Here is a 57,671-nt window from a genome sequence, read left to right on the forward strand (position 1 = left end):
CTCCGAGGAGGTGCGGGCCGTCGTCTTGGTGTTACGAGACGTCACTTGTCGGTGTCGTCCTTCGCCTCGTCGCTCTCTTCACCCTCGACGACGGGGATGAGGGAGAGCTTGCCGCGGGAGTCGATCTCGGCGATCTCGACCTGGACCTTCTGGCCCACGCCGACAACGTCCTCGACGTTCTCCACGCGCTTGCCGCCGGCGAGCTTGCGGATCTGCGAGATGTGCAGCAGACCGTCCTTGCCCGGCATGAGCGACACGAACGCGCCGAAGGTCGTCGTCTTCACGACGGTGCCCAGGTAGCGCTCGCCGACCTCCGGCATGGTCGGGTTGGCGATGCCGTTGATCGTGGCGCGGGCGGCCTCGGCCTGCGAGCCCTGGGCGGCACCGATGTAGATGGTGCCGTCGTCCTCGATCGTGATGTCGGCGCCGGTGTCCTCCTGGATCTGGTTGATCATCTTGCCCTTCGGGCCGATGACCTCACCGATCTTGTCCACCGGGATCTTGACGGTGATGATCCGCGGGGCGTTCGGGGACATCTCGTCCGGGACGTCGATCGCTTCCATCATCACGTCGAGGATGTGGAGGCGGGCGTCACGGGCCTGCTTGAGGGCGGCGGCCAGGACCGAGGCCGGGATGCCGTCGAGCTTCGTGTCGAGCTGGAGAGCCGTCACGAACTCCTTGGTGCCGGCGACCTTGAAGTCCATGTCGCCGAAGGCGTCCTCGGCACCGAGGATGTCGGTCAGGGCGACGTAGTGCGTCTCGCCCTTGATCTCCTGGGAGATCAGACCCATGGCGATACCGGCGACGGGGGCCTTCAGCGGCACACCGGCGTTCAGCAGCGACATGGTGCAGGCGCAGACCGAGCCCATGGACGTCGAGCCGTTGGACCCGAGGGCCTCGGAGACCTGGCGGATCGCGTAGGGGAACTCCTCGCGCGTCGGCAGGACCGGCACGATCGCGCGCTCGGCGAGCGCGCCGTGGCCGATCTCGCGGCGCTTCGGGGAGCCGACGCGGCCCGTCTCACCGACGGAGTACGGCGGGAAGTTGTAGTTGTGCATGTAGCGCTTGCGGGTCACCGGGGAGAGGGTGTCCAGCTGCTGCTCCATGCGCAGCATGTTCAGCGTGGTGACGCCCAGGATCTGGGTCTCGCCACGCTCGAACAGGGCGGAGCCGTGCACGCGCGGGATGGCCTCGACCTCGGCGGCCAGGGTGCGGATGTCGGTGACACCGCGGCCGTCGATGCGCTTCTTCTCCTTGATGACGCGCTCACGGACCAGGGACTTGGTCAGCGAGCGGTACGCGGCGGAGATTTCCTTCTCGCGGCCCTCGAACTGCGGGAGCAGCTTCTCGGCGGCCAGACCCTTGACGCGGTCCAGCTCGGCCTCGCGGTCCTGCTTGCCCGGGATGGTGAGGGCGGCGGAGAGCTCGGACTTGACCGCGGCGGTCAGGGCCTCGAGCACGTCGTCCTGGTAGTCCAGGAAGATCGGGAACTCGGCGGTCGGCTTGGCGGCCTTCGCGGCGAGGTCGGCCTGGGCCTTGCACAGCACCTTGATGAAGGGCTTCGAGGCGTCGAGACCGGCGGCCACGACCTCCTCGGTCGGCGCCTCGGCGCCGCCCGCGACCAGCTGGATGGTCTTCTCGGTGGCCTCGGCCTCGACCATCATGATCGCGACGTCGCCGTCCTCGAGGACGCGACCGGCGACGACCATGTCGAAGACGGCGTCCTCGAGCTCGGTGTGCGTCGGGAACGCGACCCACTGGCCGTTGATCAGCGCGACGCGGACGCCGCCGACCGGGCCGGAGAAGGGCAGACCGGCCAGCTGGGTGGACGCGGACGCGGCGTTGATCGCGACGACGTCGTACAGGTGGTCGGGGTTGAGCGCCATGATCGTGGCGACGACCTGGATCTCGTTGCGAAGGCCCTTCTTGAAGGACGGACGCAGCGGGCGGTCGATCAGGCGGCAGGTGAGGACGGCGTCCTCGGAGGGGCGGCCCTCGCGGCGGAAGAAGCTGCCGGGGATCTTGCCCGCGGCGTACTGCCGCTCCTCGACGTCCACCGTGAGGGGGAAGAAGTCGAGGTTGTCCTTGGGGTTCTTCGAGGCCGAGGTGGCCGAGAGCACCATGGTGTCGTCGTCGAGGTAGGCGACGGCGGAGCCGGCGGCCTGGCGGGCGAGGCGGCCCGTCTCGAAGCGGATGGTGCGGGTGCCGAAGGAGCCGTTGTCGATGACGGCCTCGGCGTAGTGGGTCTCGTTCTCCACTAAAAATTCTCCGTTACTTTCGTCTGTTTCGTCTTTTGTCCACTGCTACCCGTGTGGCAGCGGGACGGGCGGAGAAGCGCGCCGTGAATGCGGGCCGGTCTTCGATCGAAGCTCCCGGGGATCCTCTTGCGTCTCCGGGGGCCACTACCGAGGACCGGCGGCGGCGAGGGTGCGCTTCTCCTCTTCGTACGTCACCAGACTACAAAGCGTCGGTGACAGTGCGCACGTACAGCAAAGGGAGCGGCCCCCTCAAGAGTGGGAACCGCTCCCCTTCATGGCGTCTTATCGGGCGCCGGCCGCACCGCGGCGGATGCCGAGGCGCTCGACCAGCACACGGAAGCGCTGGATGTCCTTCTTGGCCAGGTACTGCAGAAGGCGGCGACGCTGGCCGACCAGGATCAGCAGACCACGACGCGAGTGGTGGTCGTGCTTGTGCGTCTTGAGGTGCTCGGTGAGGTCCGAGATACGGCGGGAGAGCATGGCGACCTGGACCTCGGGGGAGCCGGTGTCGCCCTCCTTCTGGCCGAACTCGGAGATGAGCTGCTTCTTCGTAGCGGCGTCGAGCGACACGCGTACTCCTCGTAGTGTTCTTCGTGGCCACCGAGCGCCCCTGGTCTACATCTCAGGAGAGCTTCCGTAACTCGGAGCCGGGGATCCGCCGGGCGCTGCCCCCGGGATTCAGCTGGGGGCGCGTACACAAGCGGCCGTCACACAGCGTACCAGCCGCCGGGAGCGCCCCCGACCGGGTTTCCGTTCCCGCTGTTTCAGCTGGTCATCGCGCGCGCCGACGCGTAGACGTCGAAGACGGCGAGGGCCAGCGGGATCAGGGTGAGCAGCACGAACGTCTCGGCGATCTCCAGGAAACGCCCCCAGAAGGGGGTGACGCCGCGCCGCGGGGTGATCAGGCCGATCGCGGTGACCAGGGCTGTGGTCGCCCCGATGGCCGCGGCGATCCACACCGTGCGGATGTCGAGCGCCGTGGTGTCGTTCTTGAGGAGGACGTCGCGCACGTACGACATCGGGGGGTGTAGGGCGAGACCGAGGCCCAGGAATACGAGGGCCGCGAGGCCCGCCGCGAGGGTGGAGCCGACCTGCGCGGTGTAGCGGAACAGGTGGGCGCGCATCAGCATCGCGATGCCGGTGGCCAGGGCCAGCAGCTGTCCCCATACGTTGCTGGAGAAGCCGAGGACGATGGACGCGCCTACGGAGACGAGGGCGCAGCCCCCGACGAGACCGACGAGCAGCTCGTGGCCGCGGCGGGCCTGGGCGGCGACGCGCTCGGCGTCGACGGCCTCGTGCGGGTCGGCCGTCTCGCCCGTGGAGTCGTAGCCCGCGCGCGCGGGGTTGGGCGCCGCGAAGCCGATGGGCAGTCGCGCGAAGCGCATCGACAGGCCGGGCAGGAAGGCGAGGGCGCTCACGGCGAGCGGCGCGCCGATGGCGGCCGTCTCGATGGGCTTCAGGTCCGTGAGGTTGGCGATGAAGGTGGTCAGCAGCCCGATCAGGGAGGCGAAGACGAAGGCCACGAAGGGGCCGTCGCCGCCGGGCGAGACCAGGGTGAGGACGACGGAGGCGACCAGGACCGCCGCGCAGGCGAGCAGGAACTGGAGGCGGCCGATGCCCTGGCCCTCGGAGAGCGGCAGCAGGCCGGAGCCCGCCACGGCGATGTTCGGCAGGGCGCCGAGGCCGAGGGCGACGGCCGAGCCGCGGTCGCCGTAGACCCGTGCGCGGACGCACGCCAAGGTGACCAGGAGGAGGCCCGCGACGGCGGCCAGGATGCCCTGGAGGCTGTGCATGTCGTGGCGGAGCTGGGAGTTCCAGGCCACGAAGGCGATCAGGGCGGGCAGGATGCCGCCGGCCACGAGGCCCGCCGCGCGCGTGAGGTCGCCGCTCCACAGGGTGCGGTCCTTGGTGACGGCGGAGGCCACGGCCTCGGAGACGTCGTCGAAGACCGCGGGCGGCAGCGACTCGGAGAACGGGCGCAGCGTGAGCAGCTCGCCGTCCAGGATGCGCTGCGCGGCGAACGAGCGGGCGCTGTCGAGCACCGTGCCGTCGCGGCGTACGAGGTGGTAGCCGACGGGGGCGCCCTCGGCCGGGCTCTGCTGGGAGAGCCGCAGGATCTCGGGGTACAGGTCGGCGACCGGTACGTCGTCGGGCAGCGCCACGTCGATGCGGCTGTCGGGCGCCACGATGGTGACGCGGCAGAAGCCGAGGCCCGTGCCCGCTGTGGCAGGGGCTCCGGTGCCCGATGCGCCGGCTCGGCCGGTCGGCGCGGAGGCCGTCATGCTCACCTGCTGTTCCCCCTTGTTTTTCCGAAGGCTCTTCCGAGACCCTCTGTAAAGATCCTGTGTACGTTGCGCCGCGCGTCCCGCGGGGCCGGTCACAAGCGCTCTCGCGCCCGGAAATCGGGCCCGGCGCACGTTCCGAACCGTGCGGATTGCCCGGTTTTCCCGGGCGGATTCGCAACTGCTCACGCGTACCACCGGCACCCTACCGCCCGCCTGTGTCAGTGGTTGTCAGTAGGATCGCGAACCGCGATCGACGTCCGCCTGACACGGGGCGGCGGACGGAACAACTCGGTCCGGCAAGGGAATTGGTGCAGAGTGAGCCACATCGTCGTCAAGCGCCCACCTCGGGCACTGCCGTCCGAGGTGCCCACCGAGGAGGTGGTGCTGCAGCCTCCGCCGGAGCTGCCGCGTGGGCAGCAAGAGGGCGCGCTGATGCAGATCCTGCCCATGCTCGGCATGGGCGGCTCGGTCGTGTTCTTCTTCAATCCGCAGGCCCAGCCCTTCATGAAGATCATGGGCATGGTGATGGTGGCGTCCACGATCGCGATGGGCATCGCGATGCTGGCCCGCTACCGCAAGGGCAACCAGGGGCAGATGGCGGACATGCGCCGCGACTACCTGCGCTATCTGTCGCAGACGCGGCGGGAGGCCCTGGGCACGGCCCGCAAGCAGCGCGACGCGCAGTACTACCTGCACCCTTCCCCCGAGCAACTGTGGGCACTGGTCGCCGAGGGCAGCCGCGTATGGGAGCGGCGCAGCGGTGACGAGGACTTCGGGCAGGTCCGGGTGGGCCTCGGCCCGCAGGGTCTGGCCACTCCCCTGGTGCCGCCGCAGACCGCCCCGGTCGATGAGCTGGAGCCGCTGACCGCGGGGGCGATGCAGCGCTTCCTCGCCACGCACAGCACGCTCGAAGAGCTGCCGATGGCGGTGTCGCTGCGCGCCTTCTACCACGTGTCCGTGAGCGGTGAGCCGACGACCGTACGCGGCTCCGCGCGCGCCCTGGTCGCCTCCCTCGCCTCCATGCACTCCCCCGAGGACCTCGTCATCGCGGTCGCCGCAGGGCGCCAGACCGTACCGGAGTGGGAGTGGGCGAAGTGGCTCCCCCACAACCAGGTGCCGGGGCTCACCGACGGCGCGGGCAGCCGCCGCCTCATCACCACTGACGCGGGCGAGCTGGAGGAGCTGCTCGGCACCCGCCTGGAGGGCCGCCCGCGCTTCCACCCCGGCGGCGCCCCCGTGCCCGAGCAGCCGCACCTGGTCGTCGTCCTGGACGGCCTCTCCCTGCCTCCCACGTCGTTGCTGGCCAGCCCCGAGGGCCTGCAGGGCGTGACGGTCCTGGAGGTCGTGCCCGGCGACCTCGCGGCGGGCCGCGGCGACCTCTCCGTCGTCGTACAGCCCAAGGTGCTGCGCCTGGAGTCGGCGCACGGCATGGTCTACGAGGGCACCCCGGACGTGCTCTCGTACGCTGCCGCCGAGGCGCTCGCCCGGCAGCTCGCCCCGCTGCGCATGGCGTCGGGCGGTGACAGCGACGACGAGCCGCTGCTCGCCAACCTCGAGTTCACCGATCTGATGAACCTGGGCGACGCGGCGACCGTCGACACCAAGCGCACCTGGCGCCCCCGCTCGCAGGCCGAGCGGCTGCGCGTGCCCATCGGTGTCGGTGACGACGGCCGGCCCGTCATGCTCGACCTGAAGGAAGCCGCCCAGGAAGGCATGGGCCCGCACGGTCTGTGTGTCGGCGCCACCGGTTCCGGTAAGTCGGAGCTGCTGCGCACCCTGGTGCTCGGTCTCGCGGTGACGCACTCCTCCGAGACGCTGAACTTCGTCCTCGCGGACTTCAAGGGTGGCGCCACGTTCGCCGGCATGGCCCAGATGCCGCACGTCGCGGCCGTGATCACGAACCTCGCGGACGACCTCACCCTCGTCGACCGTATGGGTGACTCGATCCGCGGTGAGCTCAACCGCCGCCAGGAGATGCTCCGCGACGCGGGCAACTACGCGAACATCCACGACTACGAGAAGGCACGCGCGGCCGGTGCCCCGCTCCAGCCGATCCCCTCGCTCGTCCTGGTGATCGACGAGTTCAGTGAGCTGCTGACGGCGAAGCCGGACTTCATCGAGATGTTCGTGCAGATCGGCCGCATCGGCCGTTCGCTGGGCGTGCACCTGCTGCTCGCCTCGCAGCGCCTGGAGGAGGGCCGCCTGCGCGGCTTGGAGACGTACCTGTCCTACCGCATCGGTCTGCGGACCTTCTCCGCCGCCGAGTCCCGTGCCGCGCTCGGTGTGCCGGACGCGTACGAGCTGCCGAACGTGCCGGGTTCCGGCTTCCTGAAGTTCGGCACCGACGAAATGGTGCGCTTCAAGGCGGCCTACGTGTCCGGGGTGTACCGCACCGGTTCGGTGCGGGTCTCGACGCCCGGCGGTGCTCTTCCGGTGGACCGGCGCCCGGCGCTGTTCACTGCGGCCGAGGTCCCCGTGCAGTACGCCCCGGTGCCGCAGCAGCGCGAGGAGGAGGCGCCGCGCGACGACAAGGACGACGCGCTCGCCGACACCGTGCTCGACGTGATCGTGCGGCGCCTGGAGGCGCAGGGTCCCGCGGCGCACCAGGTGTGGCTGCCGCCGCTGGACAGCCCGCCCTCGCTCGACTCGCTGCTGCCCGGCCTCACGCCCGTACAGGGCCGCGGGCTCACACAGCCCGGTTACGAGGGCGCCGGACGCCTCGTCGTCCCGGTCGGACTCGTCGACAAGCCGTACGAGCAGCGGCGTGACCCGCTGTGGATCGACTTCGGTGGCGCGGCCGGTCACATGCAGATTCTGGGCGGTCCGCAGTCCGGCAAGTCGACGCTGCTGCGCTCGATCATCGCGTCGTTCGCGCTGACGCACACCCCGCAGGAAGTGCAGTTCTACGGCCTCGACTTCGGTGGTGGCGGTATGGCTGCGGTGCAGGGCCTGCCGCACGTGGGTGGCGTGGCCTCGCGCCTCGACCCGGAGAAGGTGCGCCGTACGGCGGCCGAGGTCTACGGCGTGCTGACGCGCCGCGAGGAGTACTTCCGTACGGCGGGCATCGCCTCGATCGCAGATTTCCGCAACCGCCGCGCGCGGGGCGACATCTCGATGACCGACCAGCCGTGGGGTGACGTGTTCCTGGTCATCGACGGCTGGGGCAACTTCCGTACGGACTACGAGGCGTTGGAGCCGCTCGTCCTGGACATCGCCGCGCGCGGTCTCGGCTACGGCATCCACGTGATCCTCACGGCGTCGCGGTCCATGGAGGTCCGGGCGAACATGAAGGACCACCTCATGAACCGCCTGGAGCTGCGGCTCGGCGACACGATGGACTCGGAGTTCGACCGCAAGATCGCGGCCAATGTGCCGACGGGTGTGCCCGGTCGTGGCCAGACCCCGCAGAAGCAGCACTTCATGGCGGCGGTCCCGCGTATCGACGGCCTGTCGTCGGACACGGACCTGGCCGAGGCCACGTCCGCGCTCGCCGCGGAGGTCACCCGGCACTGGACGCAGCCGGGTGCCCCCGAGGTCCGGCTGCTGCCGCGGGAGTTCTCCGCGCGCCAGCTGCCGCCGGGTGACCGGTTCCCGGAGCGCGGTATCTCCTTCGCGCTCGACGAGGACAACCTCGAGCCGGTGTTCGTGGACTTCGACCAGGACCCGTTCTTCCTGATCTTCGGCGAGAGCGAGTCCGGCAAGTCGAACCTGCTGAAGCTGCTCATCAGGCAGCTCACGCAGCGCTACAGCGGCGACACCTGCAAGCTGTTCGTGGTCGACAACCGGCGCTCGCTGCTCGATGTCACCCCGGCCTCGCACCTGGCCGAGTACATCCCGATGTCGAACCAGATGTCGCACCACATGGACGCGCTGGTCGATCTGATGCAGCGCCGTACGCCGACCGCGGACGTGACGGCTCAGCAGCTGCGCGACCGCAGTTGGTGGCGCGGCCCGACGGTCTACGTCGTCATCGACGACTACGACCTGGTGTCGACGTCGAGCGGCAACCCGCTCTCGGGCCTGACCGAGCTGCTGCCGTTCGCGCGCGACGTCGGCGTGCGCTTCATCATCGCCCGTTCCACAGCCGGCTCCGGCCGCGCCGGATACGAGGCCTTCATGCAGCGCATCAAGGAACTGGGCGCGCAGGGTGTGGTGCTGGCCGGTGACCCGAACGAGGGCGACCTGCTCGGCGGGGTGCGGCCGCGGCCGATGCCCGCGGGCCGGGGCACGTTCGTGTCGCGCAAGCGCGGCAAGCCGTTGATCCAGATCGGCCTGGAGCAGTAGGCACGGCGGATCGGGGAAGGGGTCGCATCTTGGCGGGTGCGGCCCCTTTTGGCTGCGTACGGTCGTGCGCCGTCTCGCGTACTTGCCGCGCATCGTGCCCGTACTTCCTGCGCAACGTCCTGCGCGTCGTCCTGCGCGTCGTCCCGCTCGTCGTCCCGCATACGGAGGGTTTGTGGTGGGAGTCGGGGGTCGGCGGAGCCGCGCCAAGTAGGGTGACCGCACAGGCAGTTCGTACGTCCGGAAGGGGCCGCTCACCATGGCGGATGCACAGGAGCCCACCGCGCGGGAGTCTCGGCAGCCCGAGACCCCCGAGGAGATGAAGGCCCGCAAGGAGCGCGAGAAGGACGAGCTGTACGCGCTCGACATCTCCGGCGTGGAGTGGCACAGCGCCCCGGGCACGGAGGACCAGGAGGAGCGCGTCGAGATCGCGTACCTGCCGGACGGCGCGGTCGCGATGCGGTCGTCGCTGGAGCCGGAGACGGTGCTGCGGTACACGGAGGCGGAGTGGACGGCGTTCGTCCTCGGCGCGCGGGACGGCGAGTTCGACCTGGAGCCGACGGCGGCGAATGGGGGGCTGGCGGCCGGGCAGGGCTCTGAGCAGGCTCAGTAGCAGTACCGGCAACCCGATTGCGCGCCGCGGCCCCATCCCATGGATCCGAGCACCCCGTCCGCCGGTCCGTCCACGCGCTCCGCCGGCACCGGGTGAGCGCGGGCGGGGCGGCCGCGGTGCTCCTCCTCTGGCGGCGGTCATCGTGTTGGCGACGCTCGCGGGCCGGGCCGACGTGCGGGTGTCGACGGCCAGAACCTTCCGTATCCGGTGGCCGTCGGGAAGTGGTGCCGGCGACGACGGCCTCCATCCGCAGGCCCCTGGTCCCGGAACTCGGCGGAAGCCCCGGCCGTCCAGCGCACCTTCGCGTCGGCCCGTTCAACGCCACCCACCCGGCCGTCCTGGATGAGGAAGTACACGGCCTCCTCGTCGGCGGCGAGCAGCGTCTGCGCCTCGGCGACGGGGTACTCCTGCCTCGTCCCAGGTCGCCATGGCGGGCGGAGACGTAGGCGCCCCGGTGTCGTGCCCGGGGCTCAACCGGCACTCCGTGCTGTTCACCACCTGCGTCTGCCGGGGTGTGCTGTCGGCGCAAACACCTTCCCTTTTCGCGCCGTTGACCGCGTTCTCCGAACGCCGCCACCACGCACCGCCACTCCTCCGGTCAGGAGCGCGCGCCGGGAGGATGCGGTCCTCGTGGTGGGACCGCGGGCGCCGTCTCCGCTGAACCTTGTGGGGCCGGCAGCCGCTGCGGACGCAACCGCCACACCTCCGCCGCCCGCCGCCCGAGCACCGCGAGCAGCTCGGGCGGCAGGTGGTCGACGAACTCCCCCCGCCCGTCGTGCAGTTGTGCAGCAAGCTGATCGGTGGTGGGCCGTTGCGCCGGGTCCTTGTGCAGACACCGCGCCAGTACGGGGACGAGGGCAGCGGGTACGCCGGTGAGGTCCGGCTCGCTGTACCGCACCCGGTACAGCAGATCGGCCGCCTGCCCCCGCCCGAACGGCCCGCTGCCGCGCGCCGCGTACACCAGCACACCGGCCATGGCGAAGACATCACCGGCCGCTCCGTGCTCGAGACCGGTGGCCTGCTCCGGCGACATGAAGGCGGGGGTTCCCACGGCGGAGCCGGTCCGCGTCAGCCGGTCGTCACCGATGGCCCGCGCGATCCCGAAGTCGATGACCTTCGGCCCGTACGCGGTGACGAGGAGGTTGGACGGTTTCAGGTCGCGGTGCACGACCTCGCTGCGGTGCAGTTGGCCGAGCGCCGCGCACAGAGCGGCTCCCAGCGCGCGCACGGCCGGCTCGGGCAGCGGCCCGACCGCCTCGACGGCCTCGTCGAGGGGCGGCCCGAGCACGTACTCGGTGGCGAACCACGGAGTCGGCACCGCCAGCGGATCGGCGTCGAAGACCTCGGCCCCGAACTGCCCACCGATCACCCGTGCCGCGTCGACCTCAAGCCGGAACCGCGCCCGCGCCGCCGGGTCCTCGGCGATGCCCGGGTGCATGGTCTTGAGCGCTACGGTGCGGCCGCCCGCGCTGCGAGCGACGTACACGGTCCCCATACCGCCGCTGCCGAGGCGTGCGATGAGGCGGAACGGGCCGAGGGCCGCGGGGTCGTCGTGGGAGAGGGGTGTCGGCATAGGGGCGTCGAGTCCGTGTGGTCTGTCGGTGTCAATGGATGTGGGGGGTGGGTGTCAGTACATGTGAGGCGTGTGGGGGGTGCGAGGGCCGGAGTGCACCGCGTGCGCGGACGCCTGAGGGGTGGGCGGCGTCGGCTGCGGCTCGACGGCCGTCTCCGCCGCGAGAACGGAGGCGGCCTGGTGCGCGAGAGCGGCGGCGATACGGGCGGGCAGCCAGCCGGGGCCGAGCAGGGCTGCGGCACGGTCGGGGGCGCCGAAGCCCTGCGCCTGCACGGCCGGACCACCCGGCCCGCCGGGACCGCTGTCCGGTCCGACATCGGACCCCAACTGCGCGAGCATCTGGGCCAATTGAGGTCGATGCGCGGGGTCCCGCGACAAACAGGCCCCGACCACCGACCGCAACCACGGCGGCAGCTCGTCCCGCTCGGGCATCGTGCTGCCGGTGGCCGCGTACGCGAGGGTCGCGCCCAGCCCGTACACATCGCCGAGCGGCCGCGGCATACCACCCGCCGCCTGCTCCGGTGCCAGCGCGCTCGCATCGACGCCTGGCAGCCCACAGCCTCGTACGATCCCGTCGGGCGCGGCGGCGCGTACGGCACCGAAGCTGCCGAGCCGGGGCCCGTCATGGGCGATGAGCACGGCGGCCGGCGAGACTCCGGCGTGGACGAGGTGCTGCCCATGGATCACGGACAACGTCTCGGCGAGGGCGACCCCGAGGGCCCGCACCGTCCGCTCGGGCAACGGCCCTCCATGCACGGCCAGAGCCGTCGGCAGCGGCAGGACGGGAAGGTACGGGGCGGCGTGCCACGCCCTTTCGCCCGGCCCGGCGAACTCGACGGCGGGCAGCACCCAGTTCCCCACCAGGTACCGGGAGGCGTCGGCCTCGGCCATGAAACGGGCGGGGTCCACGCCGGGCAGCGGGGCGCTGAGGAGGACCGTGCGGTCGCCTTCGGGGGTGCGGGCGATGTGCCGGACGGCGGGGGCGGTCGTGCCGCCTCCGGCGCCCGAACGGTCGAGAGGAGTCAGGAGCACATACGGCCCCACGCGCTGCGCACGACGCCCCGCCCCACCAGCGCTTGCGACCCTCTGCACGTGCGACCTCTCCACCAAATCAGCCCTGACTGCGTGAGTCACTATGGACTGCGTCTCCTACCGTGCGCTTCCCACGCCGAACGCACGCCACGTATAGGCGGGTTCTTCCTTCTTCCCGCCACCCTGCACGGCGCGGCTTCCGAAGAAGATCCTGCCGTGTTCGACGACGATGTCGCTCGAGGTCGGGCTGATCAGGATCGACGCTTCCTGGAAGGCGCTGAACGAGAAGTAACTGCTTTCCTTGCCGGTTTTCGGATCGAGACTGACCAGTTGTGTCGGGGCAAAATTGTCCGTCCCTGCTTTGAGGGCCAACAGCCGCTCACCGCTCATTCGCAGCGGGAACAGTTCCTGGTCCTTTCCGGCGTCGAACTTCACTCCGGTGTGCCCGGTCCGCAGATCAAAGGAGACGATCGAGTTCGTCTCGTGGGAGACCCCCTCTGTCACCTCGCCGGTGGTGATGAAGGCCTGGTCCTGGGAAACGACCACGCGCGAACACTGGTCCACCGCCGAAAACATCGAGGAGTCCTCCGCGGTCGCGGGAACACCTTCCTCGCACTTCACCTGATAATGGTTGTTCTCGAAACGGATCGTCGTCTGGTACTTACCGTTCCGGTCAAGAGTGATGAGGTCCGTCAAATCCACCTGACCTGCCGAAACCGCGAGGACCACCGGGTCCGCGGAGATCAGGTAGACGAAGTTCAGGTGCTCGTTCGCCTTGTAGACCCATTCGGATTTCCCTGTGTCCGGGGAAATGCGCTGGACGCTGAAATACGAATTACCATCCTTCGTGTGGCAATCCTGCCGGAGCAGCAGTGCTCGCCCACCCGTGAATCCGCCTTCACGGCAGATCGACGTGCGGTTCCGCGTCCACAGCTTCTTTCCGGTCTGCATGTCAAACCCTGCGGACCCGCTGCCGTAGGCGACCGCTACGACGCCCTTGGCCAGGGTGACGTTCGGATACCGGCTCAGAGCATCCTCTTTCCACGGGACGGAGGCTTCCCATACTTTTTCGCCCGTGTCCACTTCGAAGAAGATGAGCTTGGTGCAGCCACCATCCGTGTCCTTGAAAAGGACTGACGTGCTGCCGCCGACCGTCACGTCCTGAGTCCATCCGCAAATGGCTCCGGACAGCTGGCGGTGCCAGGCGAGTTCGTCATCGGCATCGATTTTGAATCCCTGCAGGGTGTTCCCCAGGCCCTTCGCCAAGATCTTGTCCGTTGCCCATGTGCCGGGGGTGTTCTGTGACTCGAGCGGCTTGAGCTTGGCGTCCCCGATCGCGGACACCAGACGCCCTGCACCCCCCTTGGGAAGGCTCTCGACGGTCTCTCGCACCTCGTCGTCAGCGGGCTGCCGAAAGGACTTGGCGTCGAGCGACGACTCGCCGCCGTCCTTGCCGCCATCTCGCAGAAGGACCCATCCGACGCCGGCCATGACCACCACCAACGCCACGACGAGAGAGAACCACGTCCTGGTACGCCGGCGCTTCGCGCGTTCATCTGCCGCACGCGTCGACTGCGTGAACGGAGACGGCGGGGGACCGAAACTCATGACGAAGACCTCTGTTGATCGTGGCGAGTTACGTTACGGAGTTCGGGCAACAAGAAGGGTGGGCACCTCCCGCGCGTGCCCACCCAGCGACGAAAGCTAATCCCTCTTACTGGAAGTAGCTGGACGCCTTCTTGTCGCCATCCATGTACGTACCACCGGACTGTCCGACCACGTGGCCGATGCCCGTCAGCGCCGTGTGAATGTCGGCCGCTTCCTTGTCCCACTTCTGCAGCTTCTCGCCGAAGGTGCCCTGCGCCTCACCGGCCCAGTACTCCTGGCTCTTCACCACCAGCTGCTTCAGTTCCTGCAGGTCGGCCTCGAGGGCCTTCGCCTCGTTACCGATCTGGGTCGCCGCCTGGTCGAGCCCGTCGTATGTAACGAGCAGCCCGTCGCTGTTACCACCAGCCATGTTTCTCTACCTCGTCTCGCTCGTGTATCTGCTTCTGACGCACTTCGGCTGCCGTCATCCGGCTTCGCTCAGTAGCTGCTGAGGGACGAGCCGCCGGTGACGGTGATCTTGTCCGCCGCCGCACGCACGTCGTCTTCCGAGCTGTCCTTGATGTTGCGCGTCTTGTTCATCGCGTCGATGACGTCGGCGAGGATGTTGCCGATCTTCTGCAGAGACTCGTTGATCTCGTTCTGCTTCTTGTCGAACGCGTGCTTACCGATGCCCTTCCACTGTCCCTCAAGGCCATCGATAACACCCTGCAGGTTGGCGACGCGCTTGCGGATGCCGTCGTACTTCTCCGACATCTGCTTCTCAAGCTGGATTACTTGCTGGTCTTCGAGCTTCTGCTGCCCGCTGGCCATGGCGCTCCTGCCTTTCCTTAGGTTTGCCTCTAGTTCCAACTGCGTTGGTTCATGCCCCAGCCGGGGCACGAACCGCTCCCCCGTGGCCCGCCCAAGAGTGCAGGAAACTCCACGGTTGAAAGTCTTACTGCCCGCGCCGCGCCCTCATCACAGCGAACCCCCCGCCCCCGATCACGATCACCGCGGCAACCGCACCGAGCGCAATCCACAGCGTGTTGCTGTCATCTGACGACTTCGCTTCCGATCCTGCCGCTTCGGCGGGGACATCTGAAGCCTTCTGCGAGGGCTGTGACGAGCCTGATGCAGAAGCGGAAGGGGGCGTGTCCGAACCCGAACTGGCCTCTGAAGTCTGCTCGTTGGTGATCGGGTCGACGTTGGCGGCTCCCGGCGTTCCCTTGCCGTCGAGCAGGTTCTGCGACGCGCGAACCACGCCATAGCCCAAGTAGTTGCTGGGCTTGTTCTTCGGCCAGTCACGAGCAGCCGTTTCGATCAGGACGCGCAGAACCTGGTTCGCGGTCCAGTCGGGGTGGGCGGACCAGATCAGGGCGGCGGAGGCCGAGGCGTAGGCCGAGGAGAAACTCGTCCCCGCTCCGCTGGTGCAGTAGGACTTGAAGCCCTCGTCACACCAGTACGGCAGGTCGAGGCCCGGAGCCGAGAGGTCGATGTAGTCCCCGTGCTGCGAGAACTCACCGACCTCCCCGGATTCGCCCAAAGAGGCGACACCCACCACACCGGGGTAGGCCGCCGGGTACTCAACCGGGTTGTTCTTCTTGGCCTCGTTGCCCACGGCGGCGAACAACAGCTTGCCCTTGGAGGACGCGTACTTGATCGCCGCCCTCAGCTCGGGGTCCGAGTACTCGCTTCCGAAGGACATGTTGATGATCTTTGCGTCACTGTCGGCCGCGGCACGGACGGCCTTGTAGTCCGCAGGAGTGTGCGCCCGCTCGGCCTTGTCCTTCAGACTGTCCAGCAGGATCCGGTAGGGCAGAATCTTCGCGCCCGGCGCGATGCCCTGGATGCCGCCACCCGAACCGGTCCCGGCGATCATCTCAGCGATCGTGGTGCCATGGCCCTTGTAGTCCCGCGTCGCGTGATAGGCGACGTCACCCGTCACCTCGTCCGCGAGCACCTGGCCTTTGAGGGACGACGTGTTGGCGTTGACGCCGGTGTCGATCACCGCGACCTTGACGTCCTTGCCCGTGCTGACCTTCCACATCTGCTCGGCCCGCATGTCGTCCAGGTACCACTGACGGGAGTGGACGTCGTCTGCCGCCGCCGCGGGAGCGAAGCCGACACCCGCGCCGAGCACGGTTCCGAACGCCGCGCCAACGACGCAGAGGTGTCTGGCCGTGCGCGAGAGCGCCCGCGCGGTCCTCGGTCCTCGACGGCCGGTGCCTGACTTCATGCTGATGTACGTCCTCGCTCGCGCTTAGTTGATCACCGGGGGCTGGTTGCGCCGCGGATCGTCTGGCAGGTGGGTCTGCTCGTCCTCGACCAGGTAGTCCGGTCTCTGCGTACCTTCAGTCTCTTCGGGCTCGCCGGGCTTCTGGTTCCGTCCGGGGCCACGCACCAGCCCTGAACCGCCTGAGGTGAATCCCCCGCGTCCGGTGCGCCCCGCCCCGTTACGACCGGTGGGCTTGCCCGTGACGGCTTCGGACGCACCCTGGACGCGCCTGCCTCCGCTCGCGGACTTCGCGATCGCGGCTTCTGAGCTGGGTGCGCCCAGCACACCGCGCTGCCCGACACGCCCCGTTCCTGTACGCGAGCCGGCCGGGGTCTCCCCACCGACAACCGTGCCACGAGGAACCCTCTGGCCGTTCTTGCCCGTGGAACCGGTGTTGGAAGTCGGCCGGCCGCCGACGACTCCGTTGCGGTTTGCGCCGGTCGTTCCCGTCTCGCCGGTACGCCCTGCCGCGGGCCCGCTCGCGCGCGGGGTACCGCCGGAGATTCCGCGCCCCGTGGCGGGGGACCGACCCCCCGAGGTGCCGCCACGGGAACCCGACTGATCGGTCGAAGTCCCACGTCCCATGGGGCCGTTACCTGTACCGCGGCCCGGCGACGAAGTGCCGCTCGTGCTTCCTGTACGCCCCTGGTTGACGGAGGGAGTCTTGGATCCGCCGGGGCCGAAGGCCGTCGATGCGGAGCGAGGAGACCCCGGGTTGGTGTAGCCGGGAGCGAAGGGCGTGGTCGTGTTGGTGTTGCCACCACCGGGACCCGTCGCCGATGGCACAGTCGTGGCCGGCATGTCGGTGGTCGGTGGCGGGAGAGTCCCGACACTGTCGATGTTCGTTCCCACCGCCGGCCCGGGGCGGGTGACCGAGCCGGGGACGTCTTTCACGTCCGAAGCCGCCACATGGCCAGGGGTGTGCTCGGTGATCGCGGTCTGCCTGGGCGAGGCAACCTCGGCTGCGTGCCCGGAGGAGGAGCCGCTGCCTCCGTCGTCGCCACCGGGAGTCACGCTCCGCTCGCCCTGAGGCTTCGGCACCCCCACATTGGGCATGGCCTCGAACGTGGGTTCCTGCTTCTGCAACTGGTTGAGGCCCTGCGCGGATACGGAGTAGAAGGAAGCCAACCGGTTGATCTGGTTGATGGCCTCTTGACGGTCCTTCTCGACCCTTTTGGCCTCGACGTAGTCCGGATTGGACTCCGTCTGCTCCGGCGTGATGAAAGCCTCGGGCCTCTTCTGCTCGAGAGGCGAACGCGCATCCCGCTGCTTGGGCATGGAGTTCTTGACCGAGGAGAGGCCGCCTGCCGCGGCGGAGACCTGGACACCCGCGAGTTCGGCGTACGAAGCCAGTTGCTCCGTCGTCCCCGCCAGCGCCTTGCCCCACGTCTCGAACGACGTGCCGGCCTGGCCCTTCCAGTCCTCGCTCGCGTGCGTGATGTTCTGGCGCAGCTCCTCGGCCGCGTCATTGATCGCCTTGCTGGCCCGCCACAGAGCGTGCCCGGCCTCCTCCAGGTGGCTCGGCTTCGTGCCCTCAAGGAGGTCGAGCATCGTGTTGAGGTCTTGCTCCTCGTAGTTCGAGGCCTTGTCGCCGTACTGATAGGCACGGCCGGGCTTCGCTCCGAACGCGCCGCGCATCACGTTGTTCACCGTCTGCACCACGTTGGTCATGGCGACCTGACCGCTGGTCAGGTCCTCGGGTGAACCGAGGTCTTCGACGGTGGGCAGACCCTGCGGCTCCTGCGACGCACCGGATGTCGACTGCTGCTTGTCCCCGCTCATCAGAGATTCCCCTTGACATCGACGTGCTTGTCGTCGCCGCGCGGCCGAGCGGGCTGACCGCTCTGCTCCCTGCGGTCGGCAGAGGCTTCGGCCTCAAGGTCGATCTTGGTCTGGATCGCCCAGAAGCGACGCCGCTGATCCTCTTCCAGGTTGTCGAAGCCGACTTCCGCCCCGTGGGACGCGATTCCCATGGCTTCGATCTGGAGGGCCAGCATCTTGGAGAGCTCAGTGATCCTGCCGTGGATCGTCTCGTACTCCTTGTGCAGGCTGACCGCTTCGTAGAACGACACCGCACTCGTCACCGCATCCTGCGTGAAAGTGTGGTGACCGACCTTGGACGAGCTGCCGTCCGATCCCTCGAAGTCCCGAAGGATCTTGTCCACCCGCTGCTTGAAGGTCTGCAGAACCCCCGCACCGACCTTCAGGTCGGCTGCCGCAGCCGTCGACACACCCCCACCGTCCGCCGGAATCACGACGCACCCTCCCCGTTTCCCCGTAGAGCCACCCGACCGAGATCATCGGACCGCCCGCCATACAATCGCAAAGCAAGTCGCGTCTTACAACGCACTTACCACTGTAGTCACCCAGTACATCTACTCCAACCGAGCTATGCATTAACTCCGTCACGACACCGCATCAGGCGTCGCGGTTTGCCCGGTTCGCCCCAGACGACGCCGGTCTCGCGTCGCGCGTCGTGCCGTCGCGGCTCAAATGCCGTGCGCAACAGGCAAGTTGCCCCGATCGGATGAGGCCGCGTGGACGTCAGCTCTGGGCCGGCGTAAACGTCTGGTCCGCCTCGTAGTCGAAGTTGATCTTATCTCCGTCGACCGAGGTGACCTTGACCGTCACGCCCAGGGTGCTGCCGTCGGACGCCGTCAGCTTGCAGCGCGTGGTCGTGCCGACCTTGCCCTTCAGGTTCTCGGGGCAGCTGATGTCCGGCTTGGGCTGGCCCGTCGTGGCGGCGAGCTTCTCGGCGACCAAGTCGGACAGCTTCTCCTTCGACAGTTCCGGATCGGACTTGCCCACGCTGACCGAAGCCGAGCAGCCGACGAGCATCGCGCCCGCCGCCACGGCCGAGAGGGCCCACGTTGCGGCGGAAAGGCGGGACTTGATCATGGTGAGTTCCATTCCGGGCGAACAGAGAAGCGGGATGCCGGAAGCGGAGAGCCCTCTCGGCGAGCCCAGCATATGGGGCTTTCAAGGGGCGACACTTGCCGCATTCCTCGGCGAACCGGGCATTTGACGGCACTCCATGGACTCTTCGCCTCATCGGCAAGAAATCTTCACTGCGGAATTACGCGTACGACAGACCACACGGCAGAGCCGTCGCCCGCTCATGAGTGCCTCGGCCCCGTTGGGCTATAGCTCTTGGTAGCTACCGGGCCGGCGACCAAGGCCGTGTCGTCGTCCGCCGAAAAAGTCTCGGTTCACAGGAGCACACGGCGTCCGCAATAATCCGCCCCATGGTCGACATCCTCGTCAAGGTCCTTTTGTTCGCTTTCATCGCCGGAATGTTCACTCTGGTCATCAGGGCGTTCGTCCGCAGCGGCCAGGAGGACAAGCAAGTCCGGAGAGGGTGGGAAGAGCTCGCACAGGTCGCCGCGGCGCGCGGCTGGACGCACGAACGGCGCGCGGCCGGGCGGGCCACCGAGTTCTGCGGTGTGGGCCCCATGCCGGGCAGCGGCGAGAACCTGACCGCCTGGCACTACATCACCGGGGAGTTCCGCGGCCGCTCGTTCACATGCTTCGAGTACCGGTACTCGAATCCTCTGTCGGGCAGCAGCCAGGTCGGGGAGAGCAAGAAGCTCACGTTCGAGTCGGTGTTCCTCGTCTCGGCGCCCGGCTCGGGGCCGTTCCTTCAGGTGGGAAGGCCCGGCAAGTTCGACACGGTGATGGGCCGGGGGCCCAGGACGCTGCTGGGCGTACCGGAATTCGATGAGAAGTTCCGCGTCGACACGGAGGACCAGACGTTCGCCCGCACGATTCTGAGTGACGACGTACGGGCTTTCCTCCTGTCGGATCAGCGCGCCGAGAAGAATCCGCTTCGGGTACGCCACGACGAGTTGTTCACGTGGTATACCGGCACGCTGTCCCCGCAGGCGCTCGAGGATCGACTGAACTACCTGTGCGATGTGCTCGACCGGATCCCCGCACAGGCCTGGGCGTCCGCCTGAGAAAGCCGAGTGCCCCTTGCCCCGGTCAGTTCGAGAACGCCGCGGGGAAGGGGCACTGTCGCGCGTGGTGGCGGCTACACAGCTTGGGTGTCGGGCTCGTCGCCCGGGCGTACCGTGCGCAGGAAATTCTTGTAGTCGTCGATCACTTCACGGATCTGGTTCTGCTTCGCAGTGAGGACGATTTCGAGCACCGCACGCTGAGCCGGGTTCCGTACGTCCTCCATGCCGAGGAACACCTGGCTCTGGCACAGCTCGATCGGCTCCCCCCGCAGCGTGGTGGAGAGTACGAGGTCCTGCACGATTCCGGGGGCGTCCGTGAGGCCCGGGAGGTCCGGCGTACCGATCTCGGTCTTCTTCAGGACGCGTACAGGACCGCCCTGCTGGAGGCGAGGCACCGCCTCGTCGGCGATCTGCGAGATGGTGGCGCTGTCGTTGCGCATCTCACCGGAGATGGTGATGTTCGCGGTGAAGCCCTCGTCGATGGAGTCGGGGTGCAGCGCGACGAAAGCTACGTTCGGCGCGCCCACCTCGTCCGGCGGGGCCGCCCGCCAGCCGTCCGGCAGCGAAAAGGAAATCTTGACCGGCAACGTGGCTGCCATGGTGGATCCAATCCTTCAGTGAACTTCGGCTCGGGCTGGAAACGGGCTAGAGCCAGCTGCCGACTGTGCTGTCCCAGGCATCGCCCACGGCGTCCGCACCGTCCCCGAGCGCGTCGCCGAGCTTGCTGGGATCGACGGTGACATTGAAGCCGACCTTGCCGCCGACGCCCAACCCCACGCCGACATCGCCGCCGATGGTGAACTTGCCGTCCTTCATACCGACGTCGGCATGGGCTTCGGCGCCCACGCCGGCCCAGGCCTCGCCGGTCACACCGGCGCCGACACCGGCGACATCGGCGGAGGCGGACCCGGTCGCCTTGGCTCCGGCGAACGCCTCCGCGCCCGCGTGCACGCCGTCCTTGCCCGCGGAGATCTTCGCCCCCGCGTCAGCGCCCACAAAAGCCTTGCCCTCGGCCTGCGCTCCGCCGACGCCGTACTCCAGGCTGCCGCTGGCGGACGCCTGGGCGAGGTATGCGGATCCCGAAGCACCGGCCTGGAACTGCCCGTTGGTGACGCTCGCGCCGACCGAGCCGTCGATTCCCAGCGTCTGGACGCCCGCCTCGTACTTGTACTTCGTATCGCCCCACTTGCCGTCGCCGTCGATACCGGCCGACCACACACTGGCCTTGCCCGACCACTCGGCGAGCTTGATGCTCCACTCGGCCTTCTTGGCGGGGGTGGCGTCGTCGTCGGCGCCGGGCTCAGCGGCCGTCTTGTCCCTGAGGTACCAGCTGCCGTCCTCGCCCTTGCCCCATTCCTTCTCGCGGTGGCGCGGGTTGTCCGCAGTACCGAACCACGACTTCTTCTCCCGGGCCCACGCCTCGGGCGCGATGGCGGCCTTGCCGACCCCGTGGTCCTCGGCCCACTTCTTGGCGTCGACCCCGCTGCGGATTCCCGCCAGCCAGCCGGGGGCGTCCTTGGCGTCGCCCGCGAGGTCGTGGAGCTTCTTGGTGAGCTTCTCGGCCTCTTCCTTGAGCTGCTTGCGCGCGGTGCTCAGCAACTGCTCGGCGCCGTCGTGGTCACCGGCCTTCCACTTGTCGATCGCCGTCCCGGCCTGCCCCTGTGCCCAGGTCAGCGTGGTGGAGTACGAGTGAGCGGCCTTGGCGGCACCGGACAACGCGTCGCTCGCGTAGTACCAGTTGGTCTTCTCCTTGCCCAGGGTGGGCCAGAAGGCGTCGCTGGCCTGACCGACCCAGCCCTTGATGCGCAGGTCGCGCAGGCCGTCGCCGATCTTCTCGAACTTGTCCGACCACGTGTTGAGATCGGTCTCGATGGAACCGATCTTGTCGGCTTCCCCCGGGATGAGGTCCTTCGGATCGTCGGTCGACCCGAGCGTGGCTGCCATGAGTGCGGAATCCCCGTTCTTCTTCTCTGACCTGAGCCTGGAGCGAGACCGTCAGGCCAGAGCCGTCTTGACGTTCTTCACGGCGTCCCGGATGGCCTCGTCGGTGTCCTCGTAGTCACCGTTGGCCTTGTCGAGTCCGCTTGCCAGGCCGGCCGCACAGTCGGCCAGGAATTCGGCCCCCGACTCCCAGGTGGCACAGAACGTCACCAGGGCCGCGGCCGCGTCGTCGTTCCCGAGCTTGGAAGCCAGCTCGGCCGGGTCGCCCATGTCGACCTTCTCGACCGGTTTGAGTACTTCCACCATGTCCTTCGCGCCCTGCTTGAGGACCCCTGGACCTACTCCGAGATCACCGGCCACGGTGACTCCCCCTTTACCGACCGCATCTGTGCACACCCGCTTCACACCCGCGCGTCAGCGCTGAGTCGATGAACGCTATCAGCGCGGATACACCCGAAAACCCGCCCTCACCAGCCCTTCACGACTCCAGCCCCACAGCCACTCAGCAACTCAGCCGCCGTAAGAACACCCGTCCGAAGGGGCGTCAGCAAGCCCCGCCCCGCGCCCGGACCGTCAGCCGGTACGCCAACTCCTTGTACGCGTCGCTGCCTTCGCCGCCCGTGAGGCCCGGTGGCGTGTAGTCCTGCTTCTTCCAGCGGGCGGTTTCCACGTGGAGGCAGAAGGACCGGTCCGTGCCGTCCGCCTGGACGGTGAAGTCCCCGTCGGCGTCCGGGTCTCCGGACACGGCGGACGCGCCCACGCCCGACTGCGGAGCGCCCCCGCCGCCGTACCGGATCACCGTGTCCTCGATGAGCGACCCATAGTCGTCGAAGTAGGGGGTGTCGTGGGTGAGCGAGCTCTCGCGGTACCAGTAGCCGTCGAGGTCGTCGGCGGTCTGGTGGACGGCGCTCGACAGTTCGTCGTCGCTCCACTCCGCGTCGTTCGCCAGCGTGAGGCCCTGCGCGCCCTGCCAGATGCCTACTGCCGCCATCGTCAGGAGTACCGTCCGCGCCACCACGAAGGCGGACGTGGGCAGTTCACCGCCGGAAGGGTAGGTGCGGCGGCGGACCGAGCGCACCCAGTTCGCCTTGATGAACACCAAGGCCAGCAGCGCGGCGGACAGGACGAAGAGGGTCAGCGACAGTCCCGTCATGCGCCGCGTCCCACCCGCGTACGCCTGCGTCGTGCGTCCCGTACCGCCACCGCCGCGCCCGCGAGGGCCACGACGATCACCACCGCGCCGACCGCCGCGTAGGTGGCCAGGCGGGAGTTGCGTTCGTCGGCGGTCTCGCCGAAGTGGACGGCGGCGAGGTCGGGGGGTTCGACGTTGGTGTCGGCGCGGTCGGGCCGGGGGGATTCGATCGGGTTCTTGGGGTCGGCGATCTCGGTGACCGCCTTGACCGGGTCGACGACGCCCCAGCCGACCCGGTTGTCGTGGCCCGGGATGGAACGCTCCGCCGTCTGCTCGATCTGGGCGACGATCTGCGCCGCGGTCCAGTCCTTGTGGTGCTGCTTGAGGAGCGCGGCCACGCCCGCCACGTACGGGGCCGAGAAGCTCGTACCGTTGTCGGAGCAGTGGCCGCCCTTGGGGACCGTGGAGATCATGTCGACACCGGGGGCCGCCACTCCGACGGTGTCGCCGGACTGGGAGAAGACGGCCCGCTCGTTGTTGCGGTCCGAGGCCGCGACGGCCAGGACTCCGTCGTAGGAGGCGGGGTAGGTGGCCTTCTGGTTGCCGCCCAGGCCGTCGTTGCCCGCGGAGGCGACGACGACGATCTTCTTGTCCAGGGCCTTCTTCACGGCCACCGCCAGCGCGGAGTCGTCGGCCAGCGCCTTCTCCGTGTCCTGGGAGATGTTGATGACGTCGGCCCTCTGCTGCACCGCGTGGTCGATCGCCTTGGCCAGATCGTTCGAGTCGCCGTGGCCCTCGGCGTCGTTCTGCTTGATGGGGATGATCTTGGCCTCGGGCGCCAGACCCACGAACCCCGTGTTCTCCTCGTCCTTGCGGGCCGCGATGATGCCGGCGACACGGGTGCCGTGGCCGACCGTGTCGGTGGTGCCGTGTGCGTTGCCGCGGTCCGCGATCTTCTCGCCCTTGTCGTCCTTCGGCGGCAGGAAGTTGGCCCCCGCCGACACCTCGACGGCGTCCTTCAACTGCGGGTTCTGCGTGTCCACGCCGGTATCGATGACCGCCACCCGGACGCCCTTGCCCGTCGCGCTCGCCCACAGTTCGTCGAGGTTGACGCGTTGCAGCGCCCAGGGACGCCCCTTGTACTCCTTGCCGCCGAACGTGCACTCGCCGCTGTCCGCCACGGCCGGCGCCGCCGGAAGAGCGAGCACCGACACGGAAGCGGTGAGCGCCGTCGCCGCGATCAGCGCGCTCGGGCGCCGCAGGGCCCGCTTCAGTTGCGTCGCGTGCTTCGAGCGCCTCACGTGCTTCACGTGCTCCACGTTCCAAGTTCCAAGCATCAGTTGGTGACCCCTCCCGTTCCCGTCCCGTCGCGCCCGATCGCCGCCTACGAACCCTGCGGCTGGCCCGCGTCCAGCTTGGACAAGCGCGGTCCGGTGGGCAGGAACGTGGACCAGGTCAGCGGGATCGGCTGAGCCGTCACCTTGTCGTAGCCGAGCAGCTTCTGCGTCTTCTGCGTCTCCCCCTTGGCCAGCTCCTCGCGCTCCTTGGCTGAGGTGCCGACGCTCGTGTCGGCGGAGATGCTGTCGCCGTTGGACTGGAGTGCGTAACGCAGGCCGGTGTCGGTGACCAGGAAGATCTGGCCCACCTTGGTCGCCGAGCCCTGAATCTGCCGGAAGACCTGGCCTGAGCCGGGCGTGACGTACGCACTGGAGGAGCCGGTCGGCAGGTCGGCCGGGAAGTCGGTGCCGACCCAGGTGGAGAGCGTCGTGCCGCCGGTGCCGACCTTGCGCAGCACGTTGCAGGCGGTGTTGCGGCCGCTGGTGGCGCTGGTGCCGTCGTTCACGGTCTCCGGCTGGAGGGTGGGCCAGGTGTCGCTCTCGCCCTCGAACGGGACGCTGTTCTGCATCGCGGCGATGTTCACCTGCTGCGCCTCGCCGCTCAGGTTGTAGTTGGCGAGGTCGGGGTTGCGGAGCAGGAGCTGCGAGGTGAACTCGGAGATGCGCGCCACCTTGCCCTGCAACACCACGTAGTACTGCGTCTTCGTGCCGTCGAGCGACTTGAGGACCGTACCGACCTTGTCGTACTTGGCGTTGCCGCTGCCCGCGATGGCGTTCGCCGTCTGGCCGGGGGTGCCGGGGACGGTGGGCATGGTGATGGGGGCACCCTCGTGGAGCGTCTTCAGCCACTCGGAAGAGACGCGCTGCGGTGCGCGCTGCTGGGTGTCGAGCGCCGTGAGCACGCCGTCCTGGGCCGGGTCGGCGATCTCGTAGGCGGTGCCCTTGGCGTCGACGACGTACTGCTTCTTCGTGACCGAGTCGGCCACGTACATGAGCTGGCCGCCCCTGAGCTGGTTACGGCCCTCGGTCTTCTTCACCCAGTCCTTCTGGGCGAAGACGAACGCCGCCTTCTGTATGGCACGGCCGCCGTCGCTGGGGCGCTCGCACACCATCCAGCGCTTGGCCTCCTCGGCCTCCTTTGCGCTCGGCAGCCGGTCGGGGGCGTAGGGGATGCCGAGGGTGGCGCCGTGCGGGATCTTGCCGTTGTCGAGGACGCCCTCGTCGACGGTGACGACCTTGTCCGTGTAGTCCTTGAGGAGCAGCTTGGCCGAGGCCATGTTCAGGACCGGGTGGAGCTGCTTCTGCTTGCCCGTCGTCAGGACCACGTAGCGGGTGGTCGAGTCGCTGGCGACGATGACGTTCGTCGCCGTCGCGTCCCAGCCCTTCGGCGCGGTGGGCTTGAACATGCCGATGCCGCCGAAGACCGCCAGGATCACCACGCCCATGATCGTGCCGGGCAGTACCGCCCGTAGCGGCCTGGGCGCCCCCTCCTCCGAACCCGACGGTGAAGGCTGTACGAAGGACGCCAGAGTGCGCCGCTTCGCGAAGGTGTAGGCGTTGAGTTCGTCCCGCCGTGATGCCATCTGTGTCCGCTCTCTCCCCGTGCGGAGCCGTGGGGGCGCGTCCCCCGACTTCGGTCGACCGGTGTCGACTGTGTGTGCCTCGGGCCGCCGAGCGACTGTCGTACGGCTGCCGTGGCTGTCAGACCCGGCCCCTACTATGCCTGTTACGACGTTGTGCGTGTGGCACGGGTAGGGTGCTGAGGCCTTCCAAGGGGCCCGCCGGTCCTTTACAAGGGGCCTTTGCGCATGGGATTTCGGGAGAGTTCGGGGGGTTTGGAGTGATGGCTTCCGCAACGCGGGCTCGATCGCGGTCGCAATCGAGGTCACGATCGGGTGAGCGTTCTGGACAGGGTTCGCCGCAGGGCTCCCCCTCTCCTTCACAGATGTCACACACCCCTGCACAGAACTCGCGCAATTCCCCTTCCGGCCCCGGCTCTCCGGCGCCGTACCGCGGGGCGGTGACTCCGCATCTGAAGTCGCGCTCCGGCCGCGGTGGTTCGTTCCGCGCGCAGCGGCTCGTGATGATCGAGCTGGCCGCCGCCCTCGTCGTGTGCGGCTGGGTGGCGGGGACGGTCGCGATGATGGCGACCGCAGTCGCCGCCGCGATCCTGTTGGTGCTCGCTCTCGTACGTCGTCGGGGGCGCTCCCTGCCCGAGTGGCTGGGCACCGTGCTCGCGATGCGGTCCAGGCGGCGCAGCGCGGCGAGCACTCCGGTGCCGCCGGGGACCGAGCCCGGCCTGGCGCCCGCCGTCGAGTGCGACCCGAGCCTGCGCACGTACAGCCACAACCGCGGGGACGACCGTGACCAGCGGCCGGTCGGCATGGTCGGGGACGGCGGCTTCCTGACCGCCGTACTTCAGGTCGAGTCCGACGCCACCGCGCTGCGCGCCGAGCGCAGCCGCAGACCGCTGCCGATCGGTCTGGTGCGGGACGCCCTCGAAGTGGACGGGATCCGGCTCGAGTCGGCACAGATCGTGCTGCACACGCAGCCAGCGCCCGCGCTGCACCTGCCGCAGCAGTCGGTGGCGGTGAGCAACTACGCGCCGTTGCAGGCGCAGACCGGTTCGCCCGCGGTGCGCATCACGTGGATCGCGCTGAAGCTCGACCCCGAGCTGTGCCCGGAGGCCGTGGCCGCTCGTGGCGACGGCGTGGTCGGGGCGCAGAAGTGCCTGGCGCGCGTCGCCGAGCACCTGTCGAGCCGGCTGAGCGGCGCCGGGTTCCGGGCGAGCGTGCTCACCGAGGAAGAGCTGATCTCGGCGGTCGCCACCTCGGCGTGCGCCAACCCGATGGTGACCGCGCAGGCCGGGCGGAGCGAGGCGCCGCAGCGGCGCACCGAGGAGTCCGGGCGCAGCTGGCGCTGCGACAACCGCCGGCACACCACGTACTGGGTGCGGCGCTGGCCCCAACTGGGCACCGGGGGCGCGACGTTGCCGCAGCTCGTCGCCCAGCTGACGACGGTCCCGGCGCTCGCCACGACGTTCAGTCTGACCCTGTCCAAGGGCGACCAGCAGGACGTCACCATGGCCGGGCACATGCGGATCACGGGGCGCAGCGACAGCGAGCTGACCACCGCCAGGCGTGACCTGGAGCGGGCCGCGCGCCAGGTGCGCACCGGTCTCGTCCGGCTCGACCGTGAGCAACTGCCCGGCGTTCTCGCCACTCTGCCGCTCGGAGGTGCCCGCTGATGGCCATGACCAGCCAGATTCCCGACCTCGGTGAGCGGCTGCGGACCGGCTTCGGTCTGCTCGGGCCCCGTCACCAGCGGCATTCACTCTCCCCCGAGCAGCTCGACACACTGGCGCTGCCCATCGGGGACGACGGTGTGGTCGTCGGTGTGGACGCCGAGGGCCAGCCGGCGGTCATGGGCATCAACCGCCCGACGCCGTACGACATCGTGCTGATCGGCGGTCTGTGGACGGCGCAGGTGCTCGCGCTGCGGGCGGCCGCGACGGGCGCGCGGGTCGCCGTGGAGACGGGCCGCGCGCAGCAGTGGGCGCAGCTCGTGCAGGCGGTCGGCGGCGGACAGTCAGGGATGACCGTGCACGATGTGGGGCGCGTGCCGCCGCAGGGTGCCTCGGCCGGTGGTCCCGTGCTCGTCATCCGTGACTGCGGCATGCGGCCGCCGCGCGGCCGGGTCGCCTCCGCGCCCTGGCAGTCGGTGCTGACGCTGCTGCCGTACCTGAGCCCGGTCGCGCCGCGTCTGATGCGGCAGGCCCGACTCGTGGGCGTACAGCGGGTGTCGCCGGACGAGGCGACCGAGATCGGGCGCGTGATAGGGCTGCCGCGCGGTGAGTACGAGTCGCTGCCGACGCTCGCCGACGGCGTGACCCTGTGGTGCACCGACCGCGACCGGCAGTACGTGATGACGCAGGCGACGGACGCCGAGACCGGATTGTTGGGAACCGCACGCCGCATGGACTGAGCCGTGCGCGCGCGTCGCCGCCCGGGCGGGGATGTGGGCGCACACACCGCGAACTACGGCCATTTTCCGCACGATCCGGACATTTGTCGGCGCCGGGCGGTGCTCGTTCGTCACGTTTTGGTGTACGTCCGGTGCGGGCGTGGGTGCTCTCGGGCCTTACGTGACGCAGCGGACATCCGCGACGGGGTGGACGGGCCTGCCGTGCACGTGGTTTTCGTGATTAGGCTGGGGCAGGACGTGTTGTGAGTACTCGTGTGCGGGTGCCGCGGACGTCAAGGGGCCAGGGGGTCAGCCCGGCGGATCGACAGGAACGGTCGGCCCCCCGCACGACACGAGGGTGCTCGACCACACCAGGAGGCATTGTGAACAGCGATCGGGACGGTATCCGCGGGGGCTGGGATTCACCCGTCGATGATCAGTCCGACGCGGAGTCCAGTGTCGAGATGACGGGCGAGTTCACCATCGACTACGCCCCTCCGGCCTGGTACACGCAGAACGCGCCGGCCGCTCCCGAGCCGCCCGCGCCCCCGGTGCCGCCGGCCCCTGCCCCAGCGCCCGTCCCGCCGGTCCCGGCTCCGGCACCGCCCGTCGCCCCACCCGTCGCCCCCGAGCCGGACTTCGGTTCCGGGAGCGGGGACCTGGAGAGCGGCGCGACCATGAAGTTCTCCGCGTCCGCGCTGAAGCGCGAGTTCGCGGAGCTGGCCGCGCTCGGTGAGCAGAACAACGCCCCCGAGGCACAGGCGCAGGGCCCGGCGCAGGGGCAGGCGCAAGGACAGGCTCCGGGCCAGGACGCCGCGGCGGACCCGTCCGGCCTCGATGCCGCTGCCGGTGCCGGTGCCGACCCCGCCGCCGCCGATCCCACTGCCGCTCAGGGCGGCGACGCCGAGCAGTCGCCGCGGTCCTGGGTGGACACGCACGGCGCTTCCGGCGCCCCCGCCGCTTCCGGTGAGCTGGAAGCGGATGCCGCGTCCGCCGATCCCGCCGCGTCTGTTGAGCCGGGAGCGGACACCCCGGCCGGTGAGGGCACCGCGCCGGAGACGGCCCCGGACTCCCCGGAAAACGCCACCGCCGCCGCCCCGGCCACCCCGACCGCCGCTGCTGGGAACGACGAGCCCGAGTCCGCCGCCACCCCGGCCGCACCCGACGCTGCCGCCGCCCCGGCCCCGGCCCCCGAAGCCGCCCCCACGGCCCCCGCCGACGTACCGGGTACACCGAGCGCTCCAGGCACACCGAGCGCACCGGGTACGCCGACCACCCCCGCCGAGGCATGGACTCCCCCGCCCGCTCCGGACGGCGGAGTCCCCCCGCTGCCGCCCGCCTTCCAGCCGGCCGCGCCGCCCGCCGCGCAGCAGTGGACGGACCCCACGGCCCCGGCGGCGCAGCAGCAGCCGCCCGCCGCGCCGAACGCGTGGCCCGGGCAGCCCGCCGCAGCGGCGCCCGGTCCGACCGCGCCCCAGCAGGCCCCGGCCCAGAGCGGCTACGGCTTCCCCCAGCCCCCGGCTCAGCCGCAGCCCCAGCCGCAGGCGCAGCCCCCAGCGCAGGGCCGGCCCATGCCGAACGCCCCTGCCCCGCAGCCGGGTTACGGCTTCCCGCAGCCGCAGGCGCAGCCCGGTTACGGCTTCCCCCAGCAGCAGGCGCAGCCCCAGCCGCAGGCCCAGGGCCAGCCCGCTCCCCAGGCCCCCGCCCCGCAGCCCGGTTACGGCTTCCCCCAGCAGCAGCCCTACCCCCAGGCCCAGCCGCCGCAGGCTCCGCAGCAGCCCGCCGGCTACGGCTTCCCGCCGCAGCAGCCCCAGCCGGGCCAGCAGGGTCAGCAGCCCCAGCCGGGCCCGCAGCAGCCCGCCCCGCAGCCCCCGTACGGCGCTCCGCAGCCGCCCCCGTCGACGGACCCGCGTACGGGTGCCGCCTGGCCGCAGCCGGTGCAGCACGACCAGCGTCAGCCCACGAACGTCGGTGGCGCCCCGCTCGGTTACACGGCGGCCGTGGAGCTCTCCGCCGACCGGCTGCTGAACAACAAGCGGCAGAAGGCGAAGAGCACCCGCCCCGGCGGCGGCAACGCGCGCTTCAAGCTCGGCGGCAAGAAGGAGGAGGCCGAGCGGCAGCGGAAGTTGGAGCTGATCCGCACGCCGGTCCTGTCCTGCTACCGGATCGCCGTGATCAGCCTCAAGGGCGGCGTCGGCAAGACGACCACGACCACGGCGCTCGGCTCCACGCTCGCGACCGAGCGGCAGGACAAGATCCTCGCGATCGACGCCAACCCGGACGCGGGCACGCTCGGTCGCCGTGTGCGCCGCGAGACCGGCGCGACCATCCGTGACCTGGTGCAGTCGATCCCGCATCTGCACTCGTACATGGACATCCGGCGGTTCACCTCGCAGGCGCCGTCCGGCCTGGAGATCATCGCGAACGACGTGGACCCGGCGGTCTCGACGACGTTCAACGACGAGGACTACCGCAGCGCCATCGACGTGCTCGGCAAGCAGTACCCGATCATCCTGACCGACTCCGGTACGGGTCTGCTGTACTCCGCGATGCGCGGAGTGCTCGACCTGGCCGACCAGTTGATCATCATCTCGACCCCGTCGGTGGACGGCGCGAGCAGCGCCAGTACGACCCTGGACTGGCTCTCCGCGCACGGTTACGCCGATCTGGTCTCGCGTTCCATCACGGTCATCTCGGGCGTCCGTGAGACCGGCAAGATGATCAAGGTGGAGGACATCGTCAGCCACTTCGAGACGCGCTGCCGCGGTGTCGTCGTGGTCCCGTTCGACGAGCACCTCGCGGCCGGCGCCGAGGTCGACCTCGACATGATGCGGCCGAAGGTGCGGGAGGCGTACTTCAACCTCTCCGCGATGGTCGCCGAGGACTTCTCGCGCGCCCAGCAGCAGCAGGGTCTGTGGACCTCGGACGGCAACCCGCCGCCCACCATGGCCCCGCCGATGCCGGGCGGCCAGCAGCCGTACCCGGAGGGGCAGCCGTACCCGGGCCAGCAGCCCCACCCCGGTCAGCAGCCCTACCCGGGCCAGCAGCCGCCCGCGCCCTACCCGCCGCAGGGAGCGCCGCCGCAGCCGCAGGGCCAGCCGCAGCAGCCGGGTCCGCAGCCGGGCTGGCAGGTCCCGCCGCCTCCGCCGCAGGCGCATCAGCAGCCCGGGCAGCCCCCGCAGCAGGCCGGACCGCCGCCCGGGTGGCAGCAACCGCCGCAGCAGTAGGAGCAACTCGCCGAAAGGCCCGCACCATTGGACGGTGCGGGCCTTTCGCGTGTACCGGCGCGTACCACCGCGTTAGGGGCGCCACTCCCTGGCCTGCAAAGCGTCAAAGGTCTCGACCAATGTGCGTGAAATGCAGGTCAACTCGTTATTTCCGCAGGCCACATGGGGTTCACCTGCCGTTGACGTGCGTCAACTGCCGCTGGTAAACCAACACTTCATTCCACTCGAAAACTCAAGTCCAGCCATGCTGTGCGAGCGATGCGTGAGGTCCCCGACCGATGGATACAACGGCTCAGCAAGATCAGCACCACAGAACGGCACATGCCGGGCGCCGCGGCGTCCGGCTCTTCCTCGCGGCCGGTGCCGCCGCCTTCACTCTGACCGCGGGCCTGGCCACACCGCTCAACCCGGCTCCCCAGCAGGCCGAGGCCAAGGCCGACGGCGGTAAGAAGACCCTCACGGTGGCGGTCGCGCAGAGCGTCGACTCGCTGAGCCCGTTCCTGGCGCAGCGCCTGCTCAGCACGAGCATCCTGCGCCTGACGAACGAATTCCTGACCAACTACGACCCGAAGGACAATCACGTAGTCCCGGGCTTCGCCACCAAGTGGGAATCCTCGTCCGACAAGTTGACGTGGACGTACACCATTCGGTCGAATTCGAAGTGGTCGGACGGCCAGAAGGCGACGGCCAAGGACGCGGCCTTCACGTTCAACAAGATGATGACCGACGAGGGCGCGGCGACGGCCAACGGCTCGTTCGTCAGCAACTTCAAGAAGGTCACGGCGCCGAGCGACACCCAGCTCGTCGTCGAGCTGAAGACGCCACAGGCGACCATGACGGCCCTCGACATCCCGATCGTGCCGGAGCACATCTGGAAGGACGTCAAGGACTACGCGAAGTTCAACAACGACGAGACGTTCCCGATCGTCGGCAACGGCCCGTTCGTGCTGACCGAGTACAAGACCGACCAGTACGTGAAGCTGAAGGTCAACAAGGACTTCTGGCGCAAGTCGAAGACGCCGCAGTTCGACGAGATCGTCTTCAAGACGTACAAGGACCAGGACGCGGCGGTCGCGGCCCTGCGCAAGGGTGAGGTCTCCTTCGTCGCCGGTTCCCCCGCCCTGACGCCCGCTCAGGCGGCATCCCTCAAGGGCGAGAAGAACATCAAGGTCAACGAGGGTCCGGGCCGCCGCTTCTACGCCATCGCGGTCAATCCTGGCTGGCAGACCAAGGACGGCAAGAAGTTCGGCGACGGCAACAAGGCGCTGCTCGACCAGAAGGTGCGCCAGGCGCTGTTCCGCGCGGTCGACACCAAGACCATCGTCGACAAGGTCTTCCAGGGCCACGCCGTACAGGGCGAGGGCTACATCCCGCCGCGCTTCTCGGAGTACTTCTGGAAGCCCTCGGACTCCCAGAAGCTGACGTACGACGCGACGGCCGCGGGCAAGATGCTCGACGAGGCGGGCTACCCGCTCAAGGACGGTAAGCGCGTCGGCAAGGACGGCAAGCCGCTCGACCTGCGCATGCTGTGCCACGCGACCGACCCGAACGACAAGGCGGTCGGCAAGTACCTGAAGGAGTGGTGGGGCAAGATCGGCGTCGGCCTGAAGCTCAACTGCGTCGACGACGTCTCGGTGCCCTGGTACGCGGGTGAGTACGACCTCGCCTTCGACGGCTGGTCGGTCAACCCGGACCCGGACTTCGTCCTCGGCATCCACACCTGTGCCGCCCTGCCCACCAAGGCGCGGGAGACGGCGGCGACCGACAACGGCATCTGCGACAAGACGTACGACGAGCTCTACGACAAGCAGCTCGCCGAGTACGACACCGCCAAGCGCGCCGGTTATGTCAAGCAGATGGAGTCGTGGCTGTACGACTCCGGGTACATGAATGTCATGGCCTACCCGAACGCGGTCGAGGCGTACCGCACGGACCAGATCAAGTCCATCCAGACCATGCCCACCGCGGCCGGCAACATCTACGGCCAGGACGGGTACTGGAGCTGGTGGTCGGCCGAACCGGCGTCCGCGTCCAGCAGCGACTCGGACTCCTCCGGTCCCTCCACCGGCATCGTGATCGGGATCGTCGTCGCCGCGCTCGTCGTCATCGGCGGGGGCGTCTTCTTCGCCATGCGGCGAAGGACCACGGCGGACGACCGCGAGTAGCAGGACCCCCTCAACGGCTCCTACGAGCGGTCACCACCCGCACGAGTAACGAGAGTTCGCATGAACCATGACAGCTGACAGCACTCCTGCGCTCGTGCAGTCCGAGGAAGCGCCCGACGGCGCTCCGGCCTCCCCGGCCGGAGCGACGTCGGGCGCCCACGGCCCACGGGCCCGCAACACCAAGGCGTACCTCCAGTACGCGGCGGCGAAGATCGCGGGCGCGATCGTCTCGCTCTTCGCCGTCCTCGTGACCAGCTTCTTCCTCTTCCGTCTCATCCCGAGCGACCCGGTCAAGCAGATGACCGGCGGCAAGCGGGTCTCCGAGCAGCAACTGGAGAACCTGCGCCACCAGTTCGGCCTCGACCAGCCGATGTGGAAGCAGTTCACGTCGTACATCGGGGACGCGCTCACCGGCGACTTCGGCACCTCGTACCAGTTCCACACCCCCGTCATCGACAAGATCGCCGACGCGCTCCCGGCGACGCTCCTGCTGACCGGCACGGCGTACGTGCTGTACTCGCTGCTCGGCATCTGGCTGGGCACGCGCACGGCGTGGCGCAACGGTTCGCGCAGCGACCGCTTCAACACGGCGTTCGCGCTGACCCTCTACTCGGTCCCGTCGTTCTGGCTGGGCCTGCTGCTGATCATCGTCTTCTCGGTGGGCATCGGTCCGATCCCCGGCATGTTCCCGACCGGCGGCCTCGAATCGGGCGGCGAGACGGGATTCGCGTACGTCATCGACGTGGCCCACCATCTGATCCTCCCCGTGATCACGCTCGTCGCGGTCGGGTACGCGCAGACGCTGCTCGTCATGCGCTCCTCGCTCCTCGACGAGATGGGCAGCGACTATCTGACGACGGCGCGCGCCAAGGGGCTGCGGGACGACGTGGTGCGCCGCAAGCACGCGGTGCCGAACGCGATGCTGCCCACGTTCACGCTGATGTTCGTGAACCTCGGGCACGTCGTCGCAGGGCAGATCCTCGTCGAGACGGTCTTCTCCTGGCCGGGCCTCGGCGGCCTCTTCTACTCGGCCCTGTCCGTGCCCGACCTCCCGCTCGTCCAGGGCCTGTTCTTCGTCTTCGCCACTGCGGTGATCCTCGCGAACACCCTCGCCGACATCCTCTATCCGCTGCTCGACCCGAGGGTGGGCCGATGACGACCGAGACCGCTCCCGTCACCGAGACGGGCAATCCGCGGGCGCTCGCACGGGCCCGCAAACGCCAGTCCCTGGCCCGCTTCTGGCGCTCGTACCGCGCCCACCGCGGCGGACTGTGGGGCCTCGGCCTGCTCATCCTGATCGCGCTCATCGCCGTGTTCGCACCGGTCTTGGTCGGCGCGGACTCGCAGAGCGTGACGGACGCGCCCGGCGGCCCGCTGGAAGGCCCGAGCGGCGAATTCCCGCTCGGCACCGACCAGTTCGGCCGCAGCGTGCTCGCGCTCCTGGTGTACGGGGCTCGCGTCTCGCTCACCGTGGGCCTGCTCGCGGCGTTCCTGTGCGTGGCGATCGGCACGGTCATCGGGATCGTCGCGGGGCACTTCCGCGGCTGGTACTCGACCGTGCTCATGCGCATCACGGACTGGTTCCTGGTGATGCCGACGCTGGTCCTGGCCATCGCGCTCGCCACGGTGATGGACCGCTCCATGTGGACGGTGATCATCGCGATCGGCGTGACGACCTGGCCGACGACGGCCCGGCTCGTGCGCGCCCAGACCCTGGCCGTGGAGTCCCGCCCGTACATCGAGCGCTCCCGCGCGCTCGGCGGCGGCCACGGCCACATCATGACCCGGCACGTCCTGCCGAACGTGATGCCGCTGGTCCTCGCCCAGACCACGATGATCATCTCGTCCGCGATCCTGACGGAGGCGACCCTCGCCTTCCTGGGCCTCTCGGACCCGACGATCACCTCGTGGGGCGGCATGCTCCAGGACGCACGCGAGGCGGGCGCCGTCAGCGCGGGCGACTGGTGGTACCTGGCCCCGCCCGGCATCGCGATCGCCGTCGTGGCGCTCGCCTTCACGCTGTGCGGGCGCGCCATCGAGTCCGTCCTCAACCCGAAACTGGGGGCCCGGTCATGACACTGCTTCAGGTGAACGACCTGACGGTGACGTACGCGGGCGGGGCGCAGGCCGTACGCGGCGTGAACCTGTCCGTCGAGGCGGGCAGCAAGCTCGGCATCGCGGGCGAGTCCGGCTGCGGTAAGTCGACCTTGGCACTCGCCCTGCTACGGCTGCTGCCCGCCGGGACGAAGGTCACCGGCGAGATCCTGCTCAACGGGGAGGACATCCTGGCGATGAAGTGGGGCCGGGTCCGCGCGGTGCGCTGGGCCGGTGCCTCCATCGTCTTCCAGGGCGCGATGCACTCGCTCAACGCCGTGCACCGCGTCGGCGACCAGATCGCCGAGCCGATCCTGCTGCACAAGAAGGCGACGCAGGCCGGGGCGAAGAAGAAGGTCGCCGAGCTCCTCGAACACGTAGGACTGCCGGCGGCGCGCGCGGCGGCGTATCCGCATGAGCTCTCCGGCGGTCAGCGCCAGCGCGTGATGATCGCGATGGCGCTCGCCTGCGATCCGGAGCTGATCATCGCCGACGAGCCGACGACGGCCCTGGACGTGATGATCCAGGCCCAGATCCTGCGCCTCATCGAGCAGTTGGTGACGGAGCAGGATCTCGGGCTCATCATGATCAGCCACGACTTGGCGGTCCTCTCCGACACCTGCGACCGGCTCGCGGTGATGTACGCGGGCCGCGTCGTGGAGGAGGGCCCGGCGGCGCAGGTCTACGAGAACGCGCTGCACCCGTACGGCAACGCTCTCTCGGCCGCGTTCCCGACGATCGGTGACCCGGCGTCCCGGTTCGCGCCGCGCGGCCTGCCCGGCGATCCGCCGGACCCGTCGGCGCTGCCCTCGGGCTGCACGTTCCACCCGCGCTGCCCGGTGGCGCTCGATGTCTGCGCGGTCGAGGACCAGCCGCTGCGGGACGCGGGGGCCGGGCGCCGGGCGGCCTGTGTACACGTATCGGACGGCGGGGCAGAGGCGCTGGACGTCGAGGCAAGGAGCACCACGGCATGACGGGGAACGCTGTGACGGAGACCCGGACCCTGTTGTCCGCGGACCAGTTGAAGGTGACGTTCCCGGGCCGGCGCGGTGCCCCCGAGGCGCGGGCCGTGGACGGGGTCGACCTGGACATCGCGCCGGGCGAGATCGTGGCCCTGGTGGGTGAGTCGGGCTGCGGCAAGACGAGCCTGGCGCGCACACTGCTCGGGCTCGAACGGCCGACGGCGGGGCAGGTCACGTTCGCCGGTGAGCCGCTGAACTACGGATCCCGCGCGCTGAAGGCGTACCGCAAGCGGGTGCAGCTCGTGCTTCAGGACCCCAGCGGGTCGCTCAACCCCCGGCACACCGTGTACGACGCGGTGGCGGAGGGCCTGCGCATTCACGGGTACGGCGGTGACGAACGCGAGGCCGTCGCCAACGCACTGTCCCGGGCGGGTCTCCGGCCCCCCGAGCGGTTCTTCCTGCGCTATCCGCACGAACTGTCCGGCGGGCAGCGCCAGCGCGTCGTCATCGCGGGCGCGCTGGTCCTGGAGCCCGAACTCATCGTGGCGGACGAGCCGGTCGCTTCGCTGGACGCGTCCGTGCGGGGTGAGATTCTGGCGCTTCTGCTGCGGCTCCGCGACGAGCTGGGGCTGTCCGCGCTGGTCGTCACGCACGATCTGGGGCTTGCCTGGAACATCGCGGACCGGGTGGCGGTGATGTATCTGGGGCGGATTGTGGAGACGGGGGCCGTGGAGGAGGTGCTGACCTCGCCCCGACACCCCTACACGCAGGCGCTGTTGTCGGTGCTTCCGGAGGCGCCGGGTGAGCCGGTCGTGCTCACCGGGGAGCCGCCGGATCCGTCGCGGATTCCTGACGGGTGCCGGTTCCATGCGCGGTGCCAGGTGCTGGCCGCGGGCGAGGCTGACCGGGCCGGGGTCTCCGACGCGTGCCGGACCGTGGATCTGCCCGTGTTGTCGGGTGGGGGTGGGTCGCAGGTGGCCTGTCATTGGGCGCGGGTGCGTGTTGCGGAGGGTGCGCCTTAGCGTCTGCGGGGTGTTGGTTGGGGGGCGGGTGCGGGTCGCGTCGTGGCTGGTCGCGCAGTTCCCCGCGCCCCTGGAGATGCGCACTACGTGCGCCATCTCCAGGGGCGAAGGCTGCGGCGAAGCCGCAAGCCTTCAGGGGAAAGCGCGACGAAGTCGCTGCTTTCAGGGGCGCGGGGAACTGCGCGACCGGCCCCCACCGGCCCGCACCCGACCACGCGCCACCCCGCGCCGGCCCGCACCCGACCACGCACCACCCCGCGCCGGCCCGCACCCGCCCCCCAACCAGAACGCCTCAGCCCTTATGGAACGCCGCCGCCTGACCGACCTGGTAATCGCCGGCAGGCTGCTGCGTGATGACGTTCAGACGGTTGAACGCGTTGATGCTCGCGATCAGGCACACCAGCGCCCCGAGCTGCTCCTCGTCATAGTGCTTCGCGGCGTTCGCCCAGGCCTCGTCCGTGACGCAGCCCGCCGCGTCCGCGAGGCGCGTACCCTGCTCCGTCACTTCCAGGGCGGCGCGCTCGGCGTCGGTGAACACCTTGGCCTCGCGCCAGGCGGCGATCAGGTTGAGCCGCAGCGAGGTCTCCCCCGCCGCCGCGGCCTCCTTGGTGTGCATGTCGAGACAGCCCGCGCAGCCGTTGATCTGGCTGGCGCGGATCTTCACCAGTTCCTGCGTCGCGGCGGGGATGCCGGATTCCACGATCGGCATGTTCGCCGCGATGAAACGCTTCACGAACCCGGTGGCGGACTGGCTGGCGAACACGTTGAGACGAGCTTCCATGACGGGCTCCCTGTGCCGTGGTGAGTGCTTTCACCAACGAGACGGGTCGGGCGGGCCCGTTTGTGACATGCCCAGATGTGACCTGCGACACCTGGGCATGTCTCAAGCCTGGTAGGTCTCGATGAGCTCGCGGGAGCGCTTCACGTCGTTCGCGATGGCCTCGATGAGTTCGTCGAGGGACTCGAACTTCGTCATGCCGCGCACGAACGCCAGAAAGTCCACGGCCACGTGCAGCCCGTACAGGTCGAGGCCCACCCGGTCGATGGCGTACGCCTCGACGGTTCGCTCCGTGCCGTCGAACTGGGGGTTCGTCCCGACGGAGATCGCCGCCGGCATCGCCTCGCCGTTGACGTGCAGCCATCCGGCGTAGACGCCGTCCGCCGGGATCGCGGTGTGCGGCAGCGTCTCCACGTTGGCGGTGGGGAAGCCGAGCTCGCGCCCGCGCTGCGCGCCGCGCACGACGACGCCCTCGACGCGGTGCGGCCGGCCGAGGATCTCGCGGGCCCCCTCCACATCGCCCTCGGCGACCAGCCGTCGGGTCAGGGTGGAGGAGAAGGGCTGCCCGCCGCCCGCCGCGCCGCTCACGTACAGGTCGACGACCTCGACCTCGAAGTCGTACGTTCCGCCCTGCTCGGCGAGGAAGTCGACGTTGCCCGCGGCCTTGTGGCCGAAGCGGAAGTTGGGGCCCTCGACGACGACGCGCGCGTGCAGCTTGTCGACGAGGACCTTCGCCACGAAGTCGGCGGGCGACAGCTTCGAGAACTCGGTGGTGAAGGGGAGGATCAGTACGGCATCGACGCCGAGGTCGGCCATCAGCTCGGCGCGCCGGTGGTGGGGCGCGAGCAGCGGCGGGTGCGAGCCGGGGCGCACGACCTCGCTCGGGTGCGGGTCGAAGGTGACGACGACCGCCGGGAGGCCCAGCTCACGCGCCCGCTCCACGGCCCGCCCGATGATCAACTGGTGCCCGCGGTGCACCCCGTCGTAGGAGCCGATGGTGACGACGCTGCGCCCCCAGTCCTGGGGGATGTCCTCCAAGCCACGCCAGCGCTGCACGGTGATTGCTCCTCGCAAACCTGTGTACGACGAATCCGTCTCTGCGCTCTCGGTGGTCCCGTCGCTCTCCACGTCCCTTGCCGATTACGCAGGTCTAAGAGTGCCATGCCGACCGCCCGCGTCCGTCATCGGGCGGGCTCAGGCCGGTACCCGTACCCCCGCCAGGTTCTCGATCATCCGGCGGGCGCTCGGTCCGACCAGCGCCGCCCACTCCTGGGGTGCGGCCGCGAGCCAGCGGGACACCGGCGTGGCGAACCCGGGCACGGTCCGCGCCAGTTCCACCAGGCGCCGGTCGAAGCAGGCGGCGCCTTCGGGGGTGCGGACGAGCAGGACCCCCGTACGGTGCACCAGCTCGCGCGTCCGGGGCTGCCCGCGCCGCACCGTGCTCCAGGCGGCGGCGCTCAGCACGGCGTCCAGGACGGCCGGCTCCCGTTCCTGTCCGAGCAGGAGGTCGAGGAGTTCGGCCCGCGGCTCGTGCGAGGCGGCTGTGCCGGGCGTGGCGAGGACGGGCGCGAGCGCGGCGCGGACGTCCGGCGGCCCGGACCGCAGCAGCCCCTCGACGAGCGGGAACAGTACGGCGTGCGCGGCGGGCCCCTGCTCCAGGCGCCGGTCGACGAAGGCCGCCACGTCTCCGGCGGCTCTCTCCGGTACGGCACGCGTGTACTCCGCGACGAGCGCGGCGGCGCGCTGGTCCAGGCCGGGCGTCGTGACGTCGGCGAGGGTGCGCAGCAGCTCCCCGACGCCTGGCCCCGGTTCCGCGAGCCGGGCCCGGAACGCCGCGAACACCGCTTCCGGGTGCGTGGCGAGGGCCGGGGCGAGCGCCGAGGCGGGCAGCTGCGGATCCCCGGCGGCGAACCGCTGCAAGGCCTGCGCCAGGTACCCGGAGCGCGACTGCGGATCCTGGACGAGGAGGGCGAGCGCGGCACCGTGCGGCGTGCAGTCGGAAGGGCGGGCCAGCAGGGCGAGCGCGGCGTGCCGCAGCAGTCCCCGGTCGGCGTCGGCCGTCACCCCGGCGGCAGCGCGCAGTCCGTAGGCACCGGCTGCCACGTGCCGGGCGGGCCGGTCGTCGCGCGCCCACCGGTCGACGGCCCGGCACAGCGCGGAGGGCTCCTCGTCGGCGAGGACGGCGAGCAGTTCGTCGGCCCGCGGATGGGCGCAGTCGACGAGCGCCTCGACGAGGTCGTCGACGGCCCGGCGGCGATGGGTATGCAGCAGGGCCTGCGCGGCGGTCGCCACGGTGGCGTCGGGCAGCGCGGGCAGCGGCCGCTCGTCGTCGAACCACCGGGTCAGCCGCCGGTGCGCCCGTCCCGGCTCGGCGGCCAGGGATGCGGCGACGGCGTCGAGATACCGGCCGCCGGGCTCCGGCTCGTCGTGCACGACGAGGCGCCGAAGCAGCTCGAACCGGAGGTCGTCGTCCACGGGCAGCGCGGTCCAGAACCAGGGTCCGAAGGCTCCGCGGTCGGCGAGTGTCTCCAGTTCGGGCAGATAGGCGCCGGCGTCACGGACGCGCAGCAGCACCTCGCTGACGAGATGCCCGGCCCACCAGCCCGCTTCGCCCGCGCTTCCCGTCTCCTCGGGCGGCTCGAACCAGGCGGTCAACTCCCGCAGGCGGTCGGCGAGTTCCTCCGGCCCCTCCTGTCGCTCGACCGCCAGCAGCGCCCGCACCACGGGTCCCGCCCGGTGCCGCGGCACCGGCACCGATCCGCCGCCGCGCCGCCGGAAGACCAGCGCGTCCAGCGCCGCGTCCAGATGCAGATGCGTGCCCTGGATCCAGTCGGCCACTTCTTCGTGTGCGAACCGGTACCCGCCGCCCGCGGGCACGAGGACGCCCTCCGCGAGGACGGCCGACGCCCAGCCGCTCACCCCGCCGCGCGCGCCCCAGGGGAACAGCTCCTCGAACGTCTTACGGTCCAGCTCCCCCTGTCCCGGGCCCAGGCTGCGCCGCGCGGCCTCGTGCAGTTGCCCCGACACCTGCGCCGCGAGCCGCCGCACGCCGCTCCCCCGCACTCCGCCGGCGGCGGCGAGCCGCACCGCGACGCGCAGGCACATCAGATCCAGGTAGGCCGCGAACACCTCGTCGCGGTCGGGACAGCCGGGCACGTCCGCGGGCAGCGCCGCCCGGACCTCGCTCAGCAGCCGCAGCGCGAGCGGGTGCCCCGCGTCCGCCGGCGCGAGGGCGCCCTCGGGGATCCCGAACCGCTCGCGCGCCGTCCGCGCCTGCCCGGCCGTCAGTTCGCCGATCCGTACGCACGCGGGCAGCCGCCCGGGCCGCCCGTGCAGGACACCGGCACCGAACAGCGGCCCGGCCTGCTCCCAGTACTCCCCACGGCACGCCACGACGAGCCGCACCCCGGACGCCGTCAGCCACCGCTCGGTCTCCCGCGACCACAGGGCGAGCCGGTGCGCGAGTACGGGCGGCATCTCCTCGGGCCCGTCGAGCAGCAGCACGAGCGGCTGACCCGCGGCGCGGGCCACCTCGGCGACACGCTCCGGCGAGATGTCCCCCAGCGCGCCGGGCTCGGTGCGGCGGGACGCCGCGACGATCCGCCCGGCCCGCTCCAGGGCGCGGCCCACGGCGTCGGTCACCGAGGTGTCGTCGCCCCGCAGATCGGCGCCGCGCAGCCAGAGGGTCGGCGCGGCGCTCTCGCCCCGGGCCCGCCGCGCGGCGAGGGACGCCAGTTCGGTCGTACGGCCGCAGCCCGGGTCCCCGACGAGGGCGAGCACGGACGCCCCGCCGACGGTGAACTCCGCCAACTCCTTGACGACATCGGGCCGTTCGACCGGCTCGGCGTCCGCGGGCGCGGGCCCGTCACTGCCCACCGAGACGGCGGTCAGGTGCAGCACCCCGGCGAGGTTCAGATCGGGGCCGTACGCGGGCACGGTGGCGTCGCCCCGGGTCAGCAGTGCGGCGAGGCGCGGCTCGACGGCCGCCGCCGCGCGCAGCGGCACCGCGAATCCGGCCGCCTGGCGCCCGGCCCGCAGCGCGGTCCCGAGGACCGCGACGACGGCGCCGGTCCCGGCGTCCAGGACGGGCCCGCCCGCGGCCCCGCCGCCGAGCCGCAGCGCGTCCGCCCCGGCCGTCCCGACCGCCAGCTCCATCGCGCCCCGCACCGGATGGAGGCGGTCGGTGGCGGTGTACGTCACGTCCACGTGCCCGAGCACCCGGGCCTCGCGCCAGCCGCCGGCGGCGATCCGCAGATACGCCCCCGGCTCCCCGGCCGGGCCGGATCCGACGGGCAGCGGCGCGACGCCGAGGCCATCCGTGCGGATGAGCGCGAGGTCCACCGCGGGCAGCTCGACGACCGACTCGGGTCCCACCAGACAGGTCTCACCGCCCGGCGCGTGCAGCACCACGCGGCCGAGCCCGTCCACCGCCTCATGGCTGGTGACGACCGTTCCTTGGTCGTCCGCGACGAACCCCGCCCCGCGTGGCCGCCCGGCCAGATCACAGATCCGTACCAGAGGCGGATCCACCATGCCGCGCCCCTCCCGCCGCTCTCCGTTACGCCCCGAATGTCCGACGGTAGGCGTCCGGTGATCAGCTGGACAGGACCCGGGGCCAACGCGCCCCCTTCCGCTCCCCCGTATCACTCCGAGCGCCTGCCCGAAGGAGTGAACCCGGCGGCGTGGCGGATAGACCCTTGAAGGGGGAAACAAGGGGGAACGTGGAGCGGCGGCCACCCGCGAACCGGGCAGGCCGCCGCTCCACTCGTGAAAGCGGGGTCTCAGGCGAAGACGGCCAGGCTCTTGGCCTTGCCCTTCGACTCCTCGACGAGCGCGAGGAGTCGACCGGCCGCGTCGAACACGCCGATGGGTCCCCGGCCCGCGTACTCCCCGGGCATCTCGAGCCGCACGCCGTTCAGGAGCAGCTTCGCGCGGCGCTCGTCCACGTCCCAGCGGGGGAACGCGGCAGCGGCGGCCTCGGCCACGGGCAGCACGGTCAGCTCCTTCTGGTGCTGGTCCAGCGTGCGCGCCGAGTCGAGCTTGTAGGGGCCGACGCGGGTGCGGCGCAGCGCGGTCAGGTGCCCGCCCACGCCGAGGTCGGCGCCCAGGTCCCGGGCGAGCGCCCGGATGTAGGTGCCGGAGGAGCACACCACGGAGACGACCAGGTCGAGTACGGGCGTACCGTCCTCGGCGACCGCGTCCCTGATGTCGTACACGGCGAACGACGAGACCGTGACCGGCCGCGCCGGGATCTCGAAGTCCTCGCCGTCCCGGGCCCGCTTGTAGCTGCGTACGCCCTTGATCTTGATGGCGCTGACCTTGGACGGCACCTGCATGATGGCGCCGGTCAGCTTGGCGATGCCCGCGTCGACGGCCTCGCGCCGGACCCCGGACGCGTCGGTGGACGAGGTGATCTCGCCCTCCGCGTCGTCGGTCAGCGTGTCCTGGCCCAGGCGGATGGTGCCCAGGTACTCCTTCTCGGTCAGCGCGAGGTGGCCGAGGAGCTTGGTGGCCCGCTCGACGCCGAGCACGAGCACGCCCGTCGCCATCGGGTCGAGGGTGCCCGCGTGGCCGACGCGGCGGGTCTTGGCGATCCCGCGCATCTTGGCCACGACGTCGTGCGAAGTGAAGCCCGACGGCTTGTCGACGATGACAAGCCCGTCGGGCGGAGGGGTGCGGTCGGACATGCTCAGGCGTCGCCGTCCGTCTCGTCGTCGGCCGTGTCGTCGTCGGCCTCCGGCTTTCGGTACGGGTCCGCCCCGCCGGCGAACGTGGCGCCCGCGGACGTCTCGCGCACCTTCTCGTCGGACTGCCGCGCCTTGTCGAGGAGGTCCTCGATCGTCTTGGCGTTGTCCGGGAGAGCGTCCGCGACGAAGGTGAGCGTCGGCGTGAACTTCACACCGGCCGCCGCGCCGACCGCGGACCGCAGGACGCCCTTGGCGCTCTCCAGCCCGGCCGCCGCCTCGGCGCGCTCCTCGTCGTCCCCGTACACCGTGTAGAAGACGGTCGCTTCCCGCAGGTCACCCGTGACGCGGGTGTCCGTGATGGTGACGTGGGTACCGAGCCGCGGGTCCTTGATCCCGCGCTGCAGCTTCTTGGCCACCACCTCTCGGATGAGGTCCGCCAGCCTCTTGGCACGCGCGTTGTCGGCCACTGGTCCGTCTCCTTAGTAACTGTCTCGCTTGTTGCTTCAGTCTTCGTCGCTGTGGAGCCTGCGTCGAACCGAGAGCAGTTCCACCTCGGGCCGCCCGGCGACCAGACGCTCGCAGCGGTCCAGTACGTCGGAGAGGTGTGCCGTGTCCCCGGAGACCACCGCGAGCCCGATCTCGGCCCGGCGGTGGAGGTCCTGGTTCCCCGTCTCCGCCGCACTCACCGCGTATTTGCGCATGAGTTCGGCCACGATCGGACGGACCAGGGAGCGTTTCTCCTTCAGCGAGTGAACGTCGCCGAGGAGCAGATCGAAGGACAGAGTCCCCACATACATGTGTGTCCGGATGTCCCGCCGGTTCGGGTTCGTATGGGCGCGACTGACGTGACGCCGATACAAAGACCGTACACGCAACGGCCGGGGCCGATCGACGGAAATAAGCTCCGCCGACCGGCCCCGAACCTGCTGCCGCGTGGATCCGAGTGGATCAGGCGCGCGGCTTCTCGCGCATCTCGTACGTCGCGATGACGTCGTCGACCTTGATGTCGTTGAAGTTGCCGAGGTTGATACCGCCCTCGAACCCTTCGCGGATCTCGGTGACATCGTCCTTGAAGCGACGCAGACCGGAGATGTTGAGGCTCTCCGCGATGACCTTGCCATCGCGCAGCAGGCGCGCCTTGGTGTTGCGCTTGACCTCGCCGGACCGGACGAGCACACCGGCGATGTTGCCCAGCTTGGACGACTTGAAGACCTCGCGGATCTCCGCCGTGCCGAGCTCGACCTCTTCGTACTCCGGCTTGAGCATGCCCTTGAGGGCCGCCTCGATCTCCTCGATGGCCTGGTAGATCACCGAGTAGTACCGGACGTCGACGCCCTCGCGCTCCGCCATCTGCTGCGCACGGCCGGCTGCCCGGACGTTGAAGCCGATGACGATGGCGTCGGAGCCGGTCGCCAGGTTGATGTCGGACTCGGTGACCGCACCCACACCGCGGTGCAGGACACGGATGTCGACCTCGTCGCCGACGTCGAGCTGGAGCAGCGAGGACTCGAGAGCCTCCACCGAACCGGACGCGTCGCCCTTGATGATGAGGTTGAGTTCCTGCACCAGACCGGCCTTGAGGGCCTCGTCCAGGTTCTCCAGGGAGAACCGGACGCCGCGGCGCGCGAAGTTGGCGTTGCGCTCGCGAGCGGCACGCTTCTCGGCGATCTGACGGGCCGTACGGTCCTCGTCGACCACCAGGAAGTTGTCGCCGGCACCCGGGACGTTGGTGAGACCGAGCACGAGGACGGGGGTCGAGGGACCCGCTTCCTCGACGTTGTTCCCGTTGTCGTCGAGCATAGCGCGGACACGGCCGTAGGCGTCGCCGACCACCATCGTGTCGCCGATGCGCAGCGTGCCGCGCTGGACCAGGACCGTCGAGACGGCACCGCGGCCCTTGTCGAGGTGCGACTCGATCGCAATACCCTGCGCGTCCTGCTCCGGGTTGGCCCGCAGGTCGAGCGAGGCGTCCGCGGTCAGGACCACGGCCTCGAGCAGGGCTTCGATGTTCTCGCCCTGCTTGGCGGAGATGTCGACGAACATGGTGTCGCCGCCGTACTCCTCGGCCACCAGACCGTATTCGGTGAGCTGACCGCGCACCTTGGTCGGGTCGGCACCCTCGACGTCGATCTTGTTGACCGCGACGACGATCGGGACCTCGGCGGCCTTGGCGTGGTTGAGCGCCTCGACCGTCTGCGGCATGACGCCGTCGTTGGCCGCGACCACGAGGATCGCGATGTCGGTCGACTTCGCACCACGGGCACGCATGGCGGTGAAGGCCTCGTGACCGGGGGTGTCGATGAAGGTGATCCTGCGCTCCTCCTCGTTCACCTCCGTCGTGACCTGGTACGCACCGATGTGCTGCGTGATGCCGCCGGCCTCACCCGCGATGACGTTCGTCTTGCGGATGGTGTCGAGCAGGCGGGTCTTACCGTGGTCGACGTGACCCATGACGGTGACGACCGGCGGACGCGAGACGAGCATGTCCTCGCCGCCCTCGTCCTCGCCGAACTCGATGTCGAAGGACTCGAGCAGCTCGCGGTCCTCCTCCTCGGGGCTGACGATCTCGAGGACGAAGTTCATCTCGTCCGCGAGGAGCTTCAGCGTCTCGTCGGAGACGGACTGCGTGGCAGTGACCATCTCGCCGAGGTTCATCATCACGCCGACGAGCGACGCCGGGTTGGCGTTGATCTTCTCGGCGAAGTCGGTGAGCGACGCACCGCGCGACAGGCGGACGGTCTGTCCGTTGCCGCGAGGCAGCATGACGCCGCCGACCGACGGGGCCTGCATGGCCTCGTACTCCTGGCGCCTCTGACGCTTCGACTTGCGACCACGACGGGCGGGCCCGCCGGGACGGCCGAACGCACCCTGTGTGCCACCGCGGCCACCGGGACCACCGGGACGACCGCCACCGGGACGACCGGCGAAACCGCCACCGCCACCGGGACGACCGGCGAAGCCGCCGCCACCGCCGCCGCCACCGGGACGACCGGCGAAACCGCCGCCACCGCCACCGGGACCGCCCGGACGACCGGCGAAGCCGGGACGACCGCCGCCGCCACCGCCACCGGGACGACCGCCGCCGCCGGGACCACGGCCACCGCCGGGGCCACCACCGGGACGCGGGCCCGCGGCGGGACGCTGCGGCATCATGCCCGGGTTCGGACGGTTACCACCGGGGCCGCCACCGGGACGCGGACCGGCCGCGCCGCCCTGCGGACGAGGCATGCCGCCCGGGGTCGGACGGGCGCCGCCCTGACCCTGCGGACGGGGGCCACCCTGGCCGCCACCCTGCGGGCGCGGACCGCCCGGGGCACCCTGGCCGCCGGGACGCGGGGCGCCGCCCGGACGGGGCGCTTGCGGGCGCGCCATGCCGGTGGAGCCACCAGAGGTGAAGGGGTTGTTGCCCGGACGCGGACCCGCGGGACGGGCACCGCCGGGACGGGGAGCGCCCTGGCCACCCTGGCCGCCCTGGCGCGGGGCGCCCTGACGGTCACCGCGGTCGCCGCGGTTGTCACGGTCGCCACCACGGTTGTCGCGGTCGCCACGGCCCTGGCCACCCTGCGCGGGGGCCGGACGGGCACCACCGGGCTTGGGGGCACCGGGACGGGCACCCGGACGCGGGCCGCTCGACGCCGGGGCCGACGAAGCGGCCGGGGCGGCGGGAGCCGCGGGGGGCGCCGTGAACTCGGGCGCGGCCGGCGCCGGCGAAGCGGGCTTGGGAGCCGGCTTCGGGGCGGGCGTGGGACGCGGACCCGGGGTCGCGGCCGGAGCCGGGGCCGCGGGGGCCTCGGCGGCGGCCGGCTTCGGGGCCGGCGGACGCGGCGCGGCAGGCTTCGCGGCCTGCGCGGGCGAGGGGGTGGGACGCGGCGCCGCGGGCTTCGCGGGCGCGGCCTTCTTGGCGGGCTTGCCGCCGTTGCCCTGCTGGAGGGCGTCAGTCAATTTGCGTACTACCGGCGCCTCGATCGTCGAGGACGCCGAACGTACGAATTCACCGAGTTCTTGGAGCTTGGCCATGACGACCTTGCTCTCTACGCCGAACTCCTTGGCGAGTTCGTATACCCGGACCTTAGCCACTTCGCTCCTTTTAGGTCCGGGTTACGCCGGACCGTCGCTACTTCATGGGCGTACTCATCGCGTGCTCATCGAGTGCTCATCGCAATCTCGACCTACTTCCAACTCGCGGGGTACCAGGGCCGCACAGGGGTTCCGTGCGGCGCTTTCTTACGGTGTCGCCTGCTCGACTCGGTGGCGGAGCGCCTCCGTGTCGAACGGTCCAGGGGCCTTGTACGCCCGCTGGAACGCCCGGCGGCGGACCGCCAGGTCGAGACAGACCAGGGCGGGGTGCACGTAGGCACCCCGGCCGGGCAGCGTACCGCGATCATCGGGGACGCATCGGCCCTCGATCATCACGATCCGCAGCAGATCGCTCTTGGCCGCTCGCTCCCGGCATCCCACACAGGTTCGCTCAGGGCATGCGCGGTCATGCGTCCGGCCAGACACTCTTAAGTCTACCTCCCCGTACCGACCTCACCCCTCCGGGGCAAAAATCGAACGGCTGTTTCTTGTCACATTCTGTCGTGAACCAAGCGCGGAGCGCCCGGATTTATTCCCGGCCCCTGACATCCCGGGCGTCCCGGGCGTCCCGGGCGTCCCGGGCGTCGCCCTCGGGGGCGGCCTGCTCGGTGTCGGGGCGGATGTCGATGCGCCAGCCGGTGAGGCGGGCGGCCAGGCGGGCGTTCTGCCCTTCCTTGCCGATGGCGAGGGAGAGCTGGTAGTCGGGGACCGTCACACGGGCCGAGCGGGCCGCGAGGTCGACGATCTCGACCTTGGAGACACGGGCCGGGGACAGCGCGTTGGCCACCATCTCCGCCGGGTCGTCCGACCAGTCGACGATGTCGATCTTCTCGCCGTTCAGCTCGCCCATCACGTTGCGGACGCGACCGCCCATGGGGCCGATGCAGGCACCCTTGGCGTTGAGCCCGCTGCGCGTCGAACGCACGGCGATCTTCGTACGGTGGCCGGCCTCGCGGGCGATGGCCGAGATCTCGACGCTGCCGTCGGCGATCTCCGGCACCTCTAGGGCGAAGAGCTTCTTCACCAGGCTCGGGTGCGTGCGCGACAGGGTCACGGACGGACCGCGCACGCCCTTCGCGACGCGGACGACGTACGAGCGCAGGCGCATGCCGTGCTGGTACACCTCGCCCGGCACCTGCTCCTGCACCGGCAGGATCGCCTCGAGCTTGCCGATGTCGACCAGCACGTTCTTCGGGTCGCGGCCCTGCTGGACCTGGCCCATGACGATGTCGCCCTCGCGGCCCGCGTACTCGCCGAGCGTCGCGTCGTCCTGGGCGTCGCGCAGCCGCTGCAGGATGACCTGCTTGGCGGTGGTGGCGGCGATCCGGCCGAAGTCGGACGGGGTGTCGTCGAACTCCTTGGCCTCCTGGCCCTCTTCGAGGTCCGCAGGGTCCTCCGTCGCCCACACCGTCACATGGCCGCTCTCGCGGTCCAGCTTCACGCGTGCGCGGCGGAAGCTCCCGTCGGTGCGGTGGTAGGCGATGAGGAGGGCCGACTCGATCGCCTCGACCAGCAGATCGAAGGAGATCTCCTTCTCCCGGACCAGCCCCCGCAGGGCACTCATGTCGATGTCCACGGCTACGCCTCCTCTACTTCTTGTTCGTCGTTCTTGTTCTTGCGGTTGAACTCGACCTGGACACGCGCCTTGGCGATGTCGCTGAAGCCGAGTCGTCGGGCGGTGGCCTTGCGGCCCTTCACGCCCGGTACTTCGAGGTCGAGGCCGTCGTCGTCGACCTTGAGAATGCGCGCCACCAGCTCGGACTCGTCGGTCAGCTGGAACCTGACGAGGCGGTCGAGCGCGCGGACGTAGTGGCGGTGCTCGGTGAGGGGGCGCTCGGCGCCCGGGGTCCCGACCTCCAGCTCGTACTCGCCGTCGCCCATGGCGTCCGTCTCGTCGAGCTTCGCCGAGAGCGCGCGGCTCACATCGGCGACCTGGTCGAGGTCGGCTCCCTCTTCGGAGTCCACGACGACGCGCAGCACCCGCTTACGTCCTACCGAGGCGAGTTCGATCTCTTCGAGGTCGAGCCCCTGGGAGCTGACGAGCGGTTCCAGTAGTTCCCGCAGCCTCTCGTTCTGGGTCGTGCTCATCCGGGTGACTCCTCGGCCGCGTGTGCTGTTGTGGTGTGTCGGCATTCCATGCGCGTCACGTCAAAGGGTATCCGGTCCAGGGGGGTGTTGCGGTCCACCGGGCCAAGGGCGACGGTACGGTGATCACCGGCCGCGCCGTCCGGGTCGTGCCGAAACCGATCCGAGGACGACCGCCCGTGCCGCTCACCTCTCAGGCCCGACCGGGGCCACGCCGTAGGAGTCTGCTCGCCTCGCTGGCCGGGGCCGCGCTGCTGACCGGGTGCACGGACGACGGCGACGACGGTGCCAGGGGCGCGCCCTCGCTCTCGCAGGAGAAGCGGCTGAACGCGCGGGCGGCCCGGGAGAGCGCCGATCTGCTGGGCCAGTACGACCAGGCGCTCGCCGCGCTCCCCGGCCTCGCGGCCCGGCTCGACCCGCTGCGCGCGGAGATCGAGCGGCACGTGGAGGCGTTCGGCGGGGCGGCCAGGCCGTCGGCGCTCGCGCCCTCGGCATCCACCCCGCCGGTCGCCGAGAAGGACGTGCTGAAGGCGCTGGCGGCGGCCGAGCGGGCGCTGTCGGACCGGCGGATGACGGCCCTCGCCGATACCGCCACCCCCGCCGAGCACGCCCGGCTGCTCGCTTCGGTGGCGGCGGCCGGGGCCGGGCACGCGTACCTGCTGGCTGAGCGATGACGGGGATGACGGGGATGACGGGAACGGACGAGAACGAACTGCTCGCGTCGGTGCAGGCGGCGCTGCGCGCCGAGCACGCGGCGGTGTACGGGTACGGGGTGGTCGGCGGCCGGATCGGCGAGAAGCGCCGCGCGGAGGCGAAGGCCGCGTACGACGCGCACCGCGCCCGCCGCGACGAACTGCGCCGTACCGTGCGTGACCTGGGCGGCAGCCCGGAGGAGTCGGCCGGGGCGTACGCGCTGCCGTTCCCGGTGCCGGACCCGGCCGCGGCGGCACGGCTCGCGGCGGACATCGAGGACAAGGTCGCCGGCGTGTACGCGGACCTCGTGCGGGCGGCGTCCGGCAAGCGGCGCCGGGGCGCGGCCGACGCGCTGCGGGAGGCGGCGGTCCGTGCGGTGCGCTGGCGCGGCGGGAGCGTAGCCTTCCCTGGGCTCGCCGAACGGGCCGCGGTGCCCTCCGCGCCGCCCTCGGCGTCTCCGCGTACGTAAGCCGCGTACGTCAGCAGCTACTGGATTCAGTGGCTGCGCAGTACTGGAAGGGATCCCTCGCGCATGGCTTTCGAACCGCCGCGGCGGCTGGTGAACGCGCTCGGCGAAGTGCGCGACGACGGGGCGTCGGCGTGGCTCGGCCGGGTCGGGGTCCTGCTCGACGAGGCAGCGGCGCGGCGTGAGGTGACCGTCGAGCGGGTGCATGTACCGGGCGGGCGCAGCAGTCTGCTCGCCCATGTCCGGACGGCGGACGGCGCGCCCGCGGTGCTGAAGCTGGCCCCCGAGCGGTTCCGGCCGGAGGCGGAGCGGGCGGCGCTGACGCACTGGGACGGGTTCGGCGCGGTACGCCTCCTTGATCCCGGGGTCAACGACGGGGCGCTGCTCCTGGAGCGGCTGCACCCCGAGGTCTCGGTACGGACGCTGCCCGAGGCGAAGGCGCTGCTGGAAGCGGCGGGGACGCTGCGCCGGCTGTGGACGGAGCCGCCGGCCGGGCGCAACTGCGAGACGGTGCCCGAGCGCACGGGCCGGCAGGCGACGGCGATGCGGGCGAGTGCGGACGCTTTCCCCGACGTCGCCCCGCTGGTCGACGCGGCTCTGGAAGCCCGTACGGAGCTGGTGGCCGCGCCGCCCGAACTGCGGCTGCTGCACGGCACGTTCCGGCAGTCCAAGGTGCTGTCGGGCGAGCGGATGCCGTGGCTGGCTGTCGGCCCGGACCCGGTCGTCGGCGAGTGCGCCTTCGACCTGGCGCGGCTCGTGCGCGACCGGGTCGAGGACCTGATCGGTTCGCCGTCGGGACCGGCCATCACGCGCCGCCGCGTCAAGCGTCTCGCCGAGTCCCTGGATGTGGACCAGGAGCGGCTGCGGGGCTGGACGCTGTTCCGGGCCGTGGAGTCCGGGGTGCGGGCGCTGCGTGTGGGGCGCGAGCGGGACGGCGAGAACCTGCTGGAGTTCGCGGGCTGGCTGTAAGACGTACGTACGAAGACGGGAGAGCGCCCCGGGCCTTCAAGGTCCGGGGCGCTCTTTCGTTGCTCGTGCTTACGCGGTGAGGCGGGCCACGGCCTCCTCGACCGTGAGCTCCTCGCGCTCGCCGGTGCGGCGGTCCTTCAGCTCCACGACGCCGTCGGCGCTGCGGCGGCCCGCGACCAGGATCTTCGGCACGCCGATCAGCTCGGAGTCGGTGAACTTCACGCCCGGGGAGATGCCGGGGCGGTCGTCGACCAGGACGCGGACGCCGGCGGCGGCCAGCTTGTCGGAGACCTCCAGGGCCAGCTCGGTCTGGAGGGCCTTGCCCGCGGCGACGACGTGCACGTCGGCCGGGGCGATCTCCTCGGGCCAGATGAGGCCCTTGTCGTCGGCGTGCTGCTCGGCGAGCGCGGCGACGGCGCGCGAGACGCCGATGCCGTACGAGCCCATGGTCACGCGGACCGGCTTGCCGTTCTGGCCGAGCACGTCGAGCTGGAAGGCGTCGGCGTACTTGCGGCCGAGCTGGAAGATGTGGCCGATCTCGATGGCGCGGTCCAGCTTGAGCCCGGTGCCGCAGTTGGGGCAGGGGTCGCCCTCCTGCACCACGACGACGTCGACGTACTCGGAGACCTCGAAGTCACGGCCCGCGACGACGTTCTTCGCGTGCACGCCGTCCTTGTTGGCGCCGGTGATCCAGGCGGTGCCGGGGGCGACGCGCGGGTCGGCGAGGTAGGTGACCTTCTCCAGGCCCTGCGGGCCGACGTAGCCGCGCACCAGGTCGGCGCGGCCCTCGAAGTCCTCGGCGGTCACGAGCTCGACGGCGGCCGGGGAGAAGTGCGCCTCGACCTTGTCCATGTCGACCTCGCGGTCGCCGGGGACGCCGACGGCGACGATCTCGCCGTCGACCTTCACGAGGAGGTTCTTCAGCGTGGCCGACGCCGGGACGTCGAGGTACGCGGCGAGCGTCTCGATGGTCGGGGTGTCGGGCGTGGGGATCTCTTCGAGGACGGGGGCCTCGGTCGCATCGACCGGCTTCAGGGCGAAGGTGACCGCCTCGGTGTTGGCCGCGTAGTCGCAGTTCGGGCAGTCGGCGAAGGTGTCCTCGCCGGCGCCGGCCGGGGCCAGGAACTCCTCGGACTTGGAGCCGCCCATGGCGCCGGCGGTCGCGGCGCAGATGCGGTAGTCGAGGCCGAGGCGCTCGAAGATGCGCTGGTAGGCGGCGCGGTGCAGACCGTACGACTCGGCGAGGCCCTCGTCGGTCAGGTCGAAGGAGTACGAGTCCTTCATCTGGAACTCGCGGCCGCGCAGGATGCCGGCGCGGGGGCGGGCCTCGTCGCGGTACTTCGTCTGGATCTGGTAGAGGATCACCGGCAGGTCCTTGTAGGACGTGCACTGGTCCTTGACCAGCTGGGTGAAGATCTCCTCGTGGGTGGGGCCGAGGAGGTAGTCGCCGCCCTTGCGGTCGTTGAGGCGGAACAGCTCGGCGCCGTACTCCTCCCAGCGGCCGGTCGCCTCGTAGGGCTCCTTGGGCAGGAGGGCGGGGAGGAGGACCTCCTGGGCGCCGATGGCGTCCATCTCCTCGCGGACGACGCGCTCGACGTTGGCGTAGACCCTGCGGCCGAGCGGCAGCCAGGACCAGACGCCGGCCGCGGTACGGCGCACGAAACCGGCGCGGACGAGGAGTTTGTGGCTGAGCACCTCGGCGTCCGCCGGGTCGTCGCGCAGGGTCTTCACCATCAAGCGGGACATGCGCTGGACCTGGACCTTGGCCATGATTCTTGACTCCTGCGACGAAAGGGTTATGCCCAGGAGGTTAGCCGGGCGGTGGGCGCGGCCGGAAATCGGTTCTTCGTCAGCGGCGCAGCGGGAGGGGTGCGCCCATCACCGCGTACGGCTTCGGGGCGCTCGGGAAGAGGACCTGGCGGGCCAGGTCGTCGTAGCCCAGGGAGTGGTAGAGGCCGCGGGCCGGGCTGTCGAAGTCGATCGCGGAGAGGATCGAGCGGGGCTGGGCGGCGGCGTCGGTGATGGTGGTGATGAGGGTGCGGCCGATGCCGCGGTTCTGGTAGCCGGGGTGGACGTGCAGCTCGGTGATGACGAAGGAGTCGTCGAGCCAGCTGTCGTGGCCGCGGGCGCGCAGGTACGGCTCGACGACCGTGGACCACCAGTGGGTGCGGTCGTTCGGCATGCCGTAGACGAAGCCGACGAGCCGGCCGGTGTCGGTGGTGGCGCCGAGCGCGCGGGCGCCCGCGTAGGTGATGTGGCGCAGCACGATCTGGCGTCGTACGGCGATCTCCTCGTCGCTCAGGCCGAAGGCGTACGCCTGGACGGCGAGGGCTTCGTCGACGCGGGCGTGCAGATCGAGGGGGCCGATGGTGACGGCGGTGTCGTCCGTACGGTTCCGGTGCGGCATGCCCGGAGGGTACCCCGGGGCCCGGGTCGTCCGTGCGGGCGGGCGTGGCGCGGCTCAGCCCTTCGCCGGGAGCCGCGGCACGCTCGCCAGCAGGCGTCTGGTGTAGGCGTGGGCGGGGGTGCCGAGGACCGTGGACGTGGTGCCCGACTCGACCACCCGGCCGCGCTCCAGGACGGCGGTGCGCTCGCACAGGGCGGCCACGACGGACAGGTCGTGGGAGACCATCACGACGGTCAGGCCCGCGGTCTCCTTCAGCTCGGCGAGCAGGTCGACGACCTTGACGCGGGTGGTGACGTCGAGCGCCGAGACCGGTTCGTCGGCGAGGAGGACCCGGGGGTCGCAGACCGTGGCCCGCGCGATGGCGATGCGCTGGCGCTGGCCGCCGGAGAACTCGTGCGGGTAGCGCTCGGCGGTGTCCGCGGGCAGGCCCACTCTTTCGAGGGCGTCGGCGACGCGTCGCGCGGCGTCCGCGCCGGAGGCGACCCCGAGGGAGGTGAGCGGTTCGGCGACGATGCGGCGGACGCGTTGCCGCGGGTCGAGGGAGGCGTAGGGGTCCTGGAAGACGCACTGGACGCTGCGCCGGAACCGCTTCATGAGCGTCCGGTCGCGCAGTCGCAGCTCGTCCCCGTCGAAGCGCACCGTGCCCGTGGTGGGGCGGGCGAGGCCGAGCAGCATGCGCAGCAGCGTCGTCTTGCCGGCTCCGGACTCGCCGACGAGCGCCAGGCTCTGTCCGGCCTCCACGGCCACGGACACGTCCCGGACGACCGGGTCCGTGCTCCCCCGGTACGCGTACGACACCGCGTCGAGCTCCAGGATCGGAGTCATCGCGCACCTCCCAGGTCGAGCGCCGATTCGAGTTGGCGTGCGCTGTCCACCAGCGCTTTGGTGTAGGCCTCGCGAGGAGCGCGTACGACGTCGGCGACGGCGCCCGTCTCGACCGCGCGGCCGTCCTTCATGACCAGCACCCGGTCGGTGACGCGGGAGACGACGGCGAGGTCGTGGCTGACGAACAGCACGGCCATGCCCGCGTCGCGGACGAGTCCGTCGATGAGGTCGAGCATCTCGGCCTGGACCGTCACGTCGAGTGCCGTCGTCGGTTCGTCGGCGATCAGCAGGGCCGGGTCGCAGGCCAGGGCCATGGCGAGCGCGACCCGCTGGCGCTGGCCGCCGGAGATCTCGTGCGGGAAGGCGCGGGCGATGCGCTCCGGGTCCGGCAGCCGCACCTGGTCGAGGAGCGCGGTCACCGCACTCCTCAGTTCCGCGCCCTTCAGCTGCCGCCGCCTGCGCAGGGGTTCGGCGATCTGGCGGCCCACCCGCATCAGCGGGTCGAGGGCGGTCAGCGGCTCCTGGAAGACGACGGCCGCGCTCCGGCCGCGTACGCCCACGAGGGTCCGCTCGCTCGCCCCGACGATCTGCGTGCCGTCGAGGTCGACGCTGCCGGTCGCTGTCATGCCGGCGGGCAGCAGGCCGAGCGTGGCCAGCGTGGTCAGGGACTTGCCGGAGCCGGACTCGCCGATGAGGCCGAGGCGTTCGCCGCGCGCGATCTCGAAGCTCAGCTCCGAGACGAGCGGGCGCCCCTCGGCCGTGCGGATCGTCAGGTCGGACACCGACAGCAGTACGTCGTCGCTCACAGCGCCGCCCTTCCCTTGCGTGCGGTCGGGTCGAGGACGTCGCGCAGTCCGTCCGCGATCAGGTTGACGCCGATGACCAGCAGGACGAGCAGGATGCCGGGCGCGAGCGCGCCCGCCGGCGCGGTCGTGAACGTCGCCTGGGCCTCCTGGAGCATGCGGCCCCATGAGGCGTTGGGCGGCGGTGCGCCGAGGCCCAGGTAGGACAGGCCCGCCTCGGCGAGGACGGCGAGGCCGAACTGGAGCGCCAGGTTGACGACGAGGGTCGGCCAGATGTTGGGCAGCACGTGCCCGGCGACGACCCGTGTCCAGGACGTGCCGGAGGTGCGGGACGCGGTGATGTAGTCCTGCGCCAGGACGCGCTTGACCAGGATCCGGGTCAGCCGGGCGACCACGGCGCTCTGCGCGAGGCCGATCGCGAGGATCGCGGAGCCCAGCGTCGCCGAGCGCGCGGCGACGATCAGCATGGCGAGCAGCAGCGTCGGGAACGCGATGAGGATGTCGAGCAGCGCGGAGAGCGTGTCGTCGAACCAGCCCTGCGCGAACGCCGCGAGGATGCCGAGCGTCACGCCGAGCAGCGCGGCGACCGTCACCGCTCCGAGCCCGGACTCCAGGGCGATCCGCGAGCCGGTCATGAGCTGGGTGAACAGGTCGCGGCCGAGCTTGTCGGTGCCGAGCAGATGCCCGCCGCCGGGTCCCGCGAGCCGCCCGCCGGACGTGTCGTCGCTGTCGTAGGGCAGCCAGAAGAGGGAGACGAGGGCGAGCAGGGCGACGAGCCCGGCCAGGACGCCGCCGGTCCACAGGGTGAGGGATGACCTGGTGTGGGATGAGCTGGTGAGGGATGACCTGGTGAGGGATGAGCTGCGCTTCATCGCACGCCACCTCCCGACAGGCGTCCCCGCAGCCGCGGGTCGACGATCCGCTGCACGAGGTCTGCCACGAACCCGATGACCAGCACTCCGAAGGTCGATACGAACAGGACGCCCTGGATCACCGGGTAGTCGTGCTGGGCGATGCCGGTCGCGAGCATCGAGCCGAGGCCCGGCAGCGCGTACACGGACTCGACGACGACGGCGCCGAGCAACGTGGACGCCAGCTCGATGCCGAGCACGGAGATGACCGGCACGGCGGCGTTGCGCAGCCCGTGCCGCCACATGGCGCGGCCGAACGACGAGCCG

General features: G+C 70.5%; 48 protein-coding genes (1 of these 48 cut by a window edge). 14 read left to right on the plus strand and 34 right to left on the minus strand.

Going from position 1 to position 57,671, the window contains the following annotated elements; all coding sequences use genetic code 11:
* Positions 1–41: 41 nt before the first annotated feature.
* The 3 genes from ABD366_RS24400 to eccD form a co-directional block, all read right to left on the minus strand.
* Entirely contained in the window at positions 42–2,258 is a 2,217-nt protein-coding gene (locus ABD366_RS24400; protein WP_324768128.1) for a polyribonucleotide nucleotidyltransferase, read from the minus strand.
* Between the two features lie 282 nt (positions 2,259–2,540).
* A complete protein-coding gene (gene rpsO, locus ABD366_RS24405; RefSeq protein WP_324768127.1) occupies positions 2,541–2,828 on the minus strand; it encodes a 30S ribosomal protein S15 in 288 nt (95 codons plus the stop codon).
* A 194-nt stretch (positions 2,829–3,022) separates the two neighbouring features.
* On the minus strand, positions 3,023–4,540 hold the full coding sequence (gene eccD, locus ABD366_RS24410) for a type VII secretion integral membrane protein EccD (protein ID WP_324768126.1): 1,518 nt from the start codon (positions 4,538–4,540) through the stop codon (positions 3,023–3,025).
* Between the two features lie 318 nt (positions 4,541–4,858).
* On the opposite strand from eccD, the gene eccCa reads away from it, so the two are divergent.
* On the plus strand, positions 4,859–8,827 hold the full coding sequence (gene eccCa / locus ABD366_RS24415) for a type VII secretion protein EccCa (protein WP_324768125.1): 3,969 nt from the start codon (positions 4,859–4,861) through the stop codon (positions 8,825–8,827).
* 256 nt (positions 8,828–9,083) lie between these two features.
* Positions 9,084–9,437 carry a DUF397 domain-containing protein gene (locus ABD366_RS24420; protein WP_324768124.1) on the plus strand — a complete coding sequence of 118 codons (354 nt, stop codon included), beginning with the start codon at positions 9,084–9,086 and terminating at the stop codon, positions 9,435–9,437.
* 598 nt (positions 9,438–10,035) lie between these two features.
* Here ABD366_RS24420 and ABD366_RS24425 read toward each other — a convergent pair.
* From ABD366_RS24425 to ABD366_RS24465, 9 genes are all read right to left on the minus strand, one after another.
* On the minus strand, positions 10,036–11,010 hold the full coding sequence (locus ABD366_RS24425; protein ID WP_344442451.1) for a serine/threonine-protein kinase: 975 nt from the start codon (positions 11,008–11,010) through the stop codon (positions 10,036–10,038).
* A gap of 54 nt (positions 11,011–11,064) precedes the next feature.
* Positions 11,065–12,042, minus strand: coding sequence for a protein kinase family protein (locus ABD366_RS24430; protein WP_324769667.1), 978 nt, complete (start codon positions 12,040–12,042; stop codon positions 11,065–11,067).
* Between the two features lie 117 nt (positions 12,043–12,159).
* Positions 12,160–13,551 carry an outer membrane protein assembly factor BamB family protein gene (locus ABD366_RS24435; protein WP_324769669.1) on the minus strand — a complete coding sequence of 464 codons (1,392 nt, stop codon included), beginning with the start codon at positions 13,549–13,551 and terminating at the stop codon, positions 12,160–12,162.
* 205 nt (positions 13,552–13,756) lie between these two features.
* Positions 13,757–14,059 carry a WXG100 family type VII secretion target gene (locus ABD366_RS24440; protein WP_324769671.1) on the minus strand — a complete coding sequence of 101 codons (303 nt, stop codon included), beginning with the start codon at positions 14,057–14,059 and terminating at the stop codon, positions 13,757–13,759.
* Between the two features lie 68 nt (positions 14,060–14,127).
* Positions 14,128–14,460, minus strand: a complete 333-nt coding sequence (locus tag ABD366_RS24445; RefSeq protein WP_324769672.1) for a WXG100 family type VII secretion target — start codon at positions 14,458–14,460, stop codon at positions 14,128–14,130.
* Positions 14,461–14,584: 124 nt separating this feature from the next.
* On the minus strand, positions 14,585–15,691 hold the full coding sequence (locus ABD366_RS24450; protein WP_344442454.1) for a S8 family serine peptidase: 1,107 nt from the start codon (positions 15,689–15,691) through the stop codon (positions 14,585–14,587).
* A 198-nt stretch (positions 15,692–15,889) separates the two neighbouring features.
* Positions 15,890–17,686, minus strand: a complete 1,797-nt coding sequence (locus ABD366_RS24455) for a hypothetical protein (RefSeq protein ID WP_324769674.1) — start codon at positions 17,684–17,686, stop codon at positions 15,890–15,892.
* The gene (locus ABD366_RS24460) at positions 17,686–18,159 is read right to left on the minus strand and encodes a hypothetical protein (protein WP_324769675.1); all 474 of its coding nucleotides are present in this window, start codon (positions 18,157–18,159) and stop codon (positions 17,686–17,688) included. Before ABD366_RS24460 ends, ABD366_RS24455 begins: the two co-directional genes overlap by 1 nt.
* Positions 18,160–18,448: 289 nt before the next feature.
* Positions 18,449–18,802: a DUF4333 domain-containing protein gene (locus ABD366_RS24465; protein ID WP_324769676.1), complete on the minus strand. Its 354-nt coding sequence runs from the start codon at positions 18,800–18,802 to the stop codon at positions 18,449–18,451.
* 347 nt (positions 18,803–19,149) lie between these two features.
* Here ABD366_RS24465 and ABD366_RS24470 point away from each other — a divergent pair, with 347 nt between their 5' ends.
* Positions 19,150–19,860 (plus strand): hypothetical protein, encoded by a 711-nt coding sequence (locus ABD366_RS24470; protein WP_324769677.1) that lies wholly within the window; start codon positions 19,150–19,152, stop codon positions 19,858–19,860.
* A 74-nt stretch (positions 19,861–19,934) separates the two neighbouring features.
* Here ABD366_RS24470 and ABD366_RS24475 read toward each other — a convergent pair whose 3' ends face one another.
* The 6 genes from ABD366_RS24475 to eccB all read right to left on the minus strand — a co-directional run bounded on the left by ABD366_RS24475 (position 19,935) and on the right by eccB (position 25,853).
* Positions 19,935–20,459 (minus strand): molybdopterin-binding protein, encoded by a 525-nt coding sequence (locus ABD366_RS24475; RefSeq protein WP_344442458.1) that lies wholly within the window; start codon positions 20,457–20,459, stop codon positions 19,935–19,937.
* 46 nt (positions 20,460–20,505) lie between these two features.
* Positions 20,506–21,804 (minus strand): putative T7SS-secreted protein, encoded by a 1,299-nt coding sequence (locus ABD366_RS24480; RefSeq protein ID WP_324767530.1) that lies wholly within the window; start codon positions 21,802–21,804, stop codon positions 20,506–20,508.
* Between the two features lie 51 nt (positions 21,805–21,855).
* The gene (locus ABD366_RS24485) at positions 21,856–22,161 is read right to left on the minus strand and encodes a hypothetical protein (protein ID WP_324767531.1); all 306 of its coding nucleotides are present in this window, start codon (positions 22,159–22,161) and stop codon (positions 21,856–21,858) included.
* 184 nt (positions 22,162–22,345) lie between these two features.
* Complete coding sequence (locus ABD366_RS24490) at positions 22,346–22,954, minus strand: hypothetical protein (RefSeq protein WP_324767532.1); 609 nt, start codon at positions 22,952–22,954, stop codon at positions 22,346–22,348.
* A complete protein-coding gene (mycP, locus tag ABD366_RS24495) occupies positions 22,951–24,207 on the minus strand; it encodes a type VII secretion-associated serine protease mycosin (RefSeq protein ID WP_411293656.1) in 1,257 nt (418 codons plus the stop codon). The genes ABD366_RS24490 and mycP overlap by 4 nt, the downstream gene beginning before the upstream one ends.
* A gap of 110 nt (positions 24,208–24,317) precedes the next feature.
* Positions 24,318–25,853: a type VII secretion protein EccB gene (gene eccB / locus ABD366_RS24500; protein WP_324767534.1), complete on the minus strand. Its 1,536-nt coding sequence runs from the start codon at positions 25,851–25,853 to the stop codon at positions 24,318–24,320.
* A 260-nt stretch (positions 25,854–26,113) separates the two neighbouring features.
* Here eccB and eccE point away from each other — a divergent pair, with 260 nt between their 5' ends.
* The 8 genes from eccE (at position 26,114) to ABD366_RS24540 (ending at position 37,703) form a co-directional block, all read left to right on the plus strand.
* Positions 26,114–27,517 (plus strand): type VII secretion protein EccE, encoded by a 1,404-nt coding sequence (gene eccE / locus ABD366_RS24505; RefSeq protein WP_324767536.1) that lies wholly within the window; start codon positions 26,114–26,116, stop codon positions 27,515–27,517.
* Positions 27,517–28,254, plus strand: coding sequence for a hypothetical protein (locus tag ABD366_RS24510; RefSeq protein ID WP_344442463.1), 738 nt, complete (start codon positions 27,517–27,519; stop codon positions 28,252–28,254). Before eccE ends, ABD366_RS24510 begins: the two co-directional genes overlap by 1 nt.
* 362 nt (positions 28,255–28,616) lie before the next feature.
* Positions 28,617–31,460, plus strand: coding sequence for an SCO5717 family growth-regulating ATPase (locus ABD366_RS24515; RefSeq protein ID WP_324767539.1), 2,844 nt, complete (start codon positions 28,617–28,619; stop codon positions 31,458–31,460).
* A gap of 278 nt (positions 31,461–31,738) precedes the next feature.
* Positions 31,739–33,625 (plus strand): ABC transporter substrate-binding protein, encoded by a 1,887-nt coding sequence (locus ABD366_RS24520; protein ID WP_324767541.1) that lies wholly within the window; start codon positions 31,739–31,741, stop codon positions 33,623–33,625.
* Between the two features lie 67 nt (positions 33,626–33,692).
* On the plus strand, positions 33,693–34,781 hold the full coding sequence (locus tag ABD366_RS24525; RefSeq protein WP_324767542.1) for an ABC transporter permease: 1,089 nt from the start codon (positions 33,693–33,695) through the stop codon (positions 34,779–34,781).
* Positions 34,778–35,701: an ABC transporter permease gene (locus ABD366_RS24530; protein ID WP_324767543.1), complete on the plus strand. Its 924-nt coding sequence runs from the start codon at positions 34,778–34,780 to the stop codon at positions 35,699–35,701. The genes ABD366_RS24525 and ABD366_RS24530 overlap by 4 nt, the downstream gene beginning before the upstream one ends.
* Complete coding sequence (locus ABD366_RS24535; RefSeq protein WP_324767545.1) at positions 35,698–36,693, plus strand: ABC transporter ATP-binding protein; 996 nt, start codon at positions 35,698–35,700, stop codon at positions 36,691–36,693. The genes ABD366_RS24530 and ABD366_RS24535 overlap by 4 nt, the downstream gene beginning before the upstream one ends.
* A complete protein-coding gene (locus ABD366_RS24540) occupies positions 36,690–37,703 on the plus strand; it encodes an ABC transporter ATP-binding protein (protein ID WP_324767546.1) in 1,014 nt (337 codons plus the stop codon). Before ABD366_RS24535 ends, ABD366_RS24540 begins: the two co-directional genes overlap by 4 nt.
* Positions 37,704–37,995: 292 nt before the next feature.
* Here ABD366_RS24540 and ABD366_RS24545 read toward each other — a convergent pair whose 3' ends face one another.
* The 10 genes from ABD366_RS24545 to rimP all read right to left on the minus strand — a co-directional run bounded on the left by ABD366_RS24545 (position 37,996) and on the right by rimP (position 50,333).
* Positions 37,996–38,484 carry a carboxymuconolactone decarboxylase family protein gene (locus ABD366_RS24545; RefSeq protein WP_324767547.1) on the minus strand — a complete coding sequence of 163 codons (489 nt, stop codon included), beginning with the start codon at positions 38,482–38,484 and terminating at the stop codon, positions 37,996–37,998.
* 102 nt (positions 38,485–38,586) lie between these two features.
* Entirely contained in the window at positions 38,587–39,537 is a 951-nt protein-coding gene (locus ABD366_RS24550) for a bifunctional riboflavin kinase/FAD synthetase (protein WP_324767548.1), read from the minus strand.
* Between the two features lie 138 nt (positions 39,538–39,675).
* Positions 39,676–43,014 carry a trypsin-like peptidase domain-containing protein gene (locus ABD366_RS24555; protein WP_344442467.1) on the minus strand — a complete coding sequence of 1,113 codons (3,339 nt, stop codon included), beginning with the start codon at positions 43,012–43,014 and terminating at the stop codon, positions 39,676–39,678.
* Positions 43,015–43,262: 248 nt separating this feature from the next.
* Entirely contained in the window at positions 43,263–44,168 is a 906-nt protein-coding gene (truB, locus tag ABD366_RS24560; protein ID WP_324770361.1) for a tRNA pseudouridine(55) synthase TruB, read from the minus strand.
* Positions 44,169–44,170: 2 nt separating this feature from the next.
* Positions 44,171–44,635, minus strand: a complete 465-nt coding sequence (rbfA, locus tag ABD366_RS24565; RefSeq protein WP_324770362.1) for a 30S ribosome-binding factor RbfA — start codon at positions 44,633–44,635, stop codon at positions 44,171–44,173.
* Between the two features lie 36 nt (positions 44,636–44,671).
* Positions 44,672–44,965 (minus strand): DUF503 domain-containing protein, encoded by a 294-nt coding sequence (locus ABD366_RS24570; RefSeq protein WP_324770363.1) that lies wholly within the window; start codon positions 44,963–44,965, stop codon positions 44,672–44,674.
* A 151-nt stretch (positions 44,966–45,116) separates the two neighbouring features.
* Positions 45,117–48,245 carry a translation initiation factor IF-2 gene (gene infB, locus ABD366_RS24575; protein WP_344442469.1) on the minus strand — a complete coding sequence of 1,043 codons (3,129 nt, stop codon included), beginning with the start codon at positions 48,243–48,245 and terminating at the stop codon, positions 45,117–45,119.
* Positions 48,246–48,392: 147 nt separating this feature from the next.
* A complete protein-coding gene (locus ABD366_RS24580; RefSeq protein ID WP_324776651.1) occupies positions 48,393–48,671 on the minus strand; it encodes a YlxR family protein in 279 nt (92 codons plus the stop codon).
* Positions 48,672–48,774: 103 nt separating this feature from the next.
* Positions 48,775–49,821, minus strand: coding sequence for a transcription termination factor NusA (gene nusA, locus ABD366_RS24585; protein ID WP_324776653.1), 1,047 nt, complete (start codon positions 49,819–49,821; stop codon positions 48,775–48,777).
* Positions 49,822–49,823: 2 nt separating this feature from the next.
* Complete coding sequence (gene rimP, locus ABD366_RS24590) at positions 49,824–50,333, minus strand: ribosome maturation factor RimP (protein WP_324776655.1); 510 nt, start codon at positions 50,331–50,333, stop codon at positions 49,824–49,826.
* 176 nt (positions 50,334–50,509) lie between these two features.
* Here rimP and ABD366_RS24595 point away from each other — a divergent pair, with 176 nt between their 5' ends.
* The 3 genes from ABD366_RS24595 to ABD366_RS24605 all read left to right on the plus strand — a co-directional run bounded on the left by ABD366_RS24595 (position 50,510) and on the right by ABD366_RS24605 (position 52,458).
* The gene (locus ABD366_RS24595) at positions 50,510–51,004 is read left to right on the plus strand and encodes a hypothetical protein (RefSeq protein WP_324776657.1); all 495 of its coding nucleotides are present in this window, start codon (positions 50,510–50,512) and stop codon (positions 51,002–51,004) included.
* A 5-nt stretch (positions 51,005–51,009) separates the two neighbouring features.
* The gene (locus tag ABD366_RS24600; protein ID WP_411293897.1) at positions 51,010–51,492 is read left to right on the plus strand and encodes a ferritin-like domain-containing protein; all 483 of its coding nucleotides are present in this window, start codon (positions 51,010–51,012) and stop codon (positions 51,490–51,492) included.
* Positions 51,493–51,555: 63 nt separating this feature from the next.
* Entirely contained in the window at positions 51,556–52,458 is a 903-nt protein-coding gene (locus ABD366_RS24605; protein WP_324776661.1) for an aminoglycoside phosphotransferase family protein, read from the plus strand.
* A gap of 69 nt (positions 52,459–52,527) precedes the next feature.
* On the opposite strand, the gene ABD366_RS24610 is transcribed toward ABD366_RS24605, so the two are convergent.
* The 6 genes from ABD366_RS24610 to ABD366_RS24635 all read right to left on the minus strand — a co-directional run.
* On the minus strand, positions 52,528–54,228 hold the full coding sequence (locus ABD366_RS24610) for a proline--tRNA ligase (RefSeq protein ID WP_324776663.1): 1,701 nt from the start codon (positions 54,226–54,228) through the stop codon (positions 52,528–52,530).
* Positions 54,229–54,307: 79 nt separating this feature from the next.
* Positions 54,308–54,865, minus strand: a complete 558-nt coding sequence (locus ABD366_RS24615) for a GNAT family N-acetyltransferase (RefSeq protein ID WP_324776665.1) — start codon at positions 54,863–54,865, stop codon at positions 54,308–54,310.
* A 54-nt stretch (positions 54,866–54,919) separates the two neighbouring features.
* Positions 54,920–55,690, minus strand: coding sequence for an ABC transporter ATP-binding protein (locus ABD366_RS24620; protein ID WP_324776667.1), 771 nt, complete (start codon positions 55,688–55,690; stop codon positions 54,920–54,922).
* The gene (locus ABD366_RS24625; RefSeq protein WP_324776669.1) at positions 55,687–56,496 is read right to left on the minus strand and encodes an ABC transporter ATP-binding protein; all 810 of its coding nucleotides are present in this window, start codon (positions 56,494–56,496) and stop codon (positions 55,687–55,689) included. Before ABD366_RS24625 ends, ABD366_RS24620 begins: the two co-directional genes overlap by 4 nt.
* Positions 56,493–57,365, minus strand: a complete 873-nt coding sequence (locus tag ABD366_RS24630; RefSeq protein ID WP_324776671.1) for an ABC transporter permease — start codon at positions 57,363–57,365, stop codon at positions 56,493–56,495. Before ABD366_RS24630 ends, ABD366_RS24625 begins: the two co-directional genes overlap by 4 nt.
* Positions 57,362–57,671: the 3' end of an ABC transporter permease gene (locus tag ABD366_RS24635; protein ID WP_324776673.1), read on the minus strand. It continues 659 nt past the right edge of the window; 310 of the gene's 969 nt are visible here — the last part of the coding sequence; the start codon falls outside the window, past its right edge — the gene reads right to left on this strand; its stop codon occupies positions 57,362–57,364. The genes ABD366_RS24630 and ABD366_RS24635 overlap by 4 nt, the downstream gene beginning before the upstream one ends.

This window comes from Streptomyces kunmingensis, assembly GCF_039533535.1.
Classification (GTDB): Bacteria; Actinomycetota; Actinomycetes; order Streptomycetales; family Streptomycetaceae; genus Streptomyces; species Streptomyces kunmingensis.

What these genes read in the sequence shown, in the direction of transcription:
- ABD366_RS24610 (WP_324776663.1), bottom strand. Translation starts at nt 54,228, where the DNA reads ATGGCCAAGGTCCAGGTCCAGCGCATGTCCCGCTTGATGGTGAAGACC.
- ABD366_RS24490 (WP_324767532.1), bottom strand. Translation starts at nt 22,954, where the DNA reads ATGACGGGACTGTCGCTGACCCTCTTCGTCCTGTCCGCCGCGCTGCTG.
- ABD366_RS24525 (WP_324767542.1), top strand. Translation starts at nt 33,693, where the DNA reads ATGACAGCTGACAGCACTCCTGCGCTCGTGCAGTCCGAGGAAGCGCCC.
- ABD366_RS24465 (WP_324769676.1), bottom strand. Translation starts at nt 18,802, where the DNA reads ATGATCAAGTCCCGCCTTTCCGCCGCAACGTGGGCCCTCTCGGCCGTG.
- ABD366_RS24630 (WP_324776671.1), bottom strand. Translation starts at nt 57,365, where the DNA reads ATGAAGCGCAGCTCATCCCTCACCAGGTCATCCCTCACCAGCTCATCC.
- eccB (WP_324767534.1), bottom strand. Translation starts at nt 25,853, where the DNA reads ATGGCATCACGGCGGGACGAACTCAACGCCTACACCTTCGCGAAGCGG.
- ABD366_RS24555 (WP_344442467.1), bottom strand. Translation starts at nt 43,014, where the DNA reads ATGGTGGATCCGCCTCTGGTACGGATCTGTGATCTGGCCGGGCGGCCA.
- ABD366_RS24600 (WP_411293897.1), top strand. Translation starts at nt 51,010, where the DNA reads ATGACGGGGATGACGGGAACGGACGAGAACGAACTGCTCGCGTCGGTG.
- ABD366_RS24605 (WP_324776661.1), top strand. Translation starts at nt 51,556, where the DNA reads ATGGCTTTCGAACCGCCGCGGCGGCTGGTGAACGCGCTCGGCGAAGTG.
- ABD366_RS24455 (WP_324769674.1), bottom strand. Translation starts at nt 17,686, where the DNA reads ATGAGCGGGGACAAGCAGCAGTCGACATCCGGTGCGTCGCAGGAGCCG.
- ABD366_RS24540 (WP_324767546.1), top strand. Translation starts at nt 36,690, where the DNA reads ATGACGGGGAACGCTGTGACGGAGACCCGGACCCTGTTGTCCGCGGAC.
- ABD366_RS24520 (WP_324767541.1), top strand. Translation starts at nt 31,739, where the DNA reads ATGGATACAACGGCTCAGCAAGATCAGCACCACAGAACGGCACATGCC.
- ABD366_RS24475 (WP_344442458.1), bottom strand. Translation starts at nt 20,459, where the DNA reads ATGGCAGCCACGTTGCCGGTCAAGATTTCCTTTTCGCTGCCGGACGGC.
- ABD366_RS24425 (WP_344442451.1), bottom strand. Translation starts at nt 11,010, where the DNA reads ATGCCGACACCCCTCTCCCACGACGACCCCGCGGCCCTCGGCCCGTTC.
- ABD366_RS24615 (WP_324776665.1), bottom strand. Translation starts at nt 54,865, where the DNA reads ATGCCGCACCGGAACCGTACGGACGACACCGCCGTCACCATCGGCCCC.
- ABD366_RS24440 (WP_324769671.1), bottom strand. Translation starts at nt 14,059, where the DNA reads ATGGCTGGTGGTAACAGCGACGGGCTGCTCGTTACATACGACGGGCTC.
- ABD366_RS24535 (WP_324767545.1), top strand. Translation starts at nt 35,698, where the DNA reads ATGACACTGCTTCAGGTGAACGACCTGACGGTGACGTACGCGGGCGGG.
- ABD366_RS24530 (WP_324767543.1), top strand. Translation starts at nt 34,778, where the DNA reads ATGACGACCGAGACCGCTCCCGTCACCGAGACGGGCAATCCGCGGGCG.
- ABD366_RS24570 (WP_324770363.1), bottom strand. Translation starts at nt 44,965, where the DNA reads ATGTATGTGGGGACTCTGTCCTTCGATCTGCTCCTCGGCGACGTTCAC.
- ABD366_RS24480 (WP_324767530.1), bottom strand. Translation starts at nt 21,804, where the DNA reads ATGGCAGCCACGCTCGGGTCGACCGACGATCCGAAGGACCTCATCCCG.
- rimP (WP_324776655.1), bottom strand. Translation starts at nt 50,333, where the DNA reads ATGAGCACGACCCAGAACGAGAGGCTGCGGGAACTACTGGAACCGCTC.
- eccD (WP_324768126.1), bottom strand. Translation starts at nt 4,540, where the DNA reads ATGACGGCCTCCGCGCCGACCGGCCGAGCCGGCGCATCGGGCACCGGA.
- ABD366_RS24620 (WP_324776667.1), bottom strand. Translation starts at nt 55,690, where the DNA reads ATGACTCCGATCCTGGAGCTCGACGCGGTGTCGTACGCGTACCGGGGG.
- eccE (WP_324767536.1), top strand. Translation starts at nt 26,114, where the DNA reads ATGGCTTCCGCAACGCGGGCTCGATCGCGGTCGCAATCGAGGTCACGA.
- truB (WP_324770361.1), bottom strand. Translation starts at nt 44,168, where the DNA reads ATGTCCGACCGCACCCCTCCGCCCGACGGGCTTGTCATCGTCGACAAG.
- ABD366_RS24445 (WP_324769672.1), bottom strand. Translation starts at nt 14,460, where the DNA reads ATGGCCAGCGGGCAGCAGAAGCTCGAAGACCAGCAAGTAATCCAGCTT.
- ABD366_RS24420 (WP_324768124.1), top strand. Translation starts at nt 9,084, where the DNA reads ATGGCGGATGCACAGGAGCCCACCGCGCGGGAGTCTCGGCAGCCCGAG.
- ABD366_RS24510 (WP_344442463.1), top strand. Translation starts at nt 27,517, where the DNA reads ATGGCCATGACCAGCCAGATTCCCGACCTCGGTGAGCGGCTGCGGACC.
- ABD366_RS24545 (WP_324767547.1), bottom strand. Translation starts at nt 38,484, where the DNA reads ATGGAAGCTCGTCTCAACGTGTTCGCCAGCCAGTCCGCCACCGGGTTC.
- ABD366_RS24450 (WP_344442454.1), bottom strand. Translation starts at nt 15,691, where the DNA reads ATGCGGGCCGAGCAGATGTGGAAGGTCAGCACGGGCAAGGACGTCAAG.
- ABD366_RS24470 (WP_324769677.1), top strand. Translation starts at nt 19,150, where the DNA reads ATGGTCGACATCCTCGTCAAGGTCCTTTTGTTCGCTTTCATCGCCGGA.